This window comes from Maricaulis sp., from assembly GCF_048270095.1.
Taxonomy (GTDB): Bacteria; Pseudomonadota; Alphaproteobacteria; order Caulobacterales; family Maricaulaceae; genus Maricaulis.
This window is the reverse complement of sequence record NZ_JBLWTL010000008.1, coordinates 53,407-106,899: the sequence shown is the minus strand read 5'-3', so window position 1 is coordinate 106,899 and position 53,493 is coordinate 53,407. Positions and strand designations below refer to the sequence as shown.

Here is a 53,493-nt window from a genome sequence, read left to right as displayed (position 1 = left end):
GCGCGGGTTCTGCAGGCGGTGCGCGCCAGCGGGAGACGGAAATGGGCGAGACGGCGATCAACAAGGCGGCGAACAGCAAAACGGGCCACGCCGCCCAGGACTTGGCGGTGTTCAATACGCCGAGCGCTCGCCTGGCCGGGATCATCCTGTTCGCCGTGGCCATGGCCGCGATCACAATCCGACTGGCCATGGGCCCTGGATCAATGATGCAGCTGCCGCCGATCTTCTGGGCGCAGCTGGCTGTCGGCCTGGGCGCGATGGTTATTTCGGGCTGGGTCTGGGCACTGCGGCCGCGCGAGATGGCGACGGGCCTGTTCGCGCTGAGTGGTCTGGCGACGCTCATCTTCACGCTGGCAGCGGCAAGCCGGTCCGGCGCGGTGATCGAGCCGCGCAGCCTCGCCGTGGTTCTGATGTGGCTCAATGCCGGCGGTGCGGCCCTGTTCGGCGCGACGATGATTGTGCTCTTTCTCGTCTACCCGGTACGCTTGCCCCATTGGCGCCCGCTGGCTCTGTTGAGCAGTGCGGGATTCTGCCTCTGGACGGTGGCGACCTTGCTGGGCCGGATGCCGGCCTGGTCCTCAATCCACCTCGTCACTGTGGTCGAAATGGGCGGGATATTCCTGGCGGTTGGCGGCCAGTTCCTCGCCACCGCACGTCTGCCGAAGGACCGGGCCGTGGCCACCTGGTTCGGACTCTCCGTCCTGTTCGGAGCGGGTGGCTTCATTGGCCTGATCGCCTTGCCATCCGTGCTCGGACAGCCGACGCCGATCAAGGCGGGCTATGCCTTTTCCTGTTTCCTGCTGATCTATATCGGCGTCGCTGCAGGCCTGCGGCAATATCGTCTGTTCGAGCTGGGGGAATGGGCGTTTCGCATCCTGTTCTACGCCCTTGGCACGCTGATCCTGGTAGCGCTCGACGCAGCACTGATCGGCTTGCTCGCCCTGCGGCCGGGGGCTGCGATCGGTATTTCACTCCTTGTCGTCGGTTTTCTCTATCTGCCACTGCGCGATGCTGTCGCGCGGCGCTTCGTGCCGCGTCCCGGACTGAGCGAGCAGGAATTGTTTCACGCCGTCGTCGATCTCGCCTTCCAGTCCTCGCTGCAGGAGCGTACCGAACAATGGCGCAGGCTGGTCACCGAGCTGTTTGATCCGCTCGATTGCCACCGGGCCGAAGCCGCTGTGGCGGAGCCGCAAATTCGCGAAGACGGGCTTGAACTCGTGCTGCCTTCCGTCGGCGACATACCGGGTTTGAGCCTGCGCTATCCCTGGGCCGGCCGGGCCCTGTTTGGTCCCTCGCATGTCAAAACCGCCCAGCGTCTGGTGCAGATGATGGCGCATGCCGATGCCAGCCGTGACGCCTATGACCGTGGTGTCACCGAGGAGCGCGGCCGGATTGCGCGCGACATGCACGACAATATCGGTGCTCACCTGCTCGGGGCCCTGCACAGCCGGGATGAGGACCGCAAGAATTCAATGATCCGCGAAACCCTGACCGATCTGCGCGATATCATCAATGATGCCTCTGGCGGCACGCGTTCGCTCGATGAAACCCTCGCTGATCTGCGCCTGGAAACGGCCGAGCGTCTCGCCGCGGTCGGAATCGCGCTGGAATGGGTCAATCAGGCCCGCGACATGACCGGTCTGCCGCCCCAGACGGGCCATGCCCTGCGTTCCCTGCTGCGCGAGGCCGCCAGCAATGTGCTCAAGCATTCCGGTGCCAGCCTGATGCGGGTCGAGATTTACCCGCAAGGCGAGCAGGTCGAGCTGGTGATCGAGGATGATGGTTCCGGCTTCGACCCGGCCGCTGTGCCGGGCGGGCGCGGACTGGCCAATATGCGCGGCCGGATTGCCGGATTGAAGGGCCAGCTCAAGATCACGCCGTCCGCCGCCGGCACACGGCTGACGGCCAGTTTTCCGATTCCGCGCCGAGGAGCCGTCGCATGACTGCGATATTGATCGTCGAGGATGTCAGCGAGACGCGCAAATGGTTGTGCGAGATTGCGTGCGCGGCCTTTCCCGACTGCCATATTACCGAGGCTGCGACGATGCGCGCCGGCCTGCGTGCCGCTGCCGAGGCGGATTATGATCTGGCGCTGATCGATCTCGGCCTGCCTGACGGATCCGGGCTGGAGGTCTTGCGCAGCTTGCGCCTGGTCTGTCCGCGGGCGGTGCCGATCGTGACCACGGTTATGGGCGATGATGCCTCGATTGTGGCAGCGCTGTCAGCGGGGGCGCAGGGCTATCTGCTGAAGGAAAATCCGGCGGAGCTTTTGACGCGGCAATTACTGCAACTGGCCGAAGGCCTGCCGGCGATCTCGCCCTCGGTGGCGCGCCGGATCATGGAGCATTTCCGTCTGACCGGCCCGGCCGCTGACCCCGATGAAGGCCTGACGGCGCGCGAACGCGATGTGCTCGGCCTGATCGGGCGGGGCCTGCGCAATAGCGATGTCGCTGCCGATCTAGGCGTCGCCGAAAGCACGGTCGCCAGCCATATCAAGGCGATCTACCGCAAGCTGGGCATTTCCTCGCGTGCCGAAGCCTCCTGGCACGCCACCCGGATGGGGCTGACGCCCGGATCGGCATGAGGGTGTGGTTCAGCGCACCAAGGACTGCACAGCGCCATGACGCGGACAGGTGACTTCATGGTCATTGACCATGCCGACGGCCTCCATGAAGGCGTAGACGATGACCGGGCCGACGAATTTGAAGCCGCGCCTCTTGAGGTCTTTTGACAGGGCGGTGCTGAGCTCGGTGTGGGTTGGCAGGCCGGTTTCGCGGCTATAGCGGTTCTGGATCGGGCTGCCATCGACATGGCTCCAGAGGTAGTCGGAAAAGTCGATGCCGGCTTCGCGCATATCGAGCCAGGCCTGGGCATTGGTGATGGCGGCCTCGACTTTCAGCTTCGAGCGGATAATGCCCGGATTGGCCAGCAGGCGCTGGCGATCACCATCATCATAGCGGGCAATGATTTCCGGATCGAAGCCGTGAAAGGCTTCGCGCATGGTTTCGCGTTTGCGCAATATGGTGATCCAGGCGAGGCCGGCCTGGAACCCGTCGAGCATCAGCTTTTCCCATAGCGCCCGGCTATCATATTCCGGCACGCCCCATTCGGTGTCGTGATAGGCGGCATAGATCGGATCCGGGCTGTTCACCCAGGCGCAGCGCTCTGAACTCATTAGACTTTTGCCGCCGGTGCGTCGGGGCGTAGATTGTCCGGCACACGCGCCGTGCACGGCTGGCCACCGGCCTGGAGGGGCTCGCTGGCGGTTTCCAGACGGTCGAGGCGGATCAGGGCGATGGCATGGGGGCCATGCGATGAGGTGATCTCGCCAATGGTGCTTGTGCCGGCCATGACGGGGGTGCCGCTGGCGGGCGCGTCGTCGGAAAAACTCAAGGATAACGAGCGCTTGCGGATGGTGCCGCGGCGTTTCATGCGGCTGACGACTTCCTGGCCGATGAAACAGCCCTTTTTCCAGCCAATGCCGCCATAAACGTCGAGATTGACGTCGGTCGGGAAGGTCTCGGCCTCACCATAATCGCGGCCGAACGCCGGAATTCCGTGCAGGATTTCAATCTCATCGGGCGAAACAGCGTCGCCCGCCTCCGCGCCGATTCCGCGATGGACAGCGCCGCCCAGACGCGGGTCCGGGGCGGAGTTTTCGAAGGGTTTTTCACTCCACAGGGCGGCCAGATCGGTATGGATCACGATCTCCGCCTTGGCGCGCAGTTTGAACATCGACAGGCGTTTTGCGAGGTTTTCGGCTGTCGCGCCAGGCACGTCCAGCCATACGGTTTCCCCATCGGCGAATAGCAGGAAGTCTGCTGCAAGCTTGCCCTGGGGCGTCAGCAAGCCACCGGCACGGCATTGGCCGGCCTCGAGTGTCTCGACATCGGCGGTGATGACGCGCTGGAGCAGCGCGCGCGCCTCCGGACCGGAGACGGAGAGAATGGTCCGGGCAGGGGCGGTGTGGATGCGGGGGGCTGTGGTTTCCATCCCTGTTCTATCGCATTGCCTTGATGACTGGCCAAGTGGGGTGTTGCGCGTTATTTGCGCGTGCATGCACAACGTCCTCCTTATCACATCGACGCGGATCGGTGATGCGATCATCAATTCCGGCGTCTTGCGCTATCTGGTCGAGACCCGGCCCGATGCGCGCTTCACGATTGCCTGCGGGCCGCTGGCGGCACCGCTGTTTGCTGCCGTGCCGCGGCTCGAGCGCGTGATCGTGATGAGCAAGAAGAAGGCCGGCGCTCACTGGTTTGATCTCTGGCGTGATACGGTCGGCACAAGCTGGGATCTGGTGGTTGATCTTCGCTGTTCGGCGACGGCCTGGGCCTTGCTGGCGAAAGAGCGGCGTATCCTGCGCCAGACCAGCGCCCCGATCCACAAGGTCGCCGAGGCGGCCAGTGCGCTGGGGATTGATAGTGTCCCCGATCCGAAAATCTATCTCTCCGATGCGGCGAAGGCGAAGGCTGCCGACCTGCTGCCCGAGGGTGTGCCGGTGCTGGCGATCTGTCCGTCCGCCTCGATGCCCTACAAGGTCTGGCCGGGGGAGCGTTTTGGCGAACTGGTCAAACATCTCACCGCATCCGGCGGCGCCATGGCCGGCGCGCGGGTGGCGATTTTTGGCGGACCGGGCGATCAGGCTGCGGCAGCGCCGATCCATGCCGCTCTGCCCGATGCCGGACTACTCGATTTCACCGGCCAGCTCGGCTTGATGGATGTCGCGGCCTGCCTGCAGCGCGCGCGCCTCTTTATCGGCAATGATAGCGGGCTGATGCATATGGCCGCCGCCATGCAGACCCCGACCCTGGGCCTGTTCGGACCGTCCGACGAGCGCCGCTACGGGCCCTATGGTGCGCATTGCGCCATCGTGCGCGGGGCGGCCGGTTTTGCGGAAATCGATGCCGCCTTTGCCGACCGCCGCCTGCATCCCGAAAGTCTCCTGCTCGATCTCGACGTCGATGCCGCCCTTGAGGCCGCACAGGCGCTTTTGCAGCGTAGTTGAGGCGTCGATCCAGGCTGAGGCGGTCCGCACGATATTGCGCCGCTGACTGGCCAAGCTGATCGCGCCGCGCTATGGGCGGGACCATGGAGCGCGTCCTTTTCATTACGTCGACCCGGATCGGCGATGCGATCATCAATTCGGGCGTTCTCGATCACCTCGTGCGGTCCCGGCCGGAGGCGTATTTCACCATTGCCTGTGGCCCGCTGGCGGCCTCGCTCTTCACCGAGACGCCGCGGCTGGAACGCATCATTGTGATGGCCAAGAAAAAGGCCGGGCTGCACTGGCCGGATTTGTGGCGGCAGACGGTCGGTACAAAATGGGACCTGGTGGTTGATCTGCGCAGTTCGGCGACGGGCCTTTTCCTGCGCGCCAGCCAGCGCCGCATTCTGAAAAAGAGCCAAACCCCCATTCCCAAGGTCGCCGAAGCGGCCAGCGTGCTGGCCCTCGACCCGCCGCCTGATCCGCGACTTCACCTGTCCGAAGCGGTGCGTCGGCAAGCCGCCGATTGCCTGCCTGGCGATGGCCCCTGGCTGGCGATCTGCCCGTCTGCGTCGTGGATTTTCAAGGTCTGGCCGGCGGAGTATTTCGCAGCCTTCATCCGCCGCTTCACCGCGCCTGACGGCGTGATGCCAGGGGCCGGTGTGGTGATGTTGGGCGGCCCCGGTGATGCGGTCTATGCGCAGCCGGTTTTTGACGCCTTGCCGCAGACCCGATTTATCGACCTGGTCGGGCTTGGCCTGCCCGAGACGGCGGCCTGTCTCGAGCGCTGCCGCCTCTATGTCGGCAATGATAGCGGGCTGATGCATATGGCCGCAGCGGTCGGCACGCCGACGCTGGGCCTGTTTGGTCCCTCCGATGACCGTTGCTACGCACCGTGGGGCGGGCATACTGACGCGGTGCGGGGCCCGGCCAGTTTCGCCGAGATTGATGAGGCCCATGATGACCGGCGCCAACACCCGGAAAGCTTGCTTGCGGACCTGACGGTCGACACGGTGTATGATGCTGCAAAGGCACTCTTTGAAAGGACTGCATGACCATGACCCAGACCTTCGATGTGATCTTCAAGGGCGGCGAGATCGTCAATCATGACGGGCGTGGCCATGCGGATGTCGGCGTGATTGACGGCAAGACGGCGGCGATCGGTGATTTGTCCCGGGCGTCTGCCGGCGAGGTGGTCGATTGTACCGGCCTTCTGGTCCTGCCTGGTGTGATCGATACCCAGGTCCATTTCCGCGAGCCGGGCATGGAGTGGAAGGAAGATCTGCAATCGGGCTCGCTGTGCGCGGTGATGGGCGGGGTGACCGCCGTGTTTGAAATGCCCAATACCGAACCGACCACGACATCGCCGGACATGCTGACCGACAAGCTCGCGCGGGCCAAAAACCGCATGCATTGCGACCACGCCTTCTATGCCGGCGCGACCAATGAAAACGCCGACATCCTGCCGGAAATGGAGCGCATGCTCGGCTGTTGCGGCGTCAAGGTCTTCATGGGTGCCTCGACCGGCTCCTTGCTGGTCGCCGATGATGAGGGGGTCGAACGCGTGCTGCGCGCGATCAATCGCCGCGCCGCCTTCCATTCCGAAGATGAATACCGGCTGGTCGAACGCCGCCATCTGGCGGTTCCCGGCGACTGGACCAGCCATCCCGTCGTGCGCGATGCGGAAGCGGCGCTGATGAGCACGAAACGCCTGGTCCGCCTGGCGCGCAAGACCGGCAAGCGCATCCACGTCCTGCATGTCTCGACGGCCGAGGAGATGGACTTCCTCGCTGATCATCGCGATTACGCCTCCGTCGAGGCGACGCCGCAGCATCTCACCCTTGAAGGCCCGGAGATCTATGAGCGGATTGGCGCGCGGGCGCAGATGAATCCGCCCCTGCGCGACGCCTACCACCGGGCCGGCCTGTGGCGCGGCCTGCAGCGCGGCATTGTCGATGTGATCGGCTCCGACCACGCGCCGCACACGCTGGAAGAAAAGGCCAAGCCTTATCCGCAAAGCCCGTCGGGCATGCCCGGTGTGCAGACCCTGGTCCCGGTCATGCTCGACCATGTCAATGCCGGCCGCCTGACGATTGAACGCTTTGTCGATCTGACCTCGGCCGGCGCCCAGCGTGTGTTCGGCATTGCCGGGAAGGGCCGGATGGCAATCGGCTGGGATGCCGATTTCACCCTGGTCGACATGAAGCGGACCGAGACGATTACCGATGCCTGGTCGCAGTCCAAATCGGGCTGGACGCCGTTCGATGGCATGTCCGTCACCGGCTGGCCGGTTGGCACGATTATTCGCGGACGCACTGTGATGCGTGATGGCGAGCTTGTTGCGCCGGGGACCGGGCAGCCGGTGCGCTTCATGGAAGCCCTGCAACACAGCTGATCATCCCGCCAGGCCTGGCTCTCACGCGTCTTTCAAAGGAATGCCCATGACCATGACGACGATCCTGACCGCCATCGCGCCCGGCGAATTGATCGACAAGATCACCATCCTGCGGATCAAGTCCGAGCGTATCGGCGATGAGGCCAAGTTGAAGAATATCCGGACCGAACTCGCCATTCTCAACGAGACACTGGCCAAGGACGTTCCCGCCAGTGAGGCGCTGAGCCGTCTCGATGCGGCCCTGCAAGCAGTCAATGAAGAGCTCTGGGTGATCGAGGATGATATCCGCGACTGTGAGCGGGCGGGCGATTTCGGTGCCGAATTCATCCGCCTGGCGCGCGCCGTCTATGTCACCAATGACAAGCGCGCCGCCCTGAAGAAGGATATCAATGTGCTGCTGGGCTCGAATATCGTCGAAGAAAAATCCTACGCCGCCTATTGAATCGCGTGCCGCGCCTCGTTAAGCGGGGCCACCCAGCCCGTCTGCCGGACGGATGCCAACAAGGATGCCTTCGTGGAACGCCAGAGCTTCTATTTTTTCGATATCGACGAAAACATCCTGCATCTGCCGACGCGGATCCATTTGCTCAACACCATGACCGGCGAAGAACGGGCCATGCGTCAGCATGAGTATGAGGATATCAAGGCCTATCTTGGCGTTCCGGGTCTGTGGGAAGACTGGGCCGATCCGCCGGCGCGCGCCTATCGCGAGTTTTCCGACGGCCAGGATCGCAATGGTGAGGAATACTTGCTGCGCGATGTCCGCCGCGCCCTCGACAGTGCCCACTGGAAGGGCCCGTCCTGGGATATCTTCAAATACGCTGTGCTCAAGCGCCGCCCGATTGCCGTCATCACCGCGCGGCAACATTCGCGCGAGATCATCCAGGAAGGTATCCGCCTGCTTGTGGAGGCCGGCCATATTCCCGAAGAGCCCGATTATATGGGCATTTATCCGGTTTCAAATCCGGAAATCCGCGATGAACTCGGCGCTCACATGACCACAGCCGGCCTCAAGCGGACCGCGATCCGGCGTTGCGTCGAGACCGGTCTCGACAAATATGGCCGCGACCTGCCGCACTCCTTCGGCATGTCGGATGATGATCTCAAGAATGTCGACCTGATCACCTCGGCCATGCTCGAGTGCAAGCTGGATTATCCCGACAAGCGCTTCTTCGTCATCTCCACCAATCGCCGCCGCCATGTGAAGATGGAAATCCTCCCGCCCCACAAGGAGCAGCAGAAGCTGCGCGAGGCCGAGGACGATTATTACGGCTGACCGGTAGCAGGACTGATCCGGCCGGGTGCCCGATCAGTCCTCGATATCCTCGGTCAATTCCTCACGGGCCCGGGCCAGGCGCAGGGCGTAATCGACCCCGGCCACGATGGGCAGCCCGCCCTCCAGCCTGTCGATCAGCGCTGTCGCGGCCTGCGTTTCGGCATCGTCGGACAGCCTGTCGCCATCGACCAGCCGGTTGAGCATTTCGAACAGGACAATCGCTTCGGCTTCGCTCAGCTCGACCTTCACCATTTCGCGAACCCTAGCTCCGGTGGACGGCGAGCAGCGGTACGGTCGCTGCGCGGATCGCGGGGATGATGCCGCCGAGCAGGCCGACTATCAGCGCCAGGGCGACGCCGACCAGAACCGACATCGGCGTGACCGCGAAAGAGAAGACGACCTGGGTGAAGCCGGAGCCCAGCGTTGAGGCGCTGACCCCGTTGAACATCAGATAGACCGCGATTGCGCCAATCAGCCCGCCCGCCCCGGCCAGAACCAGGGATTCCACCATGGTCCCGAAGGCTGCGGCGAAACCGGAGAAACCGATGGCCCGCAAGGTCGCGATTTCGCGCATCCGCGTATCGACCGATGAATACATCGCATTCCAGGCCCCGGCGAGGGCACCGATGGCCATGGCGATCGACAGTGGCACACCCAGATACATGATCAGATCGGAGGTGCCGCCCGCCTGTCCGGCGAAATAATCAACCTCATTCTGGATATCGAGATTGAGCCGGGGCTCGTTCTCGACATAGGCGCGCAGGTCGTCGATTGCTTCCGGGCTGGTCAGCCGGGCGCGTATCGACTGCACGCCGGTGCCGCGTTGATACAGATTCTGGATCACCGTCAGATCGGTCCAGATTTCGCTGTCGAACACGGTGCCGCCGGTGGAAAATACCCCGACAATGACCCACTCATTCGAGCCGAGGCGAACGGTCTGGCCAAGGTCAAATCCGGAGAATTCGCGGATAATGCCTTCCCCGACAATCAGTTCATTGGTGCCGGGTTCAAAAGAGCGTCCCTCGACAATCCCAAAGCCCTGGCGCAGGGACTGGGCTGCGGCGCTGACACCGCGTAACGGCAGGTTGGCCTCGGTCTGGGAGGCACGCTTGATACCGTCGACGATCACGTAAAGCTCGCCGGAAACGATGGGGGTTCCGGCGGTGTCGCGTGCGATGCCGGGCGCTTCCTCGATCAGGCGGACCTGGTCGACGGACAGGCCCGAATTGAGTTCGGTCTGCGAGCCGGTGCGCAGCATGACGGCGACATCGGTCGAGCCCGTCCCCTGCATGGTTTGCCGGAAGCCATTGGACATGGCGAGGAAGCCCAACAGCACCATGACCACCAGGGCGATCGAGAAAACGGTCGCTCCCGAGAGCAGGGCGCGCTGCGGGATGGAGCGCAGATTGATCAGGGTTACGGCTGCGATCTGGTCGAACATCTCATCCGTCTCCTAGAGCTTGCCGAGCGCGTTGACGATGGTCACGCGCTGGGCATTGATGGCGGGAATAATGCCGGTGATGAAGCCCAGGGCCAGCGCCAGGCCGGCGCCGATGAGCAAGACCGTTGCCGGCATGGCAAGACCGGGCAGGAAGCCGGACATGGCCGCGGCGGCTCCGGTGATCAGCAAGCTGGCCAGGCCGAGGCCGAGCGCGCCGCCAACCAGGCTGAGCAGGATGGATTCGATCAGCACCATGCGGAAGATGCGCGGTGCCGGGAAGCCGAGGGTTTTCATCACCCCGATCTCCTTGGTGCGCTCATTGATGGCCATCACCATTGTGGTGCCAACGATCATCAGAATGGTCAGGAAGGCCGCCCCGACGACAAAGAGCAGGATCAGTGCGATATTGCCGAGCTGGGCGATGAAGGCCTCATTGAAGGCGGCTTCTGTGCTGGTTTCGGTCTCGGCCGGCGAGTTGGCGAACAGCGCATCAATCTCGCGCCCGACGCTCTCATTGAGCGAGGAATCCGCTGTGGTCAGAACCATCCAGCCGATATTGTCGCGATTGAAGGCGAGCGCTTCATTGTAATAATCATACTGGAATATCGCGTAGTTAGCCGGAACCTTTTCGTCTTCTGCGTCGAAAATGGCGCAGATGTTGAAGTCCCAACTCGATGAGCCGTCCTGCTTTTGCCAGATGTTCGAGAGCAGCGGGATGCGGTCGCCAACGCTCCAGCCATACTGGCCGGCCAGGTCGGCGCCGACCAGCAGACAGTCGCGCGTATTGATGAAGGCGGCGCGCTGTTCGTCCGGCATGGTCAGCTCGGGATAGACAGCCAGATAGGATTCCGGATCGACCGCGAAGGTCTGAATGAAATTGGCCGGCTCTTGATAATACCCGCCGAACCAGCTGGCATGGCTGACATGGGTCACGCCTTCAACGCCCTGCACCCGGCCCCAATAGGCATAGGGCATGGAGACGGTGAAATTGATCCGGTTGACGGTCACCAGACGGTTGTCGGCGGCGGTCGAGGTGCCGGCGGTCCAGACCGAATAAAAGGCTCCGAGCGCGCCGAAAATCAGGAACGCGATCATGATCGAGAAGATCAGCAGGATGGCCCGCATCTTCTTGCGGAAGAGATTCTTCCTTATCAGGGTGAAATCATTCATTGGGCCAGCTCCGCGGCTTCCACAAAGCGGCCCTTGTCGAGATGCAGTTCGCGGCGGGCGTATTTGGCCGCCGATGGATCGTGCGTCACCATGATGATGGTCTTGCCGAGATCCTTGTTGAGCAGCTGCAGCGTCTCGAGGATTTCGTCGGCGGACTTGCGGTCGAGATCGCCGGTCGGCTCATCGCAGAGCAGGACTTTGGGATCGGCGACGATGGCGCGGGCGATCGCGACGCGCTGTTGCTGGCCGCCCGACATCTGGCGCGGCGAATGCCGGGCGCGGTCGGCCAGGCCGACAATGTCGAGGGCGGTGGCGACGCGTTCCTTGCGCGCCTTGCCCGACAGGTTTGTCAGCAGGAGCGGCAATTCGACATTCTGCGCCGCATTCAGCGTTGGCATCAGATTATAGAACTGGAAGATGAAGCCGACATTGGCGGCGCGCCATTTGGCGAGCTTGCCCTGGGACAGCTTGTCGACCCGCACGCCCTGGCATTCCACCGAACCGGAACTCGGCCGGTCGATCCCGCCGAGCAGGTTGAGCAGGGTCGTCTTGCCGGAACCGGACGGGCCCATGATGGCAATGAAATCGCCTTCCTGGATCGACATCGTCAATTGTTCGAAGATGGTGATGGCCTCGCGTCCGCGCGTATAGCCCTTGGAGAGATCGGTCAGCTGGTACAGGTCAGTCATGGGCGGGTCCTCATTGTCTGTGTCTGGCCGCAAGGGCGGAGGTCTGGTTTCACGGTCACGGTCTGTGGCTTGCGCCGGCCTGGCCTATTCAACAAAAATCACGCGCGCCGCCATATCCGGCAGGATACGGCTGTCGCGCTCGTCGAAGGCGACGCGGACCTGGATGGTGGCGCGGGCGCGGTCGGCGGTCGGGATGATGGCTTCGACATGGGCCGGGATGCGCCAGTCGGGATAGGCGTCGAGACGGGCCTCGACGCGCTGGCCCGCCGTCACGCGGCCGATCTGGCCCTCGCTGACATCAACCTCGATCTCCAGCGATTCCATATCGACCAGGGTGGCCACGCCGGTCCGGGTAAAGCCGCCACCGGCCGAGGAGGGCGACAGGATTTCACCGATCTGGGCGTTCTTGGCGATGACAATACCGGCGAAGGGCGCGCGCACGATATGGCGCTCGACCAGGTCCTGCTGGCTGACGACCATCACCGCGGCGGCCGCGCGGTCGGAGCGTGCAGCGGCCAGCTGGGCGGTCAGGCTGTCGACCTGCGCCTGGGTGGCGCTGACACTGGCCTGTGGTCCGATATTGCGCGCCGCCAGCACGCTGGCGCGGGTTGCGACCAGGCGTGCCTCGGCCAGTTGTGCATCGAGCGAGCGGATGCGGGCGGATGCGGCATTGAGCTGGGATTGCAGGAGATCGAGCTGGATGCGCGCCCGGGTATCGTCGAGCAGGGCCAGCACCTGGCCTTGTTCGACGCGGGTGCCTTCTTCAACCAGTACGTCAAGGATCCGGCCGGAGATTTCTGCCGAGATGGTCGCCTGGCGCCGGGCCACGACATAGCCCGATGCGACCAGTCCCGAAGTGCGCGGGGCCGGTGTCGCGGTGGCGGCTGGTGACGGGGTGGATGTCGATGTCGACGGCGTTGCCGCCGTGGTGACCGGAGCTGCAGCCGGGGCCGGCGCTGGCGGCGTCACGAAGAACCACATCAGGGCCGCAGTCGCGATGATGGCGCCGACGAGCAGGCTGAGCATTGTCACCAGCGAGATGCCCGAACGGGCTTCCGGCTCGTCGCGGTCAATGCTCAAGGAGTGAAGCTGGGCACTGCGGTCGGTCATTCAATTCCCCCCAAGGTCCTTGCGAATGCAGGCCCCGTATACAACGGCTGATCGATCAGCACACCCGGTATTGTACGGTCTCGCGTCCCGCACGGATCAAATTTCGCCAATCGCCACATAGCTTGCGCCAATGACCAGCGGGCGCGGCGGCGGGCTTCAGTCGAAATTGGCGGCGCGCATCATTTCCGACAAATCATGACCGCGATGGGCCAGGGCGCGGCGCTCGATCTCGACTTCCTCGCCGCAAACCGGACGGCGGCGTTGCTGCACCCGGTAGCCATCATTGAAGCTCTCGATCATGCGATCGCGCCGGCGGCCCGGCTCGGCCGCTTCCATCGCCAGCAATTCAATCATGCGCTGGCGCCAGGCCTGGGCATCGAGGCCTTCACAGGCGGAGGCGAGATAGTGCAATTCGCCCAGCGTATAGGCGAGATAGGGCAGGGCGCGCTCGGTATCGCCGACATCGCGCTGCTGGGTCGATGTCGCGGAGGTATGGGTGGCGAGACGGTCAATGCCGCGCTGGACCTCGCGCTCATTGCGTGCGGCTCCGCGCGCGCTGGCGCGGTCCGGCGCACGCCAATTGGGCGCGCCCGGCTTTTGCGCGTCCGCCCAGCCGGCCGCGAACGGCAGCAGGATCAAGGTCGCGAGGAGGGCAGACAGGGTGCGCATGATCGCCATATTGGCGAGATTTATGGCGTGGGCAAGGCAGCGATCATCGCGCGGGCGCGCCCGATCACATCGCGCGTCTTGTCCCAGCGTGTCAGGCGCAGGGCCTCGTCGAGCGGGAAGAAGGCGGCTTCAGTGACATCGTCGGCTGCGACCGGCTCGCCGCCTGTCCAGACGGCGGCGAAATCGGCGAGGATATAATGCCACTCGCCTGGTGCGCCCGGTTCGCGGGCACCAATCGCATCGATGACATCGATCAGACCGACAATGCGCGCCGTGGTGCCGGTCTCTTCCATCAATTCGCGCAGCGCCGCTTCGCGCACGGTCTCGCCAAACTCGACCTTGCCGCCGGGGATGGACCACTCGCCGGTATAGGGCGGCTTGCCGCGCCGGATCAGCAGCACCTCTTCATCGCGCCAGACGACAATGCCGGCACCGGGGACGGGATGTCTGGCCTCAGCCATACTTGCCGTGCAGCGAGTAGATGCCGAGCTGATTGCCGCTTGGATCGGTGAAGAGGAAGCGCCGCCCGCCCGGATAATCCTCGCGCAAGGTGATGGTGCCGCCGGCCGCCTCGACACGCCGTTCGGCGTCGAGAATGTCCTCGGCGCGCAGCAGGATCAGGGCGCCGGTCGGGAAGGGTTTTGCTTCCAGCCGCAGTCCGCCATCAATGCCGGCATTCTCGAAGGCGGCATAGGTCGGGCCGTAATCGAGGAAGGTCCAGCCAAAGGCGGCCGAGTAGAAGGCTTTCGCTGCCGCCATATCGGTGACGGGCAGTTCGTTATAGTCGATCCTGAGCACGGTATCGGTCATTTCGCGGTCCAGCCTCCGTCAACCGTGATCGCGGTCCCGTTGGCATTGGCACCGGCATCTGAGACCAGGTAGAGCAGGGCACCGGCGAGTTGTTCAAAGGTGACGAATTGCTTGGTCGGCTGTGCCGCCAGCATGACATCGCGCACCACTTCCTCTTCCGAGATGGAGCGCGCGCGTGCCGTGTCGGCGATCTGGTTTTCCACCAGCGGCGTCTTCACATAGCCCGGGCAGATCGCATTGCAGGTGATGCCGTCCTCGGCGAGTTCGAGCGCCAGCGTCTTGGTGAAACCGATCACGCCATGCTTGGCGGCGACATAGGCCGATTTGAACGGCGAGGCCACAAGGCCGTGGACCGAGGCGAGATTGACGATTCGTCCGCGCCCCTGGCGCTTCATGATCGGGATCGCCGCGCGAGCGGCATGGAAGACCGAGGTCAAATTGATCGCGATGATCGCATCCCATTTCGCCACCGGGAAATCCTCGACCGGCGAGACATGCTGGATGCCGGCATTGGAGAGCAGGATGTCCAGCCGCCCGAATTCGCGCTCCGCATAATTCACCATATCGGTGATCTCGTCGGGCTTGAGCATGTTGGCGCCGTGATAGCGCACCTCGACGCCATGATCCGCCGCGATCTTCGCGCGCAAGGCTTCAATCTCTGCCGCATCGCCCAGACCGTTGAGCACGATATTCGCCCCGTTCGCGGCGAGCGCCTCGGCCATCGCCTGGCCGATCCCGCTGGTCGAGCCGGTAATGAGGGCCACCTGGCCGGAAAGATCGGTACGAATTGCGGACATGAATCACCTGTCAGGTTTGTGCAAGTGCGAAGAGACGGGATTGGCGCGTTTGGGTCAAGTTGTCGAGATCGGGCGTTTTCGCCAACTACACGCAAGGCGGGTAATTATGCCAAAATGAAAACGCCGGCCACGTTGGGGCCGGCGCAATCCAAGGAGGGAGCAATGTTTCGGTTTCCGAAATGCTGCCTCGTCCTCTGGGTGAGGAGAAGACGGATCGGCGGCTGGACGCTGTTGATCCGTTTCTCCATCGCCTAAGGGCGGCCAAAGGAGGCGGTCGCACCCGTCTCCGGCGGCCCTTGGACCATAACATAGCTCCTCCTTGCGGGGAAGAGTTCGAACGTCAGGCTTCCGCCTTCGCCTTGGCGCCTGCCGCCGCCGGTTGCGGCCGCATGAACAGCAGATCGGTCTCGCTCGATCCGGCCTCATCAAACGCATAGCCACCGGCATCAAACTTCACCAGATCGGCCGGGTCAGTGATGCGGTTTTCGATCGCCCAGCGCGCCATCATGCCGCGGGCCTTCTTGGCGAAGACCATCAGCATGCGCGCCTGGCCGTCTTTTTCTTCCTTGAAGCTGGCGGTGATGACGCGCGCCTTCAATGCCTTGCGGTCGACAGCCTTGAAGTATTCGTTGGAGGCGAGGTTGAGCACGACCGGGTCGGTGTCATCGGCCTGCAGCGCGTTGAGATGCTGTGCGATCTTGTCGCCCCAGAAATCATACAGGCTCTCGCCGCGCCGCGTGTGCAGCTTGCGGCCCATTTCGAGGCGATAGGGGTGGATGCCATCGAGCGGACGCAGCGCGCCGTACATGCCCGACAGAATGCGCAGATGATCCTGGGCGTAAGCGAGATCGTCATCGCTCAACCTACCCGCTTCAAGTCCGCGATAGACCTCGCCGGCAAAGGCAAGGGCAGCAGGTTTTGTGCCCGGCTGATCGGCGTCAAAGGCCTGGAAGCGTTCACGATTGAGCTTGGCCAGATCGGCGCTGATCTTCATCAGCGATTTGATCTTCGACGTCGACAGTCCGCGCGTCGTTGCCGACAGGATGCGCGTTTCATCGAGCAGTGGCGGGATGGTCGCGGTCACCGCGCGTTTGGGCGCGTCGAAATTCATGTTCTTGGCGGGTGAAAGCAGAATCAGCATGGGTGGTCTCCTTGCCCGGAGAGATAGGCAAAGGATCGCTGCGGGGGAAGGGGCGGGGTGTGTGCTAGCCCAGCAAAACCCGCGGGTTCATGATGCCCTTGGGATCCAGCGCCTGCTTGATCGCCCGCATCACCGCGACATCGACCGGTTTGCGCGCCGCCAATTCCTCACGTTTGAGGATGCCGATCCCGTGCTCTGCCGAGATCGAACCGCCAAATTCGTCGACCGTGTCATAGACGCAGTTCGAAATCGCCGCGCCCTGGGCAAGCATGGCCTTCTGCGTGGCTTCGTCGAGGCCGACTATATTGTAGTGGACATTGCCATCACCGACATGCCCGAAGGCGACGACGATGCCGTCGGGGAAGATCGTCTTGATCCGCTCGCCGGCGAGCTTGATGAAGGCTGCCATTTTCGAGACCGGGATGGAGATGTCGTGTTTGATCGCGGTGCCCTGGCCACGTTCGGCCAGCGCGATGCTCTCGCGAAGCCGCCAGAAATCGAGGGCCTGGCTTTCGTTTTCCGCAATCGCGGCATCGCTGATCAGTTCGGCTTCGAAGGCCTCGCCGAGTGCGGCTTCAAGTGTCTCGCGCGCGCCCTCGACGCGGCCGAAACTCATTTCGCACACCACATACCAGGGATGCGAGGCTTCCAGTGGATCGCGTGTGCCGGGCACGAAGGCGAGGACGAAATCGAGCGCCAGGCGGGGCATGATTTCGAACGCGGTGACCGCACCGCCGGAGACTTTCTTGGCCAGCGACAGGAAGGAGACCGCATCCTCGACTGAATTCAGGCCGCAGAATGCCAGTTCCATTTTTGCCGGGCGGGGGAAGAGTTTGAGGGTTGCGGCGGTGATGATGCCCAATGTGCCCTCGGCGCCGATCAGCAGCTGTTTGAGGTCATAGCCGGTATTGTCCTTGCGCAGACCGGTCAGGCCCGACCAGATCGTGCCATCGGGCAGGACGGCTTCCAGGCCCAGCACCAGCTCGCGCGTCATGCCATAGCGCAGGACATGCACGCCGCCGGCATTGGTCGAGATCAGCCCGCCAATCATCGCCGATCCCTGCGAGCCAAGGCTCAGCGGGAAAAGCCGGTCGGCATTGGCGGCGGTGTTTTGCAGGCTCTCCAGGATACAGCCGGCCTCGACCGTCATCGAATCATTGTCCGGATCGACTTCGCGGACGGCATTCATGCGCTTGAGTGTGATCAGCACCTCGCCCTGCGGGGTTGAGGCGCCGCACAGGCTGGTATTGCCGCCCTGGGGTGTGATGGCGATGCCGGCCTCGTGGCAGATCTTGACCGCGGCGGCGACCTCGGCGGTATCGGCCGGCTTGAGCAGGATCGGCGTCTGGCCCTGAAAACGGCCGCGCCAGTCGGCGATGTGCGGCTCCAGCTCATTCGCGTCCTGGCTCCAGCCCTTGGGGCCCAGCGCGGTCTTGAGGCGCTCGATCACATCGCCGGGCAGGGCTTGCGGGCGGGGCAATGTCTGGGCGTCGGTCATGGGCCTGTCCTTGTCATGAACCGTCTCGCGGCGCGGCGGCGCGTTGCAGGCGGTCATTAATCGCTTCGCCCAGACCTTCATCGGGAATGGGCGCGACGGCAATACAGGACGGGCCGAGCGCGTCCATTTCACGCAGGGCGGCGAACAGGCGCGTGGCGGCTTCGGCCAGGTCGCCGGAGGCTGAGAGATTGAGATCACCCGCAATCGCGCCGAAACCGAGCAGGGCTTCGCCGGACCCGGCGCTGGGCGCATTGAGCCGCATCGCGGCGCGCGGCGCATAATGGCTCGCCAGCATGCCCGGGCTGGCCGGTGCATCGGCGTGACCGGCGGCGGCGAGCGGGCCGGTAATGGCTTCAATGCGGGCGCGTTCCAGGCCTCCCGGGCGTAGCAAGGTGGCGCGGCCGTCGAGAATGGCGATGACGGTTGATTCCAGCCCGACCGTGCAGGACCCGCCATCAAGGATCAGGTCGAGCCTGTCACCCAGGCCCTCGCTGACATGCTGCGCCGTGGTCGGGCTGACGCCGCCGGACGGGTTGGCGCTCGGGGCGACGAGCGGACCGCCGAACGCGGCAAGCAGGGCACGGGCGCTGGCATGGCCCGGCGCGCGAATGGCGACGCTGTCGAGCCCGGCATTGGCGAGGTCGCAGATCGGCGCGGCGTTGAGTTTGGGCAGGACCAGCGTCAGCGGGCCGGGCCAGAAGGCGGTGGCCAGCTCAGCGGCCATGCCGGGCCATTCCACCAGCGTGCGCGCCATCTCGGCGTCAGTGACATGGGCGATCAGCGGATTGAAGCGCGGGCGCCCCTTGGCAGCATAGAGCCGGGCGACGGCCGCCGCGTTGTTCGCGTCGGCCGCGAGGCCATAGACGGTCTCGGTCGGCATCCCCACAAGTCCACCCTCGCGCAGGATCGTGGCAGCGCGGGCAATGGCGTCAGGACTGTCGGCAGGCAGGACGGGTGCGGTCATGTCTGTGTGCTAGCGCCCGCGAGGGCGGCCCGGCAAGCCTATTCAGCCGCATTGGCCTCAATATGCAGGACCAGGGTCACATTCGCCGCCGTCGTGCCCCAGCCCGATGCGCCGACACCGTAATCGGTGCGGGCGATGGTGAGGCGTGCATTGGCAATGGCACGGCCATTCTCGATCTCCAGCGTAAAGGGCAGGATGACCGGCTGGGCCGTATCGCGAATGGTCAGGGTGCCATGCGCGTCATAGCCGGTTTGGGTGGCGCGGATATCGCTGGACTCGAACAGGGCCAGCGGATGTGTCGCCGGTGCCAAACCGTCACTGCCGAGCATCGGGTCGTCGACACCATTGCTGCCGGTCGCGCCGGTCGCCGTTTGCACCCGGGCGCTGATCTGCGCGGATTCCAGCGCCGCCGGATCGAGCGTGATCTGCGCCGACCAGTCGGAGAATTCCCCGGCGACCGGGCCGCCAAAGGCCGTGGTCTCGAACCCGACCGAGCTCGCGTCGTGGTCAATACTCCAGTCCTGGGCCGCCGCCAGGCTTGGCGACAGGCAGAGGGCGAGGCAGGCAGTGAGGATACGAAATGTCATGATATTCAGCCTTTGAGGAATGGCAGCATGCGGGCCATCAGCCCGTCCTTGTCGAAGAATTGATGCTTGATCGCTGCGGCGAAATGAAGGCCGGTCAGGATCAGCAACACCCAGGCGCCCTTGCCATGGATATTGCCGACCAGGTCGTGGAAGCCACGCTCCTGCGACACCGGCAGGCGCGGCAGGATAAGATCGGGATTGTTGAACAACATGGTTGGCAGTTCGGTGGTCGAGGCGGCGACCCAGCCGACCAGGGGCAGGCCGATCATCAGACCGTAGAAGGCCCAATGCGTGGCCTTGGCCACGGTCTGCTCCCATGACTTCATGCCGGCGGGCATGCCGGGTGTCTTGTGCATCAGGCGCCAGGCGAGGCGGCCAAAGCTGAGCAGGAGGACCAGCATGCCGACCGTCTTGTGGGCATTATAGGCGAACTGGACCTCGCCGGCACTGACGCTTCCGCTGCCATCGCGCAGGGCGTGGCCCAGATCTTCCATGTACCAGCCATAGAAGACCATGCCGATCAGCAAGATGCCGATCACCCAATGCAGGACGATGGCGACAGTGGTGTAGCGAGTGGATTGGGTCATGACGGGGCTCCCTGCCGCAGAAATTCGGCTTCAATATGAATGCGTATCTCGGTGCCAACGATAGAGGCTGGCAGGCTGCCAACGGCGAAATCTGTGCGGTCGATCACCATGTCGGCGCCGAATCCGACCGTGTCGCGTCCTGCCAGCATGTTGTAGTTCCCGCCGTAAAACTCAATCTCCATAACCGCATCTATTGTGCGGCCATTCAGCACAAGCTGGCCGAAAGCACGGCCGTGCGTGGCATCGATCAGCTCGATCCGCTCGCTGGTGAAGATGATTTGCGGGTGTTGATCCGCGTGCAGCCAGCCACTGGCGAGGTCGCGGTCGAACCCGGCATCGCCAGTGGAGATGGAGTTGGCGTCGATGATCGCGGTCAGCTGCGCGGCCCGGGGATCGGCCGGATCGAAATCGAGACTGGCCTCCAGTCCGTCGAAACGGCCCGTATACCAGGACAGTCCGAAATGGCGTACGCGCCAGATCACGCTGGCATGGCCGGTGTCGAGCGCCCAGCTACCCGCGGGCAGGCGGCGGGGATCCGTGGTCGGCGTCGTACACCCCGCGAGCAGCAGCGCAAACAGGACCATAGCGAGGGGCGCACGGGCAAACATGAGCCTCACCCTAAACCCTGCTGCGCGACCGGAAAGCCACATCTTCACGCTGCGACGAAAAAACACTGTTTCCGCGCTCGCATGTTTGGCCGCGCACGCTATCCTGCGGCCCGGATTTCAGGAGAGATGGCATGACCTATCGCGCACCCGTGGACGAGCTTCGTTTTACCTTGATCGAAGTTGCCGCCGTTGATGTGTTGAAGGCGACCGGCGCTTTCCCGGACTTCACCGACGACATCACCCTCGCCATCCTGGAAGAAGCAGCCAAGCTGGCCAATGACGTGCTCGCGCCGCTCAACAAGGTTGGCGATGCCGAACACTGCAAGCTCGACAAGGGCGTCGTCACCACGCCGGCGGGTTTCAAGGAGGCTTATGCCAAATTCGTCGAGGGCGGATGGCAGGGCCTGCAATTCCCGGCCAAGGTCGGGGGTATGGGCCTGCCGCGCGCGCTCGGAGTTGCGACGCTGGAAATGGTGCAATCGGCCAATATGGCGTTCGGCCTGGGCCCGATGCTCACCTATGGCGCGATCGAGGTTCTGTTGGTGCACGGCACCGACGAACAGCGCGACACCTATCTGCCCAAGCTGCTGAATGGCGAATGGTCAGCGACGATGAATCTGACCGAGCCGCAGGCCGGCTCCGATGTCGGCGCCCTGCGCACCAAGGCCGAACCCAATGGCGATGGCAGCTGGGCCGTGTCGGGCCAGAAGATCTTCATCACCTGGGGCGAGCATGATTGCGCCGACAACATCCTCCACCTCGTCCTGGCGCGCACGCCGGACTCGCCGGCCGGGACCAAGGGCCTGTCGCTCTTCATCGTGCCGAAGATTCTCGATGATGGCAGCCGCAATGGCGTCACCGCGATCGGGCTGGAGCACAAGCTGGGCATTCATGGCTCACCGACCTGCACGATGGAATATGCCGGCGCTAGGGGCTGGCTGATCGGGGCTGAGAATGCCGGCATGAAGGCCATGTTCACGATGATGAATTCGGCCCGTCTCAATGTCGGCGTCCAGGGTGTCGGCATTGCCGAGCGCGCCTATCAGCAGGCTTTGGCCTTCGCGAGGGATCGCAAGCAGGGCAAGGCGATCGACGGCAAGGGGCCGGGGCCTCACCCGATTATCCAGCACCCGGATATCCAGCGTTCCCTGGCGATGATGAAATCCAAGATCGCCGCCTCGCGCGCCATCTGCATGGCCTGCGCCGTCGCTGCCGACCTGTCGGAATATGCCGAGGACGCGGATGAACGCGCGAGCGCCAAGCGCCGCGAGGAATTGCTGACCCCGATCGCCAAGGCCTGGTCGACCGATATCGGCGTCGAGATTGCCTCGCTGGGGATCCAGATCCATGGCGGCATGGGCTATATCGAGGAGACCGGCGCGGCCCAGCATTTGCGCGATGCCCGCATCACCCCGATCTATGAAGGCACCAATGCGATCCAGGCGATGGACCTGGCCGGCCGCAAACTCAACATGCAGGGCGGCGCGGCCTTCACCGAGCTCTATGCCGATATCGAATTGACGATTGAAGCCTGCTCGACCTCAAGCCATCCCGACCTGCCCCTGCTGGGTGAACGCCTCGAAGAAGGCCTCGACTCGCTGCGCGAAGCGGCTACCTGGATGTCCGAAGCCGACCCGGCCGATGTCCTCGCCGGGGCCACGCCTTTCCTCACCCTGGCCGGTGAAGTCATTGGCGGCTGGATGCTCTGCATCGGCGCCGTCGCCGCCCGCCGCCGCCAGAAAGACAAGCTCGGCGACCCGGTCTTCGCCGCCCAGCGCATCGCCCTCGCCGGCTTTTATTGCGAAGCCGTCCTCACCCTGGCGCATGCGCGGGTCGACGACATCACGATGGGCGTGGAGATGATCCAGGATGTGGGGTTCGGGGTGGAGTAGGGGCGGCGTCCTGCGCGCTCCCTAAACCCAATATCCTTCCGGATCCGCATTGCCGCGGCCATCAACAAGCCGGATCAGGCCGATGATTGAGCGGATCAGCACCCAGAGCCAGACGATGCCGAAGCCGAGAAAGCCGAAGGGCGACAGGATCAGGGTCATGATCAGGCCGGTGCTGGCGATAATGCCGAAGATCGCGACCCAGAAGGTGCGGATCTGGAAGACATAGTGAGAGTGGAGCCAGCCCGGGGATGTGTCTTTGCGTGCATAGGCAATGATGACGGCGATCAGTGTCGTGACGCCGACAATATTGCCGAGCAGGATCAGGATATAGCCCAAACCGGCCATCAGGCGCTCGTCACGGTCAGCGGTGCGGTCGGATTCGGGTTCGAATATTGTCTGGGTCATGGGGCAAGCTCCTTCAGCGCACAATCTCCCAGTTTAGCGCTTGCAGGCCAAGGGGGAATGCGCGCGCGGCGGTCCCTGTGGCGCTGTGGCGGGGATTGAAACAGGGTGCGGCCAGGATATCACGCGACCGGGCAAATCATCGCTGCGAGGCTTCGCGGCCTTGGTTGTGCCCTGAATTCGGCGTATGCGGCAGACAGGATCGACTACAGGATGCAGGACGGTATGCTTCAGACTGCACTTATCTGGCTGCGCGATTATGGCCGACTGGCCTTGCTGGCTGGCGGCATGGTGATTTATCTCATCCTGCTGGTGCTCGACCTGTCGGTTGGCTGGCGCTTCGCCTATCCTTACAATCTTGTCTGGGTCGGTGTGGTCGCAATGCCGGCTGCGGGCATCGCACTGATGTATCTGCACACTTGCGATGACGGTGATGATGACCGGCAGTCCTGATGACCGGCACATAGAGGGGAAATGAAATGAGCTTGATCGTAACCATGTCCGACACAGTTCCCGGCCGCGAGATTGACTGCGTGGTCGGTGTGGCGCGCGGCAATGTCGTGCGGGCGCGCTTCTTCGGACGCGATTTTGTCGCCGGTTTGCGCAATCTGGTTGGCGGCGAAGTGCCGGAATACACCAAGCTTCTCTCCGAGACCCGTGAGCAGGCCCTCGACCGGATGGTTCGCCATGGCGAAGAACTCGGCGCCGATGCAATTATCACCTTCCGCCTTGCCACCTCGACGGTGATGGAAGGAACGGCTGAAATCCTCGCCTACGGAACTGCGGTGAAACTGAAATGAGCCCTCTTGTAAAACGCCTGGCGGGCCGTGCCGCCGATGAAGTCGTCGAGACCGGCCGCTTCCTGGTGGGGGTGGCCGCTGTCTGGCTTGGCCTGGTGACTTTCGGCTTTGCTGCCTTCCACATTCCGTCGGAAAGCATGCAGCCCTCGCTGGAAGTTGGCGACCGGGTTCTGGTCTCGAAATGGGCCTATGGCTATTCGCGCCACTCCCTGCCGCTGGGTGTCGGCTATATGTTGCCGGACACCTGGAATGCGCGTCTGGCCTGGTCGGAACCGCGCCGCGGCGATGTCGTCGTCTTTCGCGACGAGCGCCAATCGCCGCCGCGCAATCTGATCAAGCGCGTCATCGGCATTGGCGGCGACGTGATCGAAGTGCGTGACGGGCGGCTCTATATCAATGGCGAAGCCCCGCAACGCGTGCTCGAGGATATCCGCAGTTTCCGCGAACATCCGACCCAGCGCGTCCAGACGGTCACCCATTATACCGAAACCCTGCCGCTTGATCGCAGCCACCCGATCTATGAGCAGGATGATAACCACCCGCTCGACAATTACGGGCCGGTGACGGTCTTGCCCGGAACCGTGTTCGTGATGGGCGATAACCGCGATGCCTCGCGCGACAGCCGCGCCTCGCCGGGCCCGGGTCTGGTGCCGCTGGAGAATGTGGTCGGCCGCGCTGAGACGGTCTTGTTCACCTTTGCCCGCTGCCGCCGCGAAGAGGGGCTGCATTGCCCGAGCGGCCGTGTCTGGCAGGGGCTGTAGGATGAGCCGGCTGGAGGCCATCACCCGGCACTTGCCGGGTTGGGCGCGCCGTGGCCTGGACGAGGCGGGTGAAGCGGTGAACTTCCTCGCCGGCGTGGCGGGGCTGTGGTTTGCCATGACGTCGGTCGCCTTCGCCTTTTTCTATATCCCGTCAGAGAGCATGCAGCCGACGCTGGAAGTGGGCGACCGGATCCTGGTGTCGAAATGGGCTTATGGCTATTCGCGCCACTCCCTGCCGCTGGGGCTCGGCGATCATTTGCCCGACAGCTGGGACGGCCGTATTGGCTGGGCCGTACCGGATCGTGGTGATGTCGTGGTGCTGCGTGATACACGCCAGAACCTGACGCTGATCAAGCGCGTAATCGGTCTGCCTGGCGATGAGATCGCGGTGCGTGAAGGACGTCTCTACATCAATGGCAATGTGGTCGAGCGTGAACGGGTCGGTCAGCGTAGCTACCGGCAATTCCACGGCTATCCGGAAGTCGTCGAGGTCGAGCACTATGTCGAGACCTTCCCGGAGGGTTTCCAACATGAAATCTATGAGCGCGACGACCGTCAGTATCTCGACGAGTTTGGCCCGGTCATCATCCCCGCCGGCCGGATTTTCCTGATGGGCGACAATCGCGACAATTCGACCGATAGCCGTGCCGCTGACGGGCCGGGTTTCGTGCCGATTTCGCACGTGATTGGCCGCGCCGAGACCGTGCCCTTCACCTTCGCGCGCTGTCGCAGCGAGCCGGGGCTGTATTGTCCATCAGGCCGGGTCTGGCGCGGCTTGTAATAGCGCTCTAACCTCCCGTTCAGGCAAACAGACCGGGAGAGCGCCATGAGCCTCAAGAACAAGACGATATTCATCACCGGCGCCAGCCGCGGTATTGGCCTGGCAATCGCCGAGCGCTGTGCCCGCGATGGCGCCAACATCGTCATCGCCGCCAAGTCGGACACCGAACAGGCCACGCTCGAAGGCACGATCCACTCGGCGGCCAAGGCCGTCGAAGCGGCCGGTGGCCAGGCGCTGGCGGTGAAATGTGATATCCGCGACGAAGCCCAGGTCGAGGCCGCGGTGGCCGCCGCGGCGGACCGTTTTGGCGGCATTGATGCGGTGATCAACAACGCCTCGGCGATCTTCCCGCGCGGCACCGGCGACGTGCCGATGAAACGCTATGACCTGATGCACCAGGTGAATGGGCGCGGCACATTCATGGTCACGCAGAAATGCCTGCCCTGGCTGGAAAAGGCCGAGAATCCACACATTATCGCCTTGTCGCCGCCGCTGGACATGCGGCCAATGTGGTTTGGGCCGCACGTCGCCTATACCAGCGCCAAATACCAGATGAGCCTGTGCATTCTGGGCTGGGGTGAGGAATTCAAGGGCCGCATCGCCGCCAATGCGATCTGGCCGCGCACGGCCGTCGCAACCGCCGCCATCTCCAATATCCTGGCCGATGACGAGGCGATGAAATCCTGTCGCAAGCCGGAAATCCTCGCCGAGACGGCCTATCGCGTCCTCAACAAGCCGGCGGCGAGCTTCACCGGCAATTTCCTGATCGATGACAGCTTCCTCTATGACGAGGGCGAGCGCGATTTCGAGCAGTACAGCTATGTGCCCGGGATCGAGCTCCTGCCCGATTTCTTCGTGCCTGAGGATGTGCCGGCACCCCCGGGTGTGAAAATCATGGATGTGTCGCTGGGGCATTGAGGCGTGCCATGGCCCGATGCGCGTCGTCTCGACGCGGCGCGCATCGCAGCTGTGTCATCGGCGATTTTGGCCCCAGGGTCTTGTGCAATGTGAATATCAGAACAGACTGACCCCATGAGAACATTGGTCATCGACAATCCGGCCAGCCAGATGCATCGCGTCCCGCCCGGCCACCCCGAACATGAGGGGCGCTACACCGCCGTCCGTGAGGCGCTGGCGGGATTGGCACAACCGGTCTGGCACTTGGCGACACCGTCCGGGATTGCGGCGGTCGAACGCTTTCATACGGCTGACTATATCGAGCGTGTCCGCGCCGCCTGCCTCACGGCAGGAGCGGCAGAATGGGTCGCGCTGGATCTCGATACCAAGGTCTGTCGCGAGTCCTGGGACGCGGCCCTGGCCACGGCCGGAGGCGCGATCAATGCCGTTGACCGTATCATGGCGGGCGAGGCCGATGCCGCTTTCTGTCTGGCCCGCCCGCCCGGCCATCATGCCGAGCCGGATCGGGCGATGGGGTTTTGCCTGCTCAATTCGATTGCGATCGCGGCGCTGCACGCGCTCGAAATTCACAAATTGTCGCGCGTCGCGATCATCGATATCGACGTGCATCACGGCAATGGATCGCAATGCCTGGCCGAGACCGATGAGCGGGTCTTCTTCGGATCCCTGCACCAGTCACCGCTCTATCCCGGTACCGGTGCCGCCGGGGAGACGGGGCTCAATGGGAATGTCGTCAACCTGCCCTTGATGGCGGGGACACGCGGGGTCGCCTGGCGCGAAGCCTTTGAAGCCGGGCTGAAGCCGGCGCTCGCCGCCTTCCGGCCGGATTTCATTTTCGTCTCCGCCGGATTCGATGCCCATGAACGCGATCCGGCCAGCGGTCTCGCCTTGCTGGAGGCGGATTTTGCCTGGGCGGCCACGGAACTGGCTGGCCTTGCCGCAGAATTTGCGTCCTCGCGGCTTGTTTCCGTGCTGGAGGGCGGATACGACTGCCCGGCGCTTGGCCGCTCGGCTGCTGCCTTTGTGCAGGCCTTGGCCGAGGCATGAAATCTGGTCAGACCGGTCGCGAAGGGGCGCGCCGGCTGAATGTTTCGGACCCCATCAGCCAGTCGATGCCCAGAACCGATTTGACACCTCCTCCGGCGAAACCGGGCCTGATCACCATTGCCCGGCATGGCAGACCCGACGCCGATCGCACAACCATGCTCGACTGGCGTGGCTATGAGCGCTGGTGGGATGACTGTTATCAGCCGGCCGGGCTCCATCCCGACCAGACTCCACCGGACGATCTGATCGCCGTTGCCGCCGCCGCCGAGACCATCTTCGCCAGCACATTGCGGCGAGCCATCGAGACGGCGCGGGCCGTTGCGCCGGACCGTGAACTGGTGATTGATGCCTGTTTCATCGAAGCCGAATTGCCGCCGCCGGCAATGGCCGGCCGCTTCATGGCCAAGACCTGGGGCGTGTTCGCGCGTTGCTCGTGGTGGCAGGGGTTTTCGCGCGGCCGCGAAAGCCGCAAGGATGCGGAAAAACGCGCCGCTCTCGCCGCGCGCACGCTGGTCGAGGCCGCGCAGTCGGGGCCGGTCCTGCTGTGCGCCCACGGATGGTTCAACCGCATGATGCGTCCGCATATGCGGGCGCTCGGCTGGCGTTGCGTCCGGGACGGCGGCGACAGCTACTGGTCCTTCCGACACTATGAATACCGCCCACGGTAAATGCGGATTTGCCGCCCGGAGGGCGGCTGCCTATGTTGCAGACCTTGCAGGAGAGTCGTTATGGCCGACACACCCAATGCCGATATCGAGACGATGAGTTTTGAGCAGGCACTGGCCCAGTTGGAGACCATCGTTCAGCAGCTGGAATCCGGCGAAGTCGAGCTCGAACGCTCGATCGCGATCTATGAGCGTGGCGCCGCACTGCGCGCCCATTGCGATGGCAAGCTGAAAGATGCGGAATTGAAGGTCGAAAAAATCGTCCGCGGTGAAGACGGCAAGCCGGCCCTTGAGCCCGCGGGGCTGGACTGATCCGGTGACCGGTTCGAACGCCACGATCGAGGACTTTCTCAAGCTCGACATCCGGATTGGCACGATTGTTCGTGCGGCCGATTTTCCCGAGGCCCGCAAGCCGGCGATCCAGCTCTGGATCGATTTTGGCGGAGAGCTGGGGGAGAAAAAGTCATCGGCCCAGATTACCGCCCACTACACGCCGGAAAGCCTGGTCGGCAAGCAAGTGCTGGCTGTGGTGAATTTTCCACCGCGTCAAATCGGCCCGATGCGCTCTGAAGTGCTGACTCTTGGCGTTTCTGATGGCAAGGGAGAGATCGTGTTGATGACGCCCGATCAGGCTGTGCCGAACGGATCCCGCCTTCACTAAGCTGATCTGCCGGGCCGGTTGAACGGGCCAGTCATGAAACGGGCAGAACAGGCTGCAACCACCAGGCCGCTAGAAACGGGCCAGAAGCAACAGGACAGGCGAGGGTGATGGACAGTTTCGAGAAACGCCTGAATGAGGCGGCCGATCGGGTCACCGTCGCGCTCGATGCCCTTCTGCCGCGCGCCGAGGGCCCCGAGAGCCAGCTCAATTCGGCGATGCGCTATGCCGCGCTCGGGCCGGGCAAGCGCCTGCGGCCGTTTCTGGCGATCGAATGCGGCCGGCTGGTCAATGCCGATGAACGCGGATTATTGCGCGTCGCCTCGGCCCTGGAATGTATCCACGCCTATTCGCTGATCCATGATGATCTGCCCTGCATGGATGATGATGACCTGCGCCGCGGACGGCCCACCGTGCACCGCGCCTATGACGAGGCGACGGCGGTTCTGGCCGGCGACGCCCTGCAGGCCGTCGCTTTCGAAATTCTCGCCCATCCCGACACCCATAATCGCGGCAGCGTCCGCGCCCGGCTGGTCGAGCGCCTGTCGCGCGCTTGCGGGCCCTATGGCATGGTCGGCGGGCAGATGATCGACATTCTCGGTGAGCGCCAGGAGCTCGATATTTCGATCGTCACCCGCATGCACCGGATGAAGACCGGCGCCCTGATCAGCTATGCCGCCGAGACCGCTTCTATCCTGCGCGATGTCGAGCCACAGATCCGCCGGGCGCTCGAAGGGTTTGCCCATGATCTCGGGCTGGCTTATCAGATAACGGATGATTTGCTCGACGCGACCGGAAGCGCGGCGGACACAGGAAAAGCGGTCGGCAAGGATGCCGGTCAAGGAAAAGCCACCTTTGTCACCATTCTGGGGGTTGAGGGCGCGCAGGACCGTTCGCAGCATCTGGCCGCGCAGGCCAAGGATCATCTCGAACCGTTTGGCGCGCGGGCAGACACTCTCAAAGAAGCGGTTGATTATGTTCTCAATCGCCGCTCCTGAAAGGCTGGTATTCGCATGACCACAAGCACGCCCAATCTCGACCGCATCACCACGCCAGCCGATCTGAGAGACCTTGATCGTGACACGCTGATCGCGGTGGCGGACGAATTGCGCGCCGAGACCATCGACGCGGTTTCGGTGACCGGTGGCCATCTGGGCGCCGGGCTGGGTGTGGTCGAGCTCACGACGGCCTTGCACCATGTCTTCAATACGCCCGAGGATATCCTGATCTGGGATGTCGGCCATCAATGCTATCCGCACAAGATCCTGACCGGCCGTCGCGACCGGATTCGCACCCTGCGACAGGGCGGGGGCCTGTCCGGCTTCACCAAGCGTTCTGAAAGCGAATATGACGCGTTTGGCGCGGCCCACGCCTCGACCTCGATCTCCGCCGCGCTGGGCTTTGCTGCCGCGCGGGATCTCAAGGGCGAGAGCAATAATGTCATCGCCGTTATCGGTGATGGCTCAATGTCGGCGGGCATGGCCTATGAGGCGATGAATAATGCCGGCGGGCTCGACAAGCGCCTGATCGTCATCCTCAATGATAATGACATGTCGATCGCGCCGCCGGTCGGGGCGATGAGCCATTATTTCGCCCGTCTGGTGTCGTCGCAGAGTTATCGCAGCCTGCGCAAGCTCGGCAAGGGCGTTGCCAAGGCTATCGGCGTTGAAGGCCCGGCCCGCAAGGCCGAAGAATACATGCGTGGCATGGCGATGGGCGGAACCCTGTTCGAGGAGATGGGCTTTCGCTATGTCGGCCCGATCGACGGGCATGATCTCGATCAACTGGTGCCGGTGCTGCGCAATATCCGCGACGGCGATGATGGTCCGGTCCTGATCCATGTCGTGACGCAGAAGGGCAAGGGGTATGCCCCGGCCGAGGCGGCCGACGACAAATATCATGGCGTCGCGAAGTTCAACGTCGTCACGGGCGAACAGCAAAAGGCCGCCGGTGGCCCGGCTTCCTATACCAAGGTCTTCGCGCAGCAATTGATCCGTGAAGCGGAAACCGATGACCGGATTGTCGGCATCACCGCCGCGATGCCGGCCGGCACCGGGCTGGACCTGTTTGCCGAGCGCTTCCCGGACCGCTGTTTCGATGTCGGCATCGCCGAACAGCACGCGGTTACTTTTGCCGCTGGCCTCGCTGCCGATGGCATGAAGCCGTTTGCGGCGATCTATTCGACCTTCCTGCAACGCGGCTATGACCAGGTTGTCCATGATGTCGCGATCCAGGGCTTGCCTGTACGTTTCGCGATCGACCGGGCCGGTCTGGTCGGTGCCGATGGCGCCACCCATGCCGGTTCCTTCGATGTTGGCTATCTCGGTGCCTTGCCGGGCATGGTGTTGATGGCGGCTGCCGATGAGGTCGAGCTGGCGCGCATGGTCGCGACGTCGGTTCAGATTGATGACCGCCCGTCCGCCTTCCGCTATCCGCGTGGCAATGGGCTGGGGCTTGAAATGCCGGCCGTGATTGAGCCGCTCGCCATCGGCAAGGGCCGGATCGTGCGGGAAGGCACCAGTATCGCCCTGCTGTCTCTGGGCACACGGCTGGAAGAGGCGCTCAAGGCTGCCGATGCGCTGGGCGCCCAAGGCTATTCGACCACTGTGGCCGATGCTCGCTTTGCCAAACCACTCGATGAAGACCTCATCCTGCGCCTGGCGCGCGAACATGAAGTCCTGGTGACGATCGAAGAGGGCGCGCGCGGCGGATTTGGCGCTTTCGTCTTGCAGCTTCTCGCCGAACGCGGCGCGCTCGACCATGGGCTGAAGGTCCGCACCATGACGCTGCCGGATGTGTTCCAGGATCATGACGCGCCGTTCAAGATGTATGACACGGCCGGTCTCAATGCCCGGCACATCGCGGCCACCGCACTGCAGGCCCTGGGCCGCAATCAGGACCAGGCGAAATCCGTGGTCGCGCCGATGCTGGCCGAATAGGCCGGTGAACCCGCAGTGAGGGCGATCGGGCAGATGCCGCCGGAAATGCTGAGTGGCGACGGCGTTTCGATCCGGCTCTCCGGGTATCTCGAGCCGTGTGCTCCGACCCATGTTCCCACCCTGCGATACGCTATCGAGACGGCGGGGCAAACCGTTGGCGAGCTTCGGATCCGCTTGGGTGAGAGCGAAGACCTCAAACGCTATTTCGGCCAGATCGGCTATGAGGTTTACCCGGCGTTTCGCCGCCGCGGCCATGCCGGCACGGCATGCCGGCTCGCGCTGGAGGTCATGCGGAATCTCGGATATGGGGAGGCCTGGATCACCTGCAATCCGGAAAATCTTGCCTCGCGGCGTGTCTGTGGCCGGGTCTCCGCCGAGTTGGTCGAAACCGTCGATATACCCGTGGATCATGTGATGTATGAGCATGGTATCCGGCAAAAATGCCGCTATCGGGTCGTGTTGTGATGCGCGCCGATCTCTACCTGGTTCATCATGGCCTGATCGAGACTCGCGCCAAGGCGCAGGAGGCGATTGCCGCCGGCATGGTTAGCGTCGGCGGGCAGGTGGTCACCAAGGCGTCACAAAAAATCGCCGAGGGCGCCATCGTGCAGGCCCGTCCGGCTCATCCCTATGTCTCGAGGGCAGCGCTCAAGCTTGTCGCCGGTCTGGACCGCTTCGCGATCGACCCGGCCGGGCGCATTTGCCTTGATGTCGGATCATCGACTGGCGGTTTTACCGAGGTTCTGCTCGAGCGCGGTGCCGCGCGGGTCCACGCCGTCGATGTCGGGCATGGCCAGCTTCACCCCAGCTTGCGCTGCGATCCCCGGGTCGTCTCAATGGAAGGGGTGGATGCGAGAAGGCTGACTGCGGCGGCGTTTGCCGAACCGCCTTCGCTGATCGTCTGCGATGCCAGCTTCATTTCCTTGCTGAAAGTAATCCCCAGACCAATGTCCCTGGCCGCGAACCAGGCCGATCTGATCGCATTGATCAAACCCCAGTTCGAAGTTGGCAGGGCCGCGATCGGGCGCGGGGGGCTGGTGAAAAGTGCGAAAGAGCGCGCCCGCGCTGTCGCGGAGGTTCGTGCCGAGCTGGACGGTCTCGAGGGCTTTCGCGTGCGCGATGTCATCGAAAGTCCGGTCAAGGGTGGGGACGGCAATCAGGAATACCTGATTGCCGCCCGCCGGAATGTTGACCCGGCTTGATCGCGAAGCGGGTCGCCGCTTATTGGGTATAGGTGTCGTAGGGGCGCCAGATGTCGTCATTCCCCTGGCACATATAGACTTGGTCAACGGTCGCCTGGCCGTACTCGTCCATGCGGCGGGTCGAGGTCCACTGACAATTCCAGTCCTGGGCGCCGGTATTGTAGATGCGCGCATCCTGGCTGGCCTGGGCGCCTCCGATCAACTGGGTCGATGAGTAGGAATCATAGCCGTCGACATAACCATAATCGGTGCCGTCATCGCGATAGCCTTGCGTGGGATAGCCGCGATAACCCTGATCCTGGTAGGAATTATCGGCGTAGCCGGGCTTGCCCGGGTAGGCCTCATAATCGTTATAGCTTTGGGTGTAGCCACTGGGGCGGCATGGATCACCGCCGCCGGCAATCCCGGCTCCGATCAGGGCACCAACACCGGCGCCGGCGATCGTGCCAACTTCCTCGGCATTGCCGCGGTCATTGCGGTGATGCCGGCCGCGATAGGGCGTGTGGTGTCTGCGGCCGCCGCGGCGGTATTCACGTTGATTATTGGAGTCATCAGCCAGTTCATTGCCGATGACGGCACCAAGGATCCCGCCAATGATCGCGCCGGCGACCTGCCGGCCCTGACGGTCGGATTCGCAATTGCCATAAGCCTGCGCCGAGGCAGTGGGCGCCACGACAGCGAAGGCTGTGGCGGCGAGCAGGGCGGTTGTCAGCAGTTTCATGTCGGTCTCCTGGCGTGGGCAGGTCATGTCTGACCCGACTTTCACCGACACCATAATGCCGGAGCGATGAGCCGAGGATGAACAGTCTGCCCTGATGACAAAGGCTAGTACCGGAAGCCCTGGCGCGGCAAGCAAAAAGAGGGGCCGGTCCTTGCCGGTCCGGCCCCTGTCTGATCAGCGCTGCAGCTGATTATTGCTGCCGGGCGACTTCCCAGTCGCCATAGGCATCACGGCACATCCGGACCTGGTCATAGCTGAACGTCCCGTCCGGCATGTAGATCTCGGCATCGCCCCAGCGACATTCTGCATTGGCATAGGTGTAGCTGTCGCGGATCACGATACTGCCGCGCACGCCGGAATAGGGATTGCCCCAATAATAGGGTTGCCCGTTCTCGAAGGCGTAATTCATCGCGTATTGATACTGGACCTTGTCGCAATCATCGAGCTGGCTGACGGCGCTGCCGAGCACGGCACCAAAGCCGGCGCCGAGCAGGATTCCGGCCCCGACATTATCGCCATCGGCTGCAGCACCGCCAATGATCGCGCCGAGAATGGCGCCGACTGCCGTGCCATTGCCATTGCGTTCATAGTGGCAAGCCCGGTCGTAATAGGCGAATTGGCGGGTGTTGTAGCCATGGTCATAATAGCGCGAATTATACCGCCAACGGGTCGACGGACCGTAATGGCCGTAATAGCGCGAATTGTTCCAGCCAGCATTCAGATGACGTACCCAGCGAATGTCGCTGCGGTGGTCGGAGCGGTAGAAGGAGTGGCGCCGTTGGGCGTATTCCTGACGGCGGCGATCAACGCGATAGCCGGCCCGGCGGGCGGGCGGGCGGTAGTCGTGTGAGCCGGGGCGGGTGGTCCCGGTTCTCGGTCCACGCGGGTTATAGGCGCCATCGCGACCCGGCCGGGTGCCGGGTCGAGTCGTGCCGGGTCGCGGTCCGCGTGGATTATAGGCACCATCGCGTCCCGGGCGTGAGCCGGGACCGGTGGACCCTGATCTTGGTCCGCGCGGGTTGAGCGCCCCGTCGCGGCCAGGCTGAGTGCCGGGGCGATATGTTCCGGAACCGGGCGTGCGTGGACCACGACCACTACTACCGGGATGGGAATCGGAACGGCCGGTGCGGGTGCCCCGTCCGCCGCTGCCCTGGACCGGCGCCGGCTGCAGGCGAGGATCGGCACGGTCCATGACGGGCGCACCGCGCCCGGGTGTGCGATCTCCGCGGTTGCTGCGAGGAGCCGGGCGATCCGCCCGACGGTCCTGGACGCGGTCGCCGCGTGGTGAACTCCGGTCCGAGCGGCTCGCGGGTGGACGGGCCTCGCCGCGACTATTGTCCGGCCGGTTCGGCGTCGCGGCCGGCTGGCCGCCGCGGTCCCGCGAGGAGGAGCGTGATGCGTTTGAGCGGCGCTCGGCTTGCTGATTGCCGCGATTGCGGCTTTCGGCACGCGTCCGCCGCGGGTTTTGTTCTTCCGACGAAACAGATCGGCCCGACCCATTGCGTTCTTGTCGACTTTGCGCCTCGGCGGCATCCGTGAATGCGAGGCCAGGCAGAAAGATCAGCGCGACCGCTGTGGCAGTGAGCAGGCTGAATTTGGTCATCGTTGGAAGCTCCTTCATGACGGCGTTCCGGGAATCCTCGCCCCAGTTTGCAGAAAGCTTAACCAAATCTTGATGAGCCGGGGATGAACGCGCCCTTCATCTTCGTGAGTCAGAAGGCGGATTGACCGGCATGGCGCAATTTCTGGTCGGCCAGGACGATCGCCGCCATGGCTTCACCGACGGGAACGGCGCGGATGCCGACACAAGGATCGTGGCGTCCACGGGTTTCGATCACGGTCTCGTCGAAATCGCGGTCGAGCGTGCGCCGTTCGATGCGGATCGAGGATGTCGGTTTGACGGCAAAGCGGACCACAAGGTCCTGGCCGGTTGAAATGCCGCCGAGCACGCCGCCATTGTGGTTGGACAGGAAGATTGGGCCGTCCTCGCCCATTCGCATTTCGTCGGCCGCTTCTTCACCGCGCATCGTGGCGGATGCGAAGCCGGCACCGATCTCGACACCCTTGACGGCATTGATCGTCATCATGGCGGCGGCCATTTCGCTGTCCAGCTTGGCATAGACCGGCGCCCCCCATCCAGCCGGCAGGCCGGAAATGACGACTTCGACAATGGCGCCCGTCGATGAACCGTCGGCACGCAATGCGTCCATATCGGCTGCCCAAAGCCCGGCCGTAGCGGCGTCGGGACAGAAAAACGGATTATTGGACACTTCATCCCAGTCCCAGCGCGCGCGGTCGATCTGCCGCGCGCCGACCTGGACCAGGGCGGCGCGGATGGAGATCCCGTCGCCCAGCACCTTGCGGGCAACCCCGCCGGCCGCCACACGCGAAGCGGTTTCACGTGCCGAGGACCGGCCGCCGCCGCGGTAATCGCGGACGCCATATTTCATGTCATAGGCATAATCAGCGTGACCCGGCCGCCATTTGTCGCGGATATCGCCATAATCCTTCGAGCGCGCGTCCTGGTTTTCGATCATCAGGCTGATCGGCGTGCCGGTGGTGACCGGTCCGCCGGTACGGTCGTCGCTGAATGTGCCCGAGAGGATACGCACCTGGTCGGGTTCCTGGCGCGGGGTGACATGGCGCGATGTGCCCGGCCGGCGCAGATCGAGCCAGGGCTGGAGATCGGCTTCGCTGAGCGGTATCCCGGCCGGGCAGCCATCGATGACCGCACCGATGGCCGGTCCGTGGCTCTCACCCCAGGTGGTGACCCTGAATAAATGTCCGAAAGTGTTGTGTGACATAGCCGATCCACGCTTTTTTCAGAGCATAGTCGGCGAAAGGCCCGGCGTCACGCGGCCGACTGTGCCTTGCGAATCCAGCGCGCGAAGCGGGCATTGGCAGACGGGCGCGAAAACGCCTCGATGAAATCATCGAGTGGCTCGAATTCGGCCGGCCCGGCGGTCCGCACCGCACCGGGGGGCAGGGCGATAACGCGGACCTGGACGCTGATATCCGGTTCGCCGACCGCTTGCAGCAAGCTGCCGTCGGTGATGCCGGCGGGAATGCGTACGATAATCGTCCGCTCCCCGGATCGCATGGACCGGGTCAGACCGCGCCGGGCCTGGTCGCTATTGATCTCGACCTCCATGCAGGCGGGCAGATGCTTTTCGAGATATCGGATCGCCTCGACGATGGCGGCCAGCCTGGACAGGGCGTCCGGGCTGGGCTCGGTGGTGTCGGGGTGGAGTGTTTTGACTTCCTCGCGGAACTTGCGCTTGGCTGCGATCAGCCCGGCGCCCGGCTTGAGGCCGAACGCAGCATAGGCTGCAGCAAGGGTCAGAACGCGCGATGTCATCCCGCTTCGATAACGCAAGAAGATTCCTGAAAGGTTGACGCCGCCTGCGACGGGCGTAGGAAAGCACCTTCCCGTTGGAGATCGTGCCATGAGCGACAAGAGTTTGATCCCGCCCAGTCCGGATGCAGCCGCCTATGCCCGGACCAATGAGGCCAATGCCGTCGAGATCTTCGATCGCGACGAGCCGCTGGATCTCTTCGCCGAGTGGCTGGTCGATGCGAAGAAGAAAGAATTGAACGACCCCAATGCGATGGCGCTGGCAACGGTCGATGCGGATGGGTTTCCCGATGTCCGGATGGTGCTTTTGAAGGATGTCGATCAGGGCGGTTTTGTCTTCTACACCAATCTGGGCAGCGCCAAGGGCCAGCAATTGGCGGCCCATTCCGGCGCCGCGCTGTGCTTTCACTGGAAGTCGCTGCGCCGCCAGGTGCGCGTGCGTGGTGCGGTCGAACCGGTCGATGCGGCCGAGGCCGATGCCTATTTCGCCTCCCGGGCCCGCGACAGCCGGATTGGCGCCTGGGCCTCGACCCAGTCGCGGCAGCTCGAGAGCCGTTTCGCGCTTGAGAAGGCCGTCGCCCGTGAGGCTGCCCGTTTCGGTCTCGGCGAAGTGCCCAGACCGGACCATTGGTCGGGCTTTCGCTTGCGACCGACGGCCATTGAATTCTGGCGCGACCGGCCGTTCCGGTTGCATGATCGTCTGGTCTTCACACGGGCCGGTTTGACCTCGCCCTGGGCGACCACCCGGTTGTATCCTTGAGAACCGGCAGCAAGGGAGGGGTGGCGTGGCACGCTTAATCGAAATTCTGCGGATGACGATCGATATCGCCGTCGCGCTGTGCGCGGTGCTGATTTTGGTGACCCCGCTCTGGTTCGGGCTCGCGGCATTCGGCACCAAGTGGGAATTCTGGAGCTGGCAGACCGGGTTGAACAGCATGACCCATGTCTGGGGGCTGCGCCTTCTGCTCATGGGTCTGGTGGCCGGTGTGCTCACGCTGGGCGTGCTCATCCTGTATCGTCTGCTGGCCCGACAGGGGCATGGCAACTGGCTCAGCGCCATTGCCATAACGCTGATCGCCGCGGCCGGGCTGACATGGGCCATTCAGGTCGAGGCGAGCAAATCCGCCGGACCGGCTGTGCTGGATGTCACGACGGATGTTCTGGATCCGCCGCATTTTTCGGCGGGCTTCACCGCGCGCCGCTCCGGCCTGGATGCCAGCCTAGACTATGACGGCAAGACCGCCGCTGACGGGCAAACCCTGCCGGCGCTACAGGCTGGCCGCTATCCTGCGATCAGCACGCTGCGTCTCGATGACCCTGCGCCGACCGCCTTCGCGCGGGCGCTTGAGTTGGCGCGCGAGTCAGGATGGCGGGTCAGTACCGCTTCGGCAGAGGCGGGGATGTTCGAGGCGGGTGCCGAAAGCCTGTGGTACGGGTTTCGCGACGATATTGTCGTGCGGGTCCGCGCTGGCGAGGCCGGTGGCAGCCTGGTCGATATCCGCTCTGTCGCTCGCCAGCCGGTCCATGACCTGGGGCGCAATGCCGACCGGGTGGAGGCCTTCCTGGAGGCACTTGGCGGGGCTCAGCCCTGAGGGCTTAACCGGAACAGATTGGTCAAGCTGGGTTCGCCGTCGCTTTCGATATTTCCGGTCTCGATCAGGTGGATCATGTGGGCGAGTACGGAATGCGCGGCTGCCGGGTGAAGGCGCTTGTCGACATGCTGGTAAATTGCTGCAACGAGCCCGGGGACCGATTGCGGCCCTGCTGCAAGCTCATTGATGATCTGCTGTTCCCGTTTCAGACGGTGATCGATATAGGCCTGGACGAAGTCGGCCGGGTTTTCGACCGCCGGGCCATGGGTTGGCCAGAGGCGTGTGAAATTGCGGTCCCGCACGCGCGCGAGCTCTCTGAGATAATCACCCATATGCCCGTCGGGCGGACTGATCACACTGGTTGACCAGGCCATGACATGGTCGCCGCTGAACAGGACATTCTCTTCCTTGAGTGCGTAGCAGACATGGTTGGACGTGTGGCCGGGCGTGTGCAGGGCTTCTATCGTCCAGCCTGGGCCGGTGAATGCCTGGCCGTCGGAAATCTCGATATCGGGCGTGAAACCGACATCATCGCCGGCTTCCAGGCGCACTTCACCGCCGGCGGGAAGCGCGTTCTGGGCCCCGAAGCCATAAACCTGACAGCCATGTTTCGCCGCCAGCGGGTGGGCCAGCGGGGAGTGGTCGAGATGATGATGGGTCACAAAGACATGGCTGACGTGCTCGCCGGCCAATGCCGCGTCCAGCGACGCCTCATGGACCGGGTCAAATGGACCGGGATCGATCACCGCGACCTCGCCATGCCCGATGATGTAGACGCCGGTTCCGGTATAGGTGAAGGGGCCGGGATTGGGCGCGGTGACGCGGCGGATCAAGGGCGAGAGCGTCTCGCAGACGCCGTATTCGACATCAGGTTTTTGGAGAAACGGTATCTGCGTCATGGCTGGCTTGATGGCTCCAGGGCGGGGGCCGGGCGCAGGAATTCCAGAAAGGCAGCGGCCAGCCGTTGGGTGACCCGTATCTTGTCATCCATCTTCATGGCAATCGGCGGGCCCATATCTGTCTTGTTGACGTCGACCACGTAGAGCCGGCCATCCGCCTTGTCGCGCAATACATCCAGCCCACCCCAGTCGAGCTGCATGGCGCGCGCAAACTCGGCCAGGCTGGCTTGCTCTGCGGCGCTCAGCACAGTGTGGGTTTCAACGACTTCCACGCTTTCATTCGAGTTTGCGAACCGCTCGCTCAGCCGCCGGCGCTTGAGGATGACGAGCGGGATCTTGCCGCCGACAGTGGGGCAGCGCAGGTCTTCGACGCGCTCCCCGGCGATCGAATTGTCGATCACCCGCTGATAGACATAGCCGGCCTCGGCCGCGCACGGCCCCTGGACGATGCAGCCGTCATGGGCGCCATTCGCCTCGGACTTGCGGACCAGGCGACCGGTGAACCGGGCGGGATCTACATTCAGGGCATAACCGAAACATTGCTCGAACACTGCGCCGACATGGCTTTTGGCGATGCTCTGGCAATGGCGATTGATGGCGCGCGGGCCGGAGGGCCAGTCGAGCGCGCCGCAGGTCGTGGAATCGTCAAAATAGAAGACCGCATCGGCATCGCAGGGGCTTTTTGCGATTCGTGCCCCGGCAACGTGCAGGACGGACCAGATGAGATACCAGGGGCGTGGCCGGTCAGGGGCGAACCAGATTCTTGGCCCAGAACGGGACGAGCGGCGCAGGCGCCAGCCCTCGACGACAAGATAGAAGGGAAACCAGGACAGGACTTCGCCGATCAAACCCGGTTCGAGGCGCAAGCGTGCTCCGGTCTTCTTGACCGTGACCATGCCGTCCTGGAACTCGAAATCTCGCCACCAAAGCACGCCCTGCATAGCTATGGCCTTTCCGGTTCACATGCGGCGCATTCTAGGCGCGCCGGGAACACACGCAAATCACGCTCGTTCACAGTCGGCGCGAAAATTGCGTGACCAAGATCTTGGTTTGAGTTCGAGGCAGGGAATTTGGACGTGGCCCGGTTTCTAGGCAAGCGCCTTGTGCGCATCGGATGGATGTTGCTCCTGCTTGCAGCGGCCCAGCTTGCTGGTGCATTGATGGAGCCCAAGCTACAAACGTCGCAAACTGCAGCTGTTCCGCCCTTGTCCGTCGAGGATGCTGCGGTGCAGCGACATAGGCTTCATTGACATCGCGCCTGCCAGCCTGAAACTGCGGCAAAACTCAGATTGAGCACTATATCAGAATGTTTGGTTTTATCTTTAGGCGAGTTCTGATCGCCATTCCCACGATTCTCGTGATCATCGCGGTCGCGTTTTTCATGATGCATGCCGCGCCTGGCGGGCCGTTCGACCTCGAGCGCCCGATGCCTGACGAGACGCGGCAACTCCTCATGGCCCGTTATGGCATGGACCAGCCGGTCTGGAAGCAATATCTCGACTACATGGTGAATCTGTTCCAGGGCGATCTGGGACCGTCACTGAAAGTCCGGGACAAGGATGTCGCCGAAATCATCTCCCAAGGCTTTCCGGTCAGCGCGACAATCGGGATTTGCTCGATGATCCTCGCTGTAGTCTTCGGGTCTTTCCTCGGTTCGGTCGCGGCTCTGCGTCAGAATACCAGCGGTGATTTCGCGGTCATGACCTTCGCCATGGTCGGGATCAGCATTCCCCCTTTCGTGATGGGCCCGATCCTGGCTCTCTTCTTCGGCCTGTATCTCGGCTGGCTTCCGACCGGCGGGCTCGATCCGCGGCTCGGCATGACGCCGGACCGGCTGATCCTGCCTGTTGTCACGCTTGCCCTGCCGCAGATTGCGATCATCGCCCGGCTGATGCGGGCGAGCATGATCGAGGTTTTGCGCTCCAACTATATCCGGACAGCACGCGCCAAGGGGCTTTCGCCCTCCACGGTGATTGTCCGCCACGCCCTGCGGTCGGCGATCCTGCCGCTGGTCAGCTATCTCGGGCCGGCATCTGCCGCGCTGATTTCCGGTTCGCTGGTGATCGAAGTCGTGTTCCAATTGCCCGGCATCGGCAAGCATTTCATCGATGCGGCCCTGCAGCGTGACTACACATTGGTGATGGGTGTCGTGATTATTTACGCCAGCCTCATCATCGTCCTCAATCTGATCGCGGACCTGCTTTATGGCGTCCTCAATCCGAAGGTGAAGTACGAATAATGAACACGCTCGCAACACCCGGTGAAAAGGCTGAACTGATGGAAACGGCGGCGGTCCGAGGCCGTTCGCTGTGGGAAGATGCCCGTGGGCGCCTGATGCGCAACAAGGCTGCCGTCGTCAGCATCATCGTTCTTGGGACGCTTGTCGTGTTGGCCGTGCTTGGTCAGCTTGGCGTCTGGGTCCATGACTACGACACCATCTATCGCGAAGAAGTCTGGATCCCGCCGACCTTTGAAAACTGGCACTTGTTCGGCACGGATGCGCAGGGGCGTGACATGGTCGCGCGGACCCTTGTGGGGCTTGGGGTCTCACTCATGGTCGGTATCGTCGCCACCATCGTCTCGCTGGTGATCGGTGTGACCTGGGGCGCGACGGCCGGTTTTGTCGGCGGCCGGGTCGATCAGGCGATGATGCGCTTCGTCGACATCCTCTATTCCCTGCCTTTCATCTTCTTCGTCATTATTCTGATGGTGGTTTTCGGGCGCAATATCATCCTTATTTTCGTCGCCATCGGCGCCGTCGAATGGCTGACCATGGCGCGGATCGTGCGCGGCCAGACCATTGCGTTGAAGCGGATGGAGTTCGTCGAGGCCGCTGAGGCCGCCGGCGTATCACAATGGATGATCATCCAGCGCCACATCATCCCGAACGTGCTTGGCCCGGTCGTCGTCTATGTGACCTTGATGATCCCGGTCGTGATCCTGGCGGAAAGCTTTTTGAGCTTTCTCGGACTCGGCGTTCAGGAGCCCCTGACATCGCTCGGGCGGCTGATCTCCGCCGGTGCCCAGGACATGGAAGTGGCGCCCTGGACCCTGATCGTGCCGGCGGTGACCATGATGGTGACCCTGTTCTGCCTCAACTTCATCGGCGACGGCCTGCGCGACGCGATTGATCCCAAGGATCGTTGATCGGCCGGGGCGGCATGCCCGGGAGGTCGAATTCAGCCGAATATGGAAAAGGGCCGCCCGATCGGGCGGCCCTTTTTATTGGCGGGGTGTTCCGCTGACCGGCAGGCGTGCCGCCCTATTGCGTCCGGCGTGCCCGGAACCAGCGGCCATTATCGCCAAGGCGCATCATGTAGGAATCCAGCGCTGCACTGCGAATGCTGGCGCCGTCACCGGCATTGATGCTGCGGGCGATATGGGTCGAATCCGAATCCAGCTGTTGCCAGACCTGGCCATTGACGAGCGTCACGACGACCCGGCGGGATCGATTGAAACGGATGCTGGCCACTGCGAGATTGTCGATCCGGTCGATCTGGCCATTGGAATCGCGTGAAACGGCGCGATCGCTTGACGATGTCGTGCTCGCATCAGCCGCTGCCAGATCGCTGGCACTGCCGCGAGGCAGGCCCAGTCGTGGCAGGGAGGGCAGGCTGAGGCCGGGAATGCGCAGGCCGAAGGTGGCCTCTTCCGCGGCCTCGACATCGCCCCGGTTGAGGGCGATGATGCTGCCGGATTCCGTGTCGCTGTGCAGCGCTGCGACGGCCGCATCCAGACAGGCAAGCCGGTCGAGATTATCGCTGATCGCCTCGCAGGCGAAGAGGTCGTCGAGGGGCGCAGCCGGTGCCTGCGCCAGCGCTGGCGCTGGCAAGGAGATGGCGGCGGCGAGAAGGAGTAATCGAGTGTTCATGTTCACACGTCTATCTAGAGGCTGAAACTGACTATGCGCGACCCATCGGCAAGTGTCGACCGGCAGATGATGTTACGCTAGATAGACCATCAGCGAATCGCTTGGATACCTTGGGAGGGGAGACCGAAATCGTGACCCGCACTAAAATACTGTTCGCCATGCTCGCGTCCGCATCAGCTCTGGCTCTGGCCAGCTGTGGTGGCGAAGGGCCTCCGCCATCCGATGAGGTGGTCATCCACCGCGGCAATAATGCCGAGCCCCTGTCGCTCGACCCGCACAAGGCAAGCGGCACCTGGGAAAACAATATTATCGGCGACATGTTCGTCGGTCTCTTCACCGAAGACCCAGAGGCACACCCGGTTCCGGGTATGGCCGAGAGCTGGGAAGTCAGCGAAGACAGCCTGACCTGGACCTTCCGCCTGCGTGAATCCTATTGGTCTGATGGCGAGCCGGTGACCGCAGGCGATTTCGTCTATGCCTGGCGCCGGATCGCTAACCCGGAAACCGGTGCGCAATATGTGTCGCTGCTCTATCCGGTCGTCGGTATGGCTGCGGTCAGCCGCGGCGAGGCGCCGCCGGAGGCGATTGGCGTCGTGGCGGTCGATGACCGGACGCTGGAAATCCACCTGGAAAATCCCGCGCCCTACCTGCCTGGCTTGCTGACCCACTACACGACGTTCCCGCTGCCACAGCACATCGTCGAGCATTTTGGTGATGAGTGGGTTCGCCCCGAGAACATCGAGGTCAACGGACCCTACAAGCTGATCGACTGGCGCACGAATAACTTCGTCCATCTCAGCCGTAACCCGTATTTCTTCGACGATGCGAATTCGTGCATTGACGAAGTGTATTACTACCCGACGGTCGACAATAGTGCGGCTGGTCGGCGGGTGCGCAATGGCGAGCTCGACCTGAATATGGAATTCCCGGGTCAGCAGATGGAATTCCTGCGCCGTGAAATTCCCGATTATGTGCGGGTCCATCCGTATATGGGCACGGTGTATTTCTCCATCAACACGACGCTGGAGCAATTCTCCGACCCGTCCGTGCGCAACGCGCTGGGCATGGCGATCGATCGGGAATTCATCGCCAACGAAATCCTGCGCGCCGGGCAATTGCCGGCCTATTCGCTCGTGCCGCCAGGCATCGACAATTATGCCGGTGGTGTGGAAGCCAGCTGGGCCGATATTCCGGTCGAGCAACGCCGTGTCACCGCACGCGATCTCCTGATCGAGGCGGGCTATGGTCCGGACAATCCATTCCGCTTTGAATATACCTATCGGGCCACTGCGGATAATCCGCGCGTCGCGCCGGTGGTGCAGAATGACTGGTCGGCGATCGCCGACTGGGTTCAGCCGGAACTGATCGTCAACGACACGCAGATTCACTATGACAATCTGCGGGCCTCTGACTTCGAGATCGCCGATGGTGGCTGGATTGCCGACTATAATGACCCGTACAACTTCCTCTTCCTGGGCGAGTTCCGTTCGGTACCGATGAATTATTCCCGGTACAATAATCCGGAGTATGACGCACTGGTCGAGCAAGCCAATCGGGAGCAGGACCTCGAAGTTCGCGGTGGCATGCTGGCCCAGGCCGAGCAGATGCTGATCGACGACATGCCGATCATCCCGCTGGTTTATTACGTCAACAAGAACCTGGTGAATCCGCGCGTTACCGGATGGGTCGATAATCTGACCGATATCCACCGTACGCGTTACCTGTGTTTTGCCGACATCGATCGCACCGAAACTGCGACCGAATAAACGCGCGCTTGTCAGATGAGGGCCTCCCGACCTAGCTTGAACCAAATTCGGGCAAGGTTGGGGGGGCTCTCATGTCAGGCGGCGACAGTATTTCAGACGCGATTATCGCCGATTCAGCGGGCGGTGAGCTGGGCGATTCGATCCACGCATCGCGCCGCAAGAAGCGGCACCGTCCTTCGGCATTCGAGCCAGCCTATCCCGCAGGCCTGTGCAGCAATTGCGGCACCACGCTGGTCGGTCCGGTCTGCCATAGCTGCGGCCAGACTGCCGAAACCTTCCATCGTCCGATCTGGGAATTATTGCTCGACGTCCTCGACGGTTTGCTCGGGCTCGAGGGACGCCTGTGGCGCACCTTGCCACCGTTGATGTTTCAACCCGGCAAGCTGACGCGGCGATACCTGTCGGGCGCCCGCGCCCGCTATGTGATGCCTTTCCGGCTGTATCTGACGGCCAGTGTTCTCTTCTTCCTGATCGTCTTTGCCTTCAACAGTTTCGACCGTAATCCCGATGCATCGCTCCTGTCCCGTGATGCCCGCGAGGCAATGGACGCGGCGGTCGCGGAGATCCCGCTGGATGAGCTCAATGACCAGCTCGCACGGCAGGGCATATCGGAGGCGCAACGCGCCGCGATTGCCGAACAGATCGCCCGCGGATCGGACGCTCTGGGGCAGCCAGGCGATGTGGAAGAGACTCCCGAGGAGCGCGCGGCCCGCGAAGCCGTCGGGCCCGACGAGCTCAAACGCGCGATTCGCGAAGCCCTGCTGCCGCCGCCGGCCGGGGAGCCGGCTGACGGTGCCACGGAGCCGGAGAGTGACCCGTCGTCCGGGGTGGGGGATGTGCAGATCAGTGGCCTGCAGGAGCTGCCGACAGAGACGCGGGAGCGTCTGGCCGACCAGGCTGATCGCATTATCGATGATGGCGGCGCGTCAGTTGTCGCGTCGATGCAGGTTTGGGCGCCCAGACTGATGTTCGGCCTGTTGCCGATCTATGCCCTCTTGCTGGCGATCACCCATTTCTACAAGCGAGGCTATTTCTTCTACGACCATCTGGTCGTCTCGCTTCACTTTCACGCCGTGCTCTTCTTCGGCTTTATCCTGGTCCTGGCCCTGGGGGCCGTGATCGGACCGGCGCCGGCCGGAGCAGGCTTTGTGCTCTGGTCGAATTATTATCTCTACCGGCTCCATCGTGTCGTCTACCGGCATGGCCGGTTTTCCTCCTTCGTGCGGACGATTTTCATGAATTTCGCCTACGGAATCATCCTCTCGATCGGCATGCTGATCCTGTTGATCATCGGTATCCTCTCGGTCTGAGGCACAAGAAAAGGGGCCTGCAGCATGTGCTGCAGGCCCCCGCTCAGTTTTCAATCCAGCGCGCGGGATCAGTTCGGCGGTTGTGCCGTGCTGCGCAGCTGCGCCTGGCCGGAGCCCAGCTGGGAGCGGGCCTCGATGGCCGCCCGGACTTCGGGCAGTTCGAGCAGCGCATTCATCCGTGCCGCCGTTTCCGCCGTTTCAGCAGACATGCCGAACAGGGCCGAGAAGGCTTCAAACGGTGTCTGCTCGCGCGGGAAGCGGACCAGGCGGACATTGCTTTCCGGCGCGAGACCCGCCAGTTCGCGGGCGACGTCGACGGCATCCCGGAAACCACCAATCTCGTCGACCAGGCCAAGGTCGAGGGCCTGGGCTCCGGTCCAGACCCGTCCGCGGGCAATTTCGAGCACGCGCTCGAGCGGCAGATCACGGCCATCGGCGACGCGCTGGGTGAAGTCCTCATAGGTGTCAGCCATCTGGGCACGGAAGGCGTCACGCTGGGTCTCCGTCCAGCTCTGCTGACCGGAATAGGCGGTGGCATATTCGCCGCCGACATAGACCGACTCCGATTGCAGGCCGACCATTTCGAACGTGCCTTCAAGTGCGACCTTGCCGCCCAGTACGCCGATCGAGCCGGTTAATGTGGTGGCATGAGCGAGGATATAGTCGGCTGGTGCAGCCAGGTAATAGCCACCCGAAGCCGCCATTGAGGCCATGGAAATAATCACCGGCTTGCCGGCTTCCTGGGCCCGCTCGATGGCATTCCAGACCTGGTCGGAGGCAATGGCCGAACCGCCGGGCGAGTCGACCCGGACGAGAATGGCGCGAACGCTGGTATCATTGGCCGCTTCGAGAATTGCGTCGGACATGCTGTCGCTGCCGATGCCGGCCCCATTGCTGAACGGGCCCTGATCCCCGCTGCCGGTGACGATGGCACCCTGGCCTTCGATCAGGGCGATGGCCGGACCATTGCTGCGCGGCGTGAGCATGGCACGATATTCCGGGATGGGCAGGAAATGTCCGCCCGAACCGGCGCGCGCGAGGGCCGCTTCGCGGGCCTCAATGACATGGCCGAGACGATCGACGAGGCCGCGATCAAGCGCTTCTTCGGCAGAATGCGGTGCTGTTTCAAACAGGCCGCGCAGGGCATCGGGAAGGATGTCACGGTCTGTGGAAATCTCGGCGATTGCCGTGTCGAAAATGGAATTCATGTAGGAGAGCGTGGCTTCACGATGCTCGTCGGTGAACCCGGTCTGGGTGTAGACATTCGCCGCATTCTTGAATTCGTGGAATTGCTCGAACTGGGGCTCGGCATTGAACTGCTCGAACATGCCGCCGAGGAAGAGAACCTCCGAAGCCAGCCCGGCCGGCGTGAAATTGGCCGTGTCCTGCAGCCAGATCTCGTCGGAGCCGGCCACCGCGAAATAGGCGGTGACGGACGTGCCTTCGAAGCCCTGCGCATGGGTGATGACGAATTTTCCGGCCGCGCGAAAATCTGCGATGGCATTGCGGACTTCTTCGGCCATCCCCGGCGACAGGCCGAACTCATTGGCGCGAATGAAGATGCCGGCGACGTCCGGGTCAGTTTCGGCGCGCTCCAGTGTGCGGACCATGTCGACGACCGAGAGCGGTTCGGCGAAGGCAAAGGGCGAGCGCGAGGGCGAGTCCAGCCGCTCGGCGCGAAGGTCCAGCTCCAGCACAGCGCCGTGGCCCGGCGTACTCGCCTCGGGGCGCGAGCCGGCCGCGGCCGAGAAGAGCATGCCTGCGATCAGGAAGGCGGCGAGCACGACGGTAAGGACCGAACCGACGACAACGCCGAATATCGAACCAAAGAATGTAATCCAGAACTGTTTCATCGAGGGGCCTTCCAAAGCGGGTACACGGTTGACCGGACCATCTGTGCAAGAAGCGGTCCTGTCCAGAGGTTTGATAAAGTACCGGGACGGGACAGATAGAAGGGATTCGCTGGGCGCCGATCCCGGCCGCGCATCCACAGGTCTGGCCGGGAGGCGCAAAACTCGTTGCTGCTGGACGGGCAGGGCGAGCGGGGCAGGGCAAGTGGGGCGGGGCAAGATGGTCGGAGTAGCAAGATTTGAACTTGCGACCCCCGCCTCCCGAAGACGGTGCTCTACCAGGCTGAGCTATACTCCGAACCGAGGCGGGCCTTATAGCCAGCGCCCGTCGCCAGTGCAAACTCGCAATCGCACGGGCACCCTCGCTATGGCAGGCCTGCACGCCCTTGCAGTGCCGGCGCCGCCACCGCCTGGATGGCCGACTGTCGGGCCGCGATAATGGGGCTGTGCCGCCGTGAGCTGCAAATCTGCCCGTCAGTCACCGCATAGAGCCGTTGCATCCGCCCTTCCGACTCGGTATCTAGCCCGCTCCGTCGCAGCTGGCGGATCCGGTTGGGGCGTCGCCAAGTGGTAAGGCACCGGTTTTTGGTATCGGCATTCCCAGGTTCGAATCCTGGCGCCCCAGCCAACCGACTTCAAATCCATCCTTCACGATGCGAATCATCCCGGAGCCGGGCGGCCCGGGGGGCTGTTTTTGTGACTTTTTCGTAAGGTTGGGCGCGATCGCAAACCCCCTGGCTGCATGTCTGGATCACACAGCTGTGACGTAGCCGTGATGGCAAATACCCGCATCGGTCAACAAACCAAAGCCAGGCTGGGAAGTTACTGCTGCCATCGGGCGAGCTGCCACCCCGCTTTAAGCGTGTGAGGGGAAAATAGCTGCTTTAGGGCCGCGATTGGTCCCATTCCGGTCACAATGATGTATTGATCGTAACGCTCGGCTAGTGTTAGCGTCCAACCGGATTTCAATGGCGTGCACGCGTCAACGAGACGATGGAGCCACCATCGCGGTTTCTGGGTGGGCTGTAACAAACAGCTACGGTAACCATCCGTGCAGACTTGAACGCTAATCGGGTTATCCGAGGGCGGCCAGCGCGTCGCTTGAATGTAGGGTAGGGGGCCATTCCGGCAGGGACTTTGTCGGTTTAGCATCGAATTAATGTGGGCGGGGAGCCGTATTGGCCCCCTGCGATTACCATTGTGAGGCGAGAAATGGTGGACTTGAAGAAAATGGTTCGCGCGTCGCTCATGGCGGCGGTTGCGGCGACCGCCGTCGGGGGAGTTGCCAGCGCGCAGCTCGCACCCGTGCTGCAGACCGCACGTGAGGGAACGAACGCAGGTGCGCAAACGCAGGCGCGCATCGATCAACTTGACGATCAGCGTACGGATATCGAACTCGAATATCGTGCTTTGCTCGATCAGATTGAATCGCAGCGGCTGTTCGTTGAGCAGCAGCAGGTCTTTATCCGGTCGCAACAGGCCGAGATGGGTTCGCTGCAGCAGCAGATCGACCGCGTCGAAAACATTCAGCGCGACCTCGCGCCAATGATGCGCGAAATGGTCCAGAACCTGGAGCAGTTCGTCAATCTTGACCTTCCATTCCGCCTCGAAGGCGAAAATGGCCGACTTCGCCGGATCGAGCGTCTCTATGAGTTGATCGATAATCCGGAAATTTCCCCGGCTGAACGCTATCGCGTCATCCTGAACGCCTATGACATCGAGGCGTCCTATGGCCGCTCGCTGAACTCCTACGATGAAGTCATTCTCGAGGACGGCGTTCCGGTCAATGTGACCGTGTTGCAGATCGGCCGGATCGCCATGATCCGCCAATATCCTGATGGCCGCATGACCATGCGCCATGTCCAGGGTAGCGACTGGGTTGCACTTCCGGGCAGCTACGAAACCAATGTGACCCGCGCAATCCGGATCGCTCAAGAAGTCACCACCCCGTCTGTCTTCCTCGCGCCTCTCCCAGGGCCGACGGTAGCGCAGTAACGGATTGGAACGGAGAGTTAAGCGATGAAGACCACCTTTAAGATACTCGCCGCCGCCGTTTCGATGGGTGTGGCGCTCACTGCCGGAGCTGTCGGACAGACGCAGCCGGCCGGATCAATCAGCGAACTTCTGAACCGCGTGCGCAGTGATGCCCGCGAGGCCAGCCAGGAAAATCAGGCGCGTCTGCGTGAATTCCAGGGCAGCACGAACCAGCAGCAGGCGCTGTTGAGCCAGGCTCGCGGCGAAATGGCCGCCCTGGAACGGCAGGCGGCTGCGCTGACCGTTGAGTTCGAAAACAACCAGGTTGAGATCGACGTTCTCGCGGCCGAGCTCCGCCAGCGCCAGGGTGCGTTCGGTGAGCTGTTCGGTGCGGCGCGTCAGGCTGCAGGCGAATTTGCGGCCATCATCAATGCGTCTGTGGTGTCTGCCCAATTCCCGGGCCGTGCCGATGCGCTTGAAGCCCTGGCAACCAATCGTACGCTTCCAACCCGTTCGGAGCTGGATTTCATCTGGCGCCGGGCCATCGACGAAATGATCGGCCAGCAAGGCGTCGTGACCTTCGATTCGATGGTGACGGGTATTGGCAATGGCCAGCCGGTCCCCGTGACCCGCGTTGGACCTTTCCTGGCCTTCACCAATTTCAACAACAACCAGCGTTTCGCACGCTGGAAGGAAGCTGAAACCACCGGTGCATGGGCTTTGACTGATCTGCCAACCCAGCCGCCAGGCAATCTGGTTGCCGCCGCCTCGACCCTGTTCAATGCCGATCCCAACGAGATCGTCATGGGTGTTGTCGATCCGTCGCGTGGTGCACTCCTGGACATCTACAAAGACGTTCCGGATCTGAAAGAGCGTATCAATCAGTCCGGCATGGTTGGCCTGGTGATTATCGGTCTTCTGGCGATCTCTGCGACTTTCGGTCTGTTCCGCATGTTCGCTCTGTTGAGCACGCAGGCTGCCGTCAATGGTCAGAAGCGCAAGTCGAAGGCTGGCAAGGGCAATCCGCTCGGCCGTGTCATGATGGCTTATGAAGCTGCCAAGGACAAAGACGTCGAGACGATGGAATTGAAGCTCGACGAGGCCATTCTTCAGGAATCGCCGAAGCTCGAATTCGGCCTCAACTTCCTGAAACTGGCAGCCGGTATTGCGCCGCTGCTGGGCCTGCTGGGCACCGTGACCGGGATGATCAAGACCTTCACCCAAATCACCCTGTTCGGTACGGGCGACCCGAGAATCATGGCCGGCGGTATTTCCGAAGCGCTCATGACCACGGTGTTGGGCCTTATTGCCGCCATTCCGCTGTTGTTCATTCACAGCTTCGCGCAGAGCTTCGCTCGCGGCGTGCAGCAAGTGCTTGAAGAACAGGCTGCTGGCATGGTTGCACGGCACGCTGAAGAGCGCGGCCAAGGCTAATCGGAGGAAGCGTTATGGATTTCCAGGCCGTAACTACCGGCCTTCAGGAGTTCCTCGAGCGCGGAGGCCCCGTTCTGGTTGTTATCATGATAACGACCTTTGTAATGTGGGCCTTCATCCTCGAGCGCTTCGCCTACTTCTACTTCGCCTTCGGCGGACAAGAGAACGCGGCGTTGCGGGAGTGGTCAGCACGGACAGACCGAAAGTCTTGGTATGCCCATGCGATCCGCGACCAGCTCATCTCGGAGGTTAAGCAGCGTTGCGACCAGAATGTCGAGTTGGTGAAAACCCTCGTCGCGGTCGCTCCGTTATTCGGATTGTTGGGGACAGTGACCGGTATGGTCTCGGTTTTCGACGTCATGGCGATTTCGGGTTCGTCGGATGCGCAGGCCATGTCGGCCGGTGTCTCCCGGGCCACGATCCCGACCATGGCGGGGATGGTTGCATCCCTGTCCGGGCTGATATTCGCAACCCAGATCGAGATTCTCGCCAAGCGCCGTGTTGCGCGCCTGGCTGACAAGCTCGAGATTGGTGAAGGAGGTCAGTCATGAGACGTCGAGCCAATCACACGGACGACCAGGCCGAGGTCAATATGACCCCGATGCTGGATATCGTCTTTATCCTGCTGATCTTCTTCATCGTGACTGCGACCTTCCTCTCGGAAGAGGGGATCGACATGCGGCCGCCAGCGGACACTCCGCCGGAGACCAATGAGCCAGCGGCGCCACCTATCCTGGTGCAGGTTGACGGAGACAATAATATCTTCGTCAACACGGTCCGGACCGATGTGGACCGGGTGCTGTCGGCCGTGAACCGTTTCCGCTCGGAAGAGCCGGGTAGCGCGGTTCTCGTCGATGTCCAGGACGAAGCCGATCACGGGATCATTGTCCAGATCTGGGATGAGATGGGTGCCAATGGCATTCCGGTCTCCCTCCAGCGCAACGAAGAAAACGGTTAGGTCCGGGGAGGTATAATATGGCGCGCCGTGTTAGCCGCGTAAGTACCGGAGGAGAAGAAGTCGAACTGAACATGACGCCGATGCTCGACGTTGTCTTCATTCTGCTGATCTTCTTCATCGTCACCTCCGTCTTCATCAAGGAGCCGGGCGTGTCGGTGGTCCGGCCAGATGCCATGACCGAAGAGCGTGAAAACCCGTCCATGCTGGTTGCCGTCACGGCGACCAATGAGGTCTGGGTCAATCGCCGGGCCTACGAAATGGTCGAGCTGCGCGGGGTTATCGAGCAATTATTGCAAGAGAACCCGAAGGGCAGGGCCATGATCCAGGGCGATGAGACCGCTGATATCGGCATCATTCTCGATGTTCAGGATCTGCTCACGGAAATGGGTGTCGACGTCAAGATCTCGACGTTACAAGACTAGGGAGGACTGATTATGGGTAGCATAATTCGCCTCATCGGCGGGATCCCGATTGCCGCCATTGTGACGGTCGGACTCTTTCTGTTGATGACCCGCCTGATCTTCACTGAAGGCGCACCGCCGGAAACGAATGAAGACGAGTTGTCCTTCTCGATCAATGACGAGGTCCAGGACATCGCGGCACGCCGCCGGGATACGACGATTGAAGACGTGCAGCAGGTCGAACCACCGCCACCGCCTCCACAAATTGACCGTCAGCGGGCCGAACAGCCGACTGAGGGTCTGGCGACGGTGATGGGGGAAATCCCCGACTTTGCAGCACCACAGCTGAATAGTGACAGTGTCAGCTTTTCGGTCTCTGACCGGGATGCCCAGCCACTGGTCCGGATTGAACCACAATACCCGATGCGGGCGCTCGAGCGTGGCACAGAGGGGACTTGTAACGTTCGTTTCGACGTGACCGCAAATGGTACGCCGACGAATATCCGGATTATTGCCTGCGACAGCTCATTGTTCGAGCGTGCCGCCGAGCGTGCAGTTGAACGCTGGC

At 62.9% G+C, this 53,493-nt stretch carries 59 protein-coding genes and 2 tRNA genes (1 of these 61 only partly in view); 34 read left to right on the top strand and 27 right to left on the bottom strand.

Features of this window, described 5'->3' with window-relative positions; all coding sequences use genetic code 11:
• The first annotated feature begins 41 nt into the window (after window positions 1–41).
• Window positions 42–1,943, top strand: a complete 1,902-nt coding sequence (locus ACN0YJ_RS07080; protein WP_417495752.1) for an ATP-binding protein — start codon at window positions 42–44, stop codon at window positions 1,941–1,943.
• Complete coding sequence (locus tag ACN0YJ_RS07075; RefSeq protein WP_417495751.1) at window positions 1,940–2,584, top strand: LuxR C-terminal-related transcriptional regulator; 645 nt, start codon at window positions 1,940–1,942, stop codon at window positions 2,582–2,584. The genes ACN0YJ_RS07080 and ACN0YJ_RS07075 overlap by 4 nt, the downstream gene beginning before the upstream one ends.
• Before the next feature lie 9 nt (window positions 2,585–2,593).
• Here the strand turns inward: ACN0YJ_RS07075 and ACN0YJ_RS07070 are convergent, their stop codons facing one another.
• Both ACN0YJ_RS07070 and ACN0YJ_RS07065 read right to left on the bottom strand, forming a co-directional pair.
• Window positions 2,594–3,175: a DNA-3-methyladenine glycosylase I gene (locus ACN0YJ_RS07070; RefSeq protein WP_417495750.1), complete on the bottom strand. Its 582-nt coding sequence runs from the start codon at window positions 3,173–3,175 to the stop codon at window positions 2,594–2,596.
• Entirely contained in the window at window positions 3,175–3,993 is an 819-nt protein-coding gene (locus ACN0YJ_RS07065; RefSeq protein ID WP_417495749.1) for a YgfZ/GcvT domain-containing protein, read from the bottom strand. The genes ACN0YJ_RS07070 and ACN0YJ_RS07065 overlap by 1 nt, the downstream gene beginning before the upstream one ends.
• Before the next feature lie 64 nt (window positions 3,994–4,057).
• Between ACN0YJ_RS07065 and ACN0YJ_RS07060 the strand changes: the two genes are divergently transcribed.
• From ACN0YJ_RS07060 to ACN0YJ_RS07040, 5 genes are all read left to right on the top strand, one after another.
• Window positions 4,058–5,008 (top strand): glycosyltransferase family 9 protein, encoded by a 951-nt coding sequence (locus ACN0YJ_RS07060; protein ID WP_417495748.1) that lies wholly within the window; start codon window positions 4,058–4,060, stop codon window positions 5,006–5,008.
• Window positions 5,009–5,091: 83 nt separating this feature from the next.
• Complete coding sequence (locus tag ACN0YJ_RS07055) at window positions 5,092–6,042, top strand: glycosyltransferase family 9 protein (RefSeq protein ID WP_417495747.1); 951 nt, start codon at window positions 5,092–5,094, stop codon at window positions 6,040–6,042.
• Window positions 6,043–6,044: 2 nt separating this feature from the next.
• A complete protein-coding gene (locus ACN0YJ_RS07050; protein ID WP_417489414.1) occupies window positions 6,045–7,382 on the top strand; it encodes a dihydroorotase in 1,338 nt (445 codons plus the stop codon).
• Window positions 7,383–7,434: 52 nt separating this feature from the next.
• A complete protein-coding gene (locus ACN0YJ_RS07045) occupies window positions 7,435–7,824 on the top strand; it encodes a DUF6165 family protein (RefSeq protein WP_417495758.1) in 390 nt (129 codons plus the stop codon).
• A gap of 72 nt (window positions 7,825–7,896) precedes the next feature.
• On the top strand, window positions 7,897–8,658 hold the full coding sequence (locus ACN0YJ_RS07040; RefSeq protein ID WP_091765981.1) for a hypothetical protein: 762 nt from the start codon (window positions 7,897–7,899) through the stop codon (window positions 8,656–8,658).
• Between the two features lie 33 nt (window positions 8,659–8,691).
• On the opposite strand, the gene ACN0YJ_RS07035 is transcribed toward ACN0YJ_RS07040, so the two are convergent.
• The 15 genes from ACN0YJ_RS07035 to ACN0YJ_RS06965 form a co-directional block, all read right to left on the bottom strand.
• A complete protein-coding gene (locus ACN0YJ_RS07035) occupies window positions 8,692–8,910 on the bottom strand; it encodes a hypothetical protein (RefSeq protein WP_417477488.1) in 219 nt (72 codons plus the stop codon).
• 10 nt (window positions 8,911–8,920) lie between these two features.
• Complete coding sequence (locus ACN0YJ_RS07030) at window positions 8,921–10,099, bottom strand: ABC transporter permease (RefSeq protein ID WP_417495746.1); 1,179 nt, start codon at window positions 10,097–10,099, stop codon at window positions 8,921–8,923.
• 12 nt (window positions 10,100–10,111) lie between these two features.
• Window positions 10,112–11,269, bottom strand: a complete 1,158-nt coding sequence (locus ACN0YJ_RS07025) for an ABC transporter permease (RefSeq protein WP_417477486.1) — start codon at window positions 11,267–11,269, stop codon at window positions 10,112–10,114.
• A complete protein-coding gene (locus ACN0YJ_RS07020; protein ID WP_417477485.1) occupies window positions 11,266–11,958 on the bottom strand; it encodes an ABC transporter ATP-binding protein in 693 nt (230 codons plus the stop codon). Before ACN0YJ_RS07020 ends, ACN0YJ_RS07025 begins: the two co-directional genes overlap by 4 nt.
• Window positions 11,959–12,042: 84 nt before the next feature.
• Window positions 12,043–13,068, bottom strand: coding sequence for an efflux RND transporter periplasmic adaptor subunit (locus ACN0YJ_RS07015; RefSeq protein ID WP_417495745.1), 1,026 nt, complete (start codon window positions 13,066–13,068; stop codon window positions 12,043–12,045).
• Window positions 13,069–13,224: 156 nt separating this feature from the next.
• The gene (locus ACN0YJ_RS07010; RefSeq protein WP_417495744.1) at window positions 13,225–13,737 is read right to left on the bottom strand and encodes a TIGR02301 family protein; all 513 of its coding nucleotides are present in this window, start codon (window positions 13,735–13,737) and stop codon (window positions 13,225–13,227) included.
• A gap of 20 nt (window positions 13,738–13,757) precedes the next feature.
• Window positions 13,758–14,198 (bottom strand): NUDIX hydrolase, encoded by a 441-nt coding sequence (locus ACN0YJ_RS07005; RefSeq protein ID WP_417477482.1) that lies wholly within the window; start codon window positions 14,196–14,198, stop codon window positions 13,758–13,760.
• On the bottom strand, window positions 14,191–14,547 hold the full coding sequence (locus ACN0YJ_RS07000; protein WP_417477481.1) for a VOC family protein: 357 nt from the start codon (window positions 14,545–14,547) through the stop codon (window positions 14,191–14,193). Before ACN0YJ_RS07000 ends, ACN0YJ_RS07005 begins: the two co-directional genes overlap by 8 nt.
• Entirely contained in the window at window positions 14,544–15,344 is an 801-nt protein-coding gene (locus tag ACN0YJ_RS06995) for a 3-hydroxybutyrate dehydrogenase (RefSeq protein ID WP_417477480.1), read from the bottom strand. Before ACN0YJ_RS06995 ends, ACN0YJ_RS07000 begins: the two co-directional genes overlap by 4 nt.
• A gap of 340 nt (window positions 15,345–15,684) precedes the next feature.
• The gene (gene yaaA, locus ACN0YJ_RS06990) at window positions 15,685–16,485 is read right to left on the bottom strand and encodes a peroxide stress protein YaaA (RefSeq protein WP_417495743.1); all 801 of its coding nucleotides are present in this window, start codon (window positions 16,483–16,485) and stop codon (window positions 15,685–15,687) included.
• 64 nt (window positions 16,486–16,549) lie between these two features.
• On the bottom strand, window positions 16,550–17,983 hold the full coding sequence (locus tag ACN0YJ_RS06985) for an FAD-binding oxidoreductase (RefSeq protein WP_417495742.1): 1,434 nt from the start codon (window positions 17,981–17,983) through the stop codon (window positions 16,550–16,552).
• Window positions 17,984–17,996: 13 nt separating this feature from the next.
• The gene (locus ACN0YJ_RS06980) at window positions 17,997–18,947 is read right to left on the bottom strand and encodes an L-threonylcarbamoyladenylate synthase (protein WP_417495741.1); all 951 of its coding nucleotides are present in this window, start codon (window positions 18,945–18,947) and stop codon (window positions 17,997–17,999) included.
• Between the two features lie 38 nt (window positions 18,948–18,985).
• A complete protein-coding gene (locus ACN0YJ_RS06975) occupies window positions 18,986–19,534 on the bottom strand; it encodes a YceI family protein (protein WP_417495740.1) in 549 nt (182 codons plus the stop codon).
• 5 nt (window positions 19,535–19,539) lie between these two features.
• A complete protein-coding gene (locus ACN0YJ_RS06970; protein WP_417477475.1) occupies window positions 19,540–20,121 on the bottom strand; it encodes a cytochrome b in 582 nt (193 codons plus the stop codon).
• Window positions 20,118–20,729, bottom strand: a complete 612-nt coding sequence (locus ACN0YJ_RS06965; protein ID WP_417495739.1) for a YceI family protein — start codon at window positions 20,727–20,729, stop codon at window positions 20,118–20,120. The genes ACN0YJ_RS06970 and ACN0YJ_RS06965 overlap by 4 nt, the downstream gene beginning before the upstream one ends.
• Before the next feature lie 131 nt (window positions 20,730–20,860).
• Between ACN0YJ_RS06965 and ACN0YJ_RS06960 the strand changes: the two genes are divergently transcribed.
• Window positions 20,861–22,621: an acyl-CoA dehydrogenase gene (locus ACN0YJ_RS06960; RefSeq protein ID WP_417495738.1), complete on the top strand. Its 1,761-nt coding sequence runs from the start codon at window positions 20,861–20,863 to the stop codon at window positions 22,619–22,621.
• 21 nt (window positions 22,622–22,642) lie between these two features.
• Here the strand turns inward: ACN0YJ_RS06960 and ACN0YJ_RS06955 are convergent, their stop codons facing one another.
• A complete protein-coding gene (locus ACN0YJ_RS06955) occupies window positions 22,643–23,026 on the bottom strand; it encodes a DUF4870 family protein (protein ID WP_417489402.1) in 384 nt (127 codons plus the stop codon).
• Window positions 23,027–23,248: 222 nt separating this feature from the next.
• On the opposite strand from ACN0YJ_RS06955, the gene ACN0YJ_RS06950 reads away from it, so the two are divergent.
• From ACN0YJ_RS06950 to ACN0YJ_RS06890, 13 genes are all read left to right on the top strand, one after another.
• A complete protein-coding gene (locus ACN0YJ_RS06950; protein WP_417477471.1) occupies window positions 23,249–23,476 on the top strand; it encodes a hypothetical protein in 228 nt (75 codons plus the stop codon).
• A gap of 26 nt (window positions 23,477–23,502) precedes the next feature.
• Complete coding sequence (locus ACN0YJ_RS06945; protein ID WP_417477470.1) at window positions 23,503–23,823, top strand: YbjQ family protein; 321 nt, start codon at window positions 23,503–23,505, stop codon at window positions 23,821–23,823.
• Entirely contained in the window at window positions 23,820–24,584 is a 765-nt protein-coding gene (lepB, locus tag ACN0YJ_RS06940; protein ID WP_417495737.1) for a signal peptidase I, read from the top strand. Before ACN0YJ_RS06945 ends, lepB (ACN0YJ_RS06940) begins: the two co-directional genes overlap by 4 nt.
• Before the next feature lies 1 nt (window position 24,585).
• Complete coding sequence (gene lepB, locus ACN0YJ_RS06935; RefSeq protein ID WP_417495736.1) at window positions 24,586–25,365, top strand: signal peptidase I; 780 nt, start codon at window positions 24,586–24,588, stop codon at window positions 25,363–25,365.
• A gap of 45 nt (window positions 25,366–25,410) precedes the next feature.
• Complete coding sequence (locus tag ACN0YJ_RS06930) at window positions 25,411–26,283, top strand: SDR family oxidoreductase (protein WP_417495735.1); 873 nt, start codon at window positions 25,411–25,413, stop codon at window positions 26,281–26,283.
• Window positions 26,284–26,397: 114 nt separating this feature from the next.
• Window positions 26,398–27,330 (top strand): histone deacetylase family protein, encoded by a 933-nt coding sequence (locus ACN0YJ_RS06925; RefSeq protein WP_417495734.1) that lies wholly within the window; start codon window positions 26,398–26,400, stop codon window positions 27,328–27,330.
• A 65-nt stretch (window positions 27,331–27,395) separates the two neighbouring features.
• Window positions 27,396–27,998, top strand: a complete 603-nt coding sequence (locus ACN0YJ_RS06920; RefSeq protein WP_417495733.1) for a histidine phosphatase family protein — start codon at window positions 27,396–27,398, stop codon at window positions 27,996–27,998.
• 60 nt (window positions 27,999–28,058) lie between these two features.
• Window positions 28,059–28,307, top strand: coding sequence for an exodeoxyribonuclease VII small subunit (locus tag ACN0YJ_RS06915; protein WP_417477464.1), 249 nt, complete (start codon window positions 28,059–28,061; stop codon window positions 28,305–28,307).
• A gap of 4 nt (window positions 28,308–28,311) precedes the next feature.
• Complete coding sequence (locus ACN0YJ_RS06910) at window positions 28,312–28,656, top strand: tRNA-binding protein (protein ID WP_417477463.1); 345 nt, start codon at window positions 28,312–28,314, stop codon at window positions 28,654–28,656.
• Window positions 28,657–28,763: 107 nt separating this feature from the next.
• Window positions 28,764–29,651, top strand: a complete 888-nt coding sequence (locus ACN0YJ_RS06905; RefSeq protein WP_417477462.1) for a polyprenyl synthetase family protein — start codon at window positions 28,764–28,766, stop codon at window positions 29,649–29,651.
• Between the two features lie 15 nt (window positions 29,652–29,666).
• On the top strand, window positions 29,667–31,592 hold the full coding sequence (gene dxs, locus ACN0YJ_RS06900; protein WP_417477461.1) for a 1-deoxy-D-xylulose-5-phosphate synthase: 1,926 nt from the start codon (window positions 29,667–29,669) through the stop codon (window positions 31,590–31,592).
• 33 nt (window positions 31,593–31,625) lie between these two features.
• A complete protein-coding gene (locus tag ACN0YJ_RS06895; protein ID WP_417495732.1) occupies window positions 31,626–32,057 on the top strand; it encodes a GNAT family N-acetyltransferase in 432 nt (143 codons plus the stop codon).
• Window positions 32,033–32,794, top strand: a complete 762-nt coding sequence (locus ACN0YJ_RS06890; RefSeq protein ID WP_417495731.1) for a TlyA family RNA methyltransferase — start codon at window positions 32,033–32,035, stop codon at window positions 32,792–32,794. Before ACN0YJ_RS06895 ends, ACN0YJ_RS06890 begins: the two co-directional genes overlap by 25 nt.
• 19 nt (window positions 32,795–32,813) lie before the next feature.
• On the opposite strand, the gene ACN0YJ_RS06885 is transcribed toward ACN0YJ_RS06890, so the two are convergent.
• The 4 genes from ACN0YJ_RS06885 to ACN0YJ_RS06870 form a co-directional block, all read right to left on the bottom strand.
• Window positions 32,814–33,515 (bottom strand): hypothetical protein, encoded by a 702-nt coding sequence (locus ACN0YJ_RS06885; protein ID WP_417489763.1) that lies wholly within the window; start codon window positions 33,513–33,515, stop codon window positions 32,814–32,816.
• Between the two features lie 190 nt (window positions 33,516–33,705).
• Complete coding sequence (locus tag ACN0YJ_RS06880) at window positions 33,706–34,707, bottom strand: hypothetical protein (protein WP_417495730.1); 1,002 nt, start codon at window positions 34,705–34,707, stop codon at window positions 33,706–33,708.
• A 520-nt stretch (window positions 34,708–35,227) separates the two neighbouring features.
• Window positions 35,228–36,319 (bottom strand): chorismate synthase, encoded by a 1,092-nt coding sequence (aroC, locus tag ACN0YJ_RS06875; RefSeq protein WP_417495729.1) that lies wholly within the window; start codon window positions 36,317–36,319, stop codon window positions 35,228–35,230.
• 47 nt (window positions 36,320–36,366) lie between these two features.
• The gene (locus ACN0YJ_RS06870; RefSeq protein ID WP_417495728.1) at window positions 36,367–36,873 is read right to left on the bottom strand and encodes a hypothetical protein; all 507 of its coding nucleotides are present in this window, start codon (window positions 36,871–36,873) and stop codon (window positions 36,367–36,369) included.
• Window positions 36,874–36,961: 88 nt separating this feature from the next.
• On the opposite strand from ACN0YJ_RS06870, the gene pdxH reads away from it, so the two are divergent.
• Both pdxH and ACN0YJ_RS06860 read left to right on the top strand, forming a co-directional pair.
• The gene (gene pdxH / locus ACN0YJ_RS06865; protein WP_417495727.1) at window positions 36,962–37,630 is read left to right on the top strand and encodes a pyridoxamine 5'-phosphate oxidase; all 669 of its coding nucleotides are present in this window, start codon (window positions 36,962–36,964) and stop codon (window positions 37,628–37,630) included.
• A 25-nt stretch (window positions 37,631–37,655) separates the two neighbouring features.
• The gene (locus tag ACN0YJ_RS06860; RefSeq protein ID WP_417495726.1) at window positions 37,656–38,462 is read left to right on the top strand and encodes a DUF1499 domain-containing protein; all 807 of its coding nucleotides are present in this window, start codon (window positions 37,656–37,658) and stop codon (window positions 38,460–38,462) included.
• Here the strand turns inward: ACN0YJ_RS06860 and ACN0YJ_RS06855 are convergent.
• Both ACN0YJ_RS06855 and ACN0YJ_RS06850 read right to left on the bottom strand, forming a co-directional pair.
• Window positions 38,453–39,361 (bottom strand): MBL fold metallo-hydrolase, encoded by a 909-nt coding sequence (locus ACN0YJ_RS06855; protein ID WP_417477452.1) that lies wholly within the window; start codon window positions 39,359–39,361, stop codon window positions 38,453–38,455. The two genes, ACN0YJ_RS06860 and ACN0YJ_RS06855, sit on opposite strands and share 10 nt — an antisense overlap.
• Window positions 39,358–40,302, bottom strand: coding sequence for a hypothetical protein (locus ACN0YJ_RS06850; protein ID WP_417495725.1), 945 nt, complete (start codon window positions 40,300–40,302; stop codon window positions 39,358–39,360). The genes ACN0YJ_RS06855 and ACN0YJ_RS06850 overlap by 4 nt, the downstream gene beginning before the upstream one ends.
• Window positions 40,303–40,667: 365 nt before the next feature.
• Here ACN0YJ_RS06850 and ACN0YJ_RS06845 point away from each other — a divergent pair, with 365 nt between their 5' ends.
• Together ACN0YJ_RS06845 and ACN0YJ_RS06840 are read left to right on the top strand one after the other, a co-directional pair.
• Window positions 40,668–41,600: an ABC transporter permease gene (locus ACN0YJ_RS06845; RefSeq protein ID WP_417477450.1), complete on the top strand. Its 933-nt coding sequence runs from the start codon at window positions 40,668–40,670 to the stop codon at window positions 41,598–41,600.
• Entirely contained in the window at window positions 41,600–42,508 is a 909-nt protein-coding gene (locus tag ACN0YJ_RS06840) for an ABC transporter permease subunit (protein ID WP_417477449.1), read from the top strand. The genes ACN0YJ_RS06845 and ACN0YJ_RS06840 overlap by 1 nt, the downstream gene beginning before the upstream one ends.
• 115 nt (window positions 42,509–42,623) lie before the next feature.
• Here ACN0YJ_RS06840 and ACN0YJ_RS06835 read toward each other — a convergent pair whose 3' ends face one another.
• Entirely contained in the window at window positions 42,624–43,232 is a 609-nt protein-coding gene (locus ACN0YJ_RS06835) for a hypothetical protein (RefSeq protein WP_417495724.1), read from the bottom strand.
• 131 nt (window positions 43,233–43,363) lie between these two features.
• On the opposite strand from ACN0YJ_RS06835, the gene ACN0YJ_RS06830 reads away from it, so the two are divergent.
• Both ACN0YJ_RS06830 and ACN0YJ_RS06825 read left to right on the top strand, forming a co-directional pair.
• Window positions 43,364–44,998: a peptide ABC transporter substrate-binding protein gene (locus tag ACN0YJ_RS06830; protein WP_417489770.1), complete on the top strand. Its 1,635-nt coding sequence runs from the start codon at window positions 43,364–43,366 to the stop codon at window positions 44,996–44,998.
• 71 nt (window positions 44,999–45,069) lie between these two features.
• A complete protein-coding gene (locus ACN0YJ_RS06825; RefSeq protein WP_417495723.1) occupies window positions 45,070–46,308 on the top strand; it encodes a DUF3667 domain-containing protein in 1,239 nt (412 codons plus the stop codon).
• A gap of 68 nt (window positions 46,309–46,376) precedes the next feature.
• Here the strand turns inward: ACN0YJ_RS06825 and sppA are convergent, their stop codons facing one another.
• Entirely contained in the window at window positions 46,377–48,161 is a 1,785-nt protein-coding gene (gene sppA, locus ACN0YJ_RS06820; RefSeq protein ID WP_417495722.1) for a signal peptide peptidase SppA, read from the bottom strand.
• A gap of 218 nt (window positions 48,162–48,379) precedes the next feature.
• A tRNA-Pro gene (locus ACN0YJ_RS06815) sits at window positions 48,380–48,456 on the bottom strand.
• Window positions 48,457–48,711: 255 nt separating this feature from the next.
• Between ACN0YJ_RS06815 and ACN0YJ_RS06810 the strand changes: the two genes are divergently transcribed.
• The 7 genes from ACN0YJ_RS06810 to ACN0YJ_RS06780 form a co-directional block, all read left to right on the top strand.
• Window positions 48,712–48,786, top strand: a tRNA-Gln gene (locus ACN0YJ_RS06810).
• 584 nt (window positions 48,787–49,370) lie between these two features.
• Window positions 49,371–50,153, top strand: a complete 783-nt coding sequence (locus ACN0YJ_RS06805) for a DUF3450 domain-containing protein (protein ID WP_417477443.1) — start codon at window positions 49,371–49,373, stop codon at window positions 50,151–50,153.
• A gap of 24 nt (window positions 50,154–50,177) precedes the next feature.
• Window positions 50,178–51,566, top strand: coding sequence for a MotA/TolQ/ExbB proton channel family protein (locus tag ACN0YJ_RS06800; protein ID WP_417477442.1), 1,389 nt, complete (start codon window positions 50,178–50,180; stop codon window positions 51,564–51,566).
• A gap of 14 nt (window positions 51,567–51,580) precedes the next feature.
• Entirely contained in the window at window positions 51,581–52,117 is a 537-nt protein-coding gene (locus ACN0YJ_RS06795) for a MotA/TolQ/ExbB proton channel family protein (protein WP_417477441.1), read from the top strand.
• Window positions 52,114–52,524: an ExbD/TolR family protein gene (locus ACN0YJ_RS06790; RefSeq protein ID WP_417477440.1), complete on the top strand. Its 411-nt coding sequence runs from the start codon at window positions 52,114–52,116 to the stop codon at window positions 52,522–52,524. Before ACN0YJ_RS06795 ends, ACN0YJ_RS06790 begins: the two co-directional genes overlap by 4 nt.
• A 17-nt stretch (window positions 52,525–52,541) precedes the next feature.
• Window positions 52,542–52,946 carry an ExbD/TolR family protein gene (locus tag ACN0YJ_RS06785; protein ID WP_417477439.1) on the top strand — a complete coding sequence of 135 codons (405 nt, stop codon included), beginning with the start codon at window positions 52,542–52,544 and terminating at the stop codon, window positions 52,944–52,946.
• Window positions 52,947–52,958: 12 nt separating this feature from the next.
• Window positions 52,959–53,493 carry the 5' portion of an energy transducer TonB gene (locus ACN0YJ_RS06780; protein ID WP_417477438.1) on the top strand. It continues 83 nt past the right edge of the window, so only the first 535 of its 618 coding nucleotides appear in the window; its start codon is at window positions 52,959–52,961; the stop codon falls past the right edge of the window.

What these genes read in the sequence shown, in the direction of transcription:
- yaaA (WP_417495743.1), bottom strand. Translation starts at nt 16,485, where the DNA reads ATGCTGATTCTGCTTTCACCCGCCAAGAACATGAATTTCGACGCGCCC.
- ACN0YJ_RS07025 (WP_417477486.1), bottom strand. Translation starts at nt 11,269, where the DNA reads ATGAATGATTTCACCCTGATAAGGAAGAATCTCTTCCGCAAGAAGATG.
- sppA (WP_417495722.1), bottom strand. Translation starts at nt 48,161, where the DNA reads ATGAAACAGTTCTGGATTACATTCTTTGGTTCGATATTCGGCGTTGTC.
- ACN0YJ_RS07065 (WP_417495749.1), bottom strand. Translation starts at nt 3,993, where the DNA reads ATGGAAACCACAGCCCCCCGCATCCACACCGCCCCTGCCCGGACCATT.
- ACN0YJ_RS06915 (WP_417477464.1), top strand. Translation starts at nt 28,059, where the DNA reads ATGGCCGACACACCCAATGCCGATATCGAGACGATGAGTTTTGAGCAG.
- ACN0YJ_RS06895 (WP_417495732.1), top strand. Translation starts at nt 31,626, where the DNA reads ATGCCGCCGGAAATGCTGAGTGGCGACGGCGTTTCGATCCGGCTCTCC.
- lepB (WP_417495736.1), top strand. Translation starts at nt 24,586, where the DNA reads ATGAGCCGGCTGGAGGCCATCACCCGGCACTTGCCGGGTTGGGCGCGC.
- ACN0YJ_RS07035 (WP_417477488.1), bottom strand. Translation starts at nt 8,910, where the DNA reads ATGGTGAAGGTCGAGCTGAGCGAAGCCGAAGCGATTGTCCTGTTCGAA.
- ACN0YJ_RS06980 (WP_417495741.1), bottom strand. Translation starts at nt 18,947, where the DNA reads ATGACCGCACCCGTCCTGCCTGCCGACAGTCCTGACGCCATTGCCCGC.
- ACN0YJ_RS06930 (WP_417495735.1), top strand. Translation starts at nt 25,411, where the DNA reads ATGAGCCTCAAGAACAAGACGATATTCATCACCGGCGCCAGCCGCGGT.
- ACN0YJ_RS06840 (WP_417477449.1), top strand. Translation starts at nt 41,600, where the DNA reads ATGAACACGCTCGCAACACCCGGTGAAAAGGCTGAACTGATGGAAACG.
- ACN0YJ_RS07015 (WP_417495745.1), bottom strand. Translation starts at nt 13,068, where the DNA reads ATGACCGACCGCAGTGCCCAGCTTCACTCCTTGAGCATTGACCGCGAC.
- ACN0YJ_RS06845 (WP_417477450.1), top strand. Translation starts at nt 40,668, where the DNA reads ATGTTTGGTTTTATCTTTAGGCGAGTTCTGATCGCCATTCCCACGATT.
- ACN0YJ_RS06870 (WP_417495728.1), bottom strand. Translation starts at nt 36,873, where the DNA reads ATGACATCGCGCGTTCTGACCCTTGCTGCAGCCTATGCTGCGTTCGGC.
- aroC (WP_417495729.1), bottom strand. Translation starts at nt 36,319, where the DNA reads ATGTCACACAACACTTTCGGACATTTATTCAGGGTCACCACCTGGGGT.
- ACN0YJ_RS07055 (WP_417495747.1), top strand. Translation starts at nt 5,092, where the DNA reads ATGGAGCGCGTCCTTTTCATTACGTCGACCCGGATCGGCGATGCGATC.
- ACN0YJ_RS06995 (WP_417477480.1), bottom strand. Translation starts at nt 15,344, where the DNA reads ATGTCCGCAATTCGTACCGATCTTTCCGGCCAGGTGGCCCTCATTACC.
- ACN0YJ_RS07010 (WP_417495744.1), bottom strand. Translation starts at nt 13,737, where the DNA reads ATGCGCACCCTGTCTGCCCTCCTCGCGACCTTGATCCTGCTGCCGTTC.
- dxs (WP_417477461.1), top strand. Translation starts at nt 29,667, where the DNA reads ATGACCACAAGCACGCCCAATCTCGACCGCATCACCACGCCAGCCGAT.
- ACN0YJ_RS07005 (WP_417477482.1), bottom strand. Translation starts at nt 14,198, where the DNA reads ATGGCTGAGGCCAGACATCCCGTCCCCGGTGCCGGCATTGTCGTCTGG.
- ACN0YJ_RS07075 (WP_417495751.1), top strand. Translation starts at nt 1,940, where the DNA reads ATGACTGCGATATTGATCGTCGAGGATGTCAGCGAGACGCGCAAATGG.
- ACN0YJ_RS06790 (WP_417477440.1), top strand. Translation starts at nt 52,114, where the DNA reads ATGAGACGTCGAGCCAATCACACGGACGACCAGGCCGAGGTCAATATG.
- ACN0YJ_RS06890 (WP_417495731.1), top strand. Translation starts at nt 32,033, where the DNA reads ATGCCGCTATCGGGTCGTGTTGTGATGCGCGCCGATCTCTACCTGGTT.
- ACN0YJ_RS07045 (WP_417495758.1), top strand. Translation starts at nt 7,435, where the DNA reads ATGACGACGATCCTGACCGCCATCGCGCCCGGCGAATTGATCGACAAG.
- ACN0YJ_RS07080 (WP_417495752.1), top strand. Translation starts at nt 42, where the DNA reads ATGGGCGAGACGGCGATCAACAAGGCGGCGAACAGCAAAACGGGCCAC.
- ACN0YJ_RS07070 (WP_417495750.1), bottom strand. Translation starts at nt 3,175, where the DNA reads ATGAGTTCAGAGCGCTGCGCCTGGGTGAACAGCCCGGATCCGATCTAT.
- ACN0YJ_RS06825 (WP_417495723.1), top strand. Translation starts at nt 45,070, where the DNA reads ATGTCAGGCGGCGACAGTATTTCAGACGCGATTATCGCCGATTCAGCG.
- ACN0YJ_RS06855 (WP_417477452.1), bottom strand. Translation starts at nt 39,361, where the DNA reads ATGACGCAGATACCGTTTCTCCAAAAACCTGATGTCGAATACGGCGTC.
- ACN0YJ_RS07000 (WP_417477481.1), bottom strand. Translation starts at nt 14,547, where the DNA reads ATGACCGATACCGTGCTCAGGATCGACTATAACGAACTGCCCGTCACC.
- ACN0YJ_RS07050 (WP_417489414.1), top strand. Translation starts at nt 6,045, where the DNA reads ATGACCCAGACCTTCGATGTGATCTTCAAGGGCGGCGAGATCGTCAAT.
- ACN0YJ_RS06975 (WP_417495740.1), bottom strand. Translation starts at nt 19,534, where the DNA reads ATGACATTTCGTATCCTCACTGCCTGCCTCGCCCTCTGCCTGTCGCCA.
- ACN0YJ_RS06905 (WP_417477462.1), top strand. Translation starts at nt 28,764, where the DNA reads ATGGACAGTTTCGAGAAACGCCTGAATGAGGCGGCCGATCGGGTCACC.
- ACN0YJ_RS06965 (WP_417495739.1), bottom strand. Translation starts at nt 20,729, where the DNA reads ATGTTTGCCCGTGCGCCCCTCGCTATGGTCCTGTTTGCGCTGCTGCTC.
- ACN0YJ_RS06970 (WP_417477475.1), bottom strand. Translation starts at nt 20,121, where the DNA reads ATGACCCAATCCACTCGCTACACCACTGTCGCCATCGTCCTGCATTGG.
- ACN0YJ_RS06945 (WP_417477470.1), top strand. Translation starts at nt 23,503, where the DNA reads ATGAGCTTGATCGTAACCATGTCCGACACAGTTCCCGGCCGCGAGATT.
- ACN0YJ_RS06960 (WP_417495738.1), top strand. Translation starts at nt 20,861, where the DNA reads ATGACCTATCGCGCACCCGTGGACGAGCTTCGTTTTACCTTGATCGAA.
- ACN0YJ_RS06885 (WP_417489763.1), bottom strand. Translation starts at nt 33,515, where the DNA reads ATGAAACTGCTGACAACCGCCCTGCTCGCCGCCACAGCCTTCGCTGTC.
- ACN0YJ_RS06955 (WP_417489402.1), bottom strand. Translation starts at nt 23,026, where the DNA reads ATGACCCAGACAATATTCGAACCCGAATCCGACCGCACCGCTGACCGT.
- ACN0YJ_RS07030 (WP_417495746.1), bottom strand. Translation starts at nt 10,099, where the DNA reads ATGTTCGACCAGATCGCAGCCGTAACCCTGATCAATCTGCGCTCCATC.
- ACN0YJ_RS06850 (WP_417495725.1), bottom strand. Translation starts at nt 40,302, where the DNA reads ATGCAGGGCGTGCTTTGGTGGCGAGATTTCGAGTTCCAGGACGGCATG.
- ACN0YJ_RS06950 (WP_417477471.1), top strand. Translation starts at nt 23,249, where the DNA reads ATGCTTCAGACTGCACTTATCTGGCTGCGCGATTATGGCCGACTGGCC.
- ACN0YJ_RS06880 (WP_417495730.1), bottom strand. Translation starts at nt 34,707, where the DNA reads ATGGACCGTGCCGATCCTCGCCTGCAGCCGGCGCCGGTCCAGGGCAGC.
- ACN0YJ_RS06985 (WP_417495742.1), bottom strand. Translation starts at nt 17,983, where the DNA reads ATGACCGACGCCCAGACATTGCCCCGCCCGCAAGCCCTGCCCGGCGAT.
- ACN0YJ_RS06800 (WP_417477442.1), top strand. Translation starts at nt 50,178, where the DNA reads ATGAAGACCACCTTTAAGATACTCGCCGCCGCCGTTTCGATGGGTGTG.
- ACN0YJ_RS06920 (WP_417495733.1), top strand. Translation starts at nt 27,396, where the DNA reads ATGCCCAGAACCGATTTGACACCTCCTCCGGCGAAACCGGGCCTGATC.
- ACN0YJ_RS07060 (WP_417495748.1), top strand. Translation starts at nt 4,058, where the DNA reads ATGCACAACGTCCTCCTTATCACATCGACGCGGATCGGTGATGCGATC.
- lepB (WP_417495737.1), top strand. Translation starts at nt 23,820, where the DNA reads ATGAGCCCTCTTGTAAAACGCCTGGCGGGCCGTGCCGCCGATGAAGTC.
- ACN0YJ_RS06795 (WP_417477441.1), top strand. Translation starts at nt 51,581, where the DNA reads ATGGATTTCCAGGCCGTAACTACCGGCCTTCAGGAGTTCCTCGAGCGC.
- pdxH (WP_417495727.1), top strand. Translation starts at nt 36,962, where the DNA reads ATGAGCGACAAGAGTTTGATCCCGCCCAGTCCGGATGCAGCCGCCTAT.
- ACN0YJ_RS06785 (WP_417477439.1), top strand. Translation starts at nt 52,542, where the DNA reads ATGGCGCGCCGTGTTAGCCGCGTAAGTACCGGAGGAGAAGAAGTCGAA.
- ACN0YJ_RS06835 (WP_417495724.1), bottom strand. Translation starts at nt 43,232, where the DNA reads ATGAACACTCGATTACTCCTTCTCGCCGCCGCCATCTCCTTGCCAGCG.
- ACN0YJ_RS07020 (WP_417477485.1), bottom strand. Translation starts at nt 11,958, where the DNA reads ATGACTGACCTGTACCAGCTGACCGATCTCTCCAAGGGCTATACGCGC.
- ACN0YJ_RS06925 (WP_417495734.1), top strand. Translation starts at nt 26,398, where the DNA reads ATGAGAACATTGGTCATCGACAATCCGGCCAGCCAGATGCATCGCGTC.
- ACN0YJ_RS06805 (WP_417477443.1), top strand. Translation starts at nt 49,371, where the DNA reads ATGGTGGACTTGAAGAAAATGGTTCGCGCGTCGCTCATGGCGGCGGTT.